Origin of the sequence: Croceitalea rosinachiae (genome assembly GCF_031846445.1) — a bacterium.
Lineage (GTDB): Bacteria > Bacteroidota > Bacteroidia > Flavobacteriales > Flavobacteriaceae > Croceitalea > Croceitalea rosinachiae.
Genome location: NZ_JAVRHR010000002.1, coordinates 346,028 through 403,698, shown reverse-complemented (window position 1 = coordinate 403,698; position 57,671 = coordinate 346,028). Strand labels below are relative to the sequence as shown.

Here is a 57,671-nt window from a genome sequence, read left to right as displayed (position 1 = left end):
TTGCTGTATCAATTGATAAATAGCACTTGAATAAGCCACTACAATTACCAATGTAAACAACAAAGACAAAATTGCCATGGTCATAATACTACTCAATAAAAATTTCTTCTTCCTAGGAAATGAAATCAATAACGAAAAATCTGTCTTTCCTTCACTATCCCTAAAAATCGGGGTTTCATATAAGGTATTATTTGCAAATTTGAACCGCTTTGATTTAACCTTAGTAGGAAAACCACGACTATAAAGGCCATATTCAAAATCAATATCAATACCTCTATTTTGCAGTTCGCGACTTAACAATAATTCTAACTCTTGTTTAGAAACCCTTTTATGCACAGGATTCTGTTTTGCCATCTCCATAAACAAGTCATCAAACTGCGCCTTTTCCATTGCAGAAAGACCCCCAATTTTTTCAATCTTCTGAATTGGAGTCAACGCATATCGTTTGCCGTCCAATCCATAATCTTCTTTGAAAACCGAGGTCGTACGCTTACTAGTAAAATTTTTAATTGTAGTAGAATCATCTCCACTATCATTGTCAAAGAACATTGAAGGAATACCATAATCTTCCTCCAAAATACCGTGCTGATAAAATTTTATTTCATCAGAATTTAAATCGCGGTCAACAAAAAATATATTGCTGATTTGCGAAGATTTTGGTTGTCCAACGCTATCAACTAAAGCAGCTAAACGATCTGAATAATCTTTACGTTCTCTACTCTCTATTCTTTCGGCAACTTTATCTAAAACATCTTCAACCGCATTTGAAAATTGCTCTTTCTTATCGTCTACCGATTTCTGTATCCAATACACTTGAACAGATATGATACCGATAAGCGAAAGGCTCATCAAAATGACTAGAAGTACAAACCGCTTCTTGTTCATTAAAGTAAAATTAGAAATTTAACATTTAGTCTATTTACCGTTTAACCAAACCTTAACAAAAATGTTAAAATGTTAGAGCTCAACGCCTTTGTTTAAGAGCTTTTTGTGAATCTGACAAACCAATTTCCAAGTAGCATCTAAATCTAGGTTTTCGATTACATAATTTGATAAGCTTACTTTCTTATTGTCATCTAATTGATTGGCCATTCGCTCCAAAACCTCTTTCTCAGTACTGGCATCTCTATCAATTACACGCTGTATTCGTTGGCCTTTGGGGGCAGTAACTAAAATTATACTATCGTAATTGTCTTGAGCCTTGTTCTCAAAAACTAACGCTGTTTCTTGAATTACATATTCAAAATTTTGATTTTCAGACCATTTTAAAAAATGATTTTTCACTGCTGGGTGCACTATTTCGTTTAATTTTTGAAGTAAATCTGGTTTTTTGAAAACTTGACTTGAAATAAAGCTTTTGTTTAACTTTTTATCTAAATAAGCTTCTTCTCCTAAAAGTCCGATAATTGCTTTTCGTAACGGTTTTGATTCGACCATTAACGTTTTGGCCTCACTGTCAGAATCATATACTGGTACTCCAAGAGATTTAAACATTTTAGCAACAGTGCTTTTTCCGCTACCTATACCACCTGTAAGACCAATGAGCATCATATTTTTTCTAAAACAAATTCAATTTGATCTTTCAATAATTGTACCGCATATATTTTTTGAGGAGTTCTAGACAATTGAAGGGGTAACTTGTTATTGGATTGGTCAATATTAGCGCAGTCTACAATGACTTCAAAATCATTATCCTTAATATTCTTTAAAACATCAACCCCAGCTTTACAAACCAATGATACTTTATTAGGAAACATTCTTATCCGGTATTCTTCTGGTAGATTGATTGATTTAATAGAAACCGTGTATTTTTTCTCGGAAAAACGAACCACTTTTCCAGATACCACAACTGTATTAATCGATATTTGACTATTAATTAATTCATTAGGTTTTACAAGCTCAACCTTGTCTGAGAAATCCTCAGAAAGGTTATTGAAAGTTAATTGCTTCGTTTTTATTTTAGTAATATTCTCAACCTCACGTGAAGGACCTTTTAAAATAACACTTTTAGGATCTATGTTTAACTCTCCGTCAAGCAGATGGTTTTGCGACAGTTCTAATGAAATATTCGCTTCAACAGGAACTTCTTTTTGTACTACTTCGTACAAATCTACATACAACCTATCCTCTTCGAGCTCAATTATAGAAACATTATTAGACAATTGTTTTTCAAATTGCGGTTTCATGGTATTAGAAGCCAAATAATATCGTCCTTCCCGTAAGGTTACATTACTTAAATCTAGTTTGAGTTTTTTAGGGCTTATACCATAGCTAAAAAATTTAAATCCGCTTGCACGTAATTTAGTTTTGATAAAACGTTTTTCTGTAGTGTTTAAGAGTAATGAGTCAGGAAAATTAAAAAAAGTAATTTCAAAATCCGCTCTTGATTCGTATGATTCTGATAGTTTACTGATTGACCAAGCCAAAAAGGAAGAAAGTAAAAATAGTAGGAACACTTTTACTTTTCTTTGATTCAGGTTTGTTATCAATTTTTTGAACAACACTATTTTTTTGAAAAGAACAATTCTGGAAAAAGCTCTTCTGCTGATTTACTGTTAAAGTTAAGCAAGATGGTTGACTTAAAGAAACCTATGCCGTAACCCATAAATTGGATACAAACCGCACGTAATGAAAGAAAAGCAATTTTTAAACTTTTATTCTTAATTAAGGAATCAAAAAAAAGCAAAACAAAATAAGCAGCATAACAAAGTGTGAGTTGTGGATAGCCAAAAAATATCATGATTATACTGAGCAAAAAACCAATTGAGAAAACGGAAGGAAACCAATAGGTAATCTTTTTAGAAGATGGGTGCCACTTATTTAAAATTGGACGGACTGAACCAAACTTATTCACTTGTCTGTAAAACTTTTTCCAATCAATGCGTCGCTTATGATACACAAACGCCTTAGGGAATAATCTAGTTTTGTATCCTTCATTCCAAATACGAAAAGTTAAATCAGGATCTTCTCCTGGATGAATGTTGCCAAATCCATTTGTAGCCTCAAAAGCTTCTTTTGACATTCCGAGATTAAAACTTCTTGGTTGAAATTTATTGACCGCTTTTTTACCTCCTCTAATTCCGCCTGTTGTGAAAAAAGATGTCATTGCGTAATTAATTGCCTTTTGCAAATCGGAGAAGGATTCATGAGCAGCATCGGGCCCTCCGTAGCAATGCACAAAATTACCATTTAGCTCTTTTTCAACTTCTGCCAAATACTGAGGTGGAATAATACAATCAGAATCGAGAATAATATAATAGTTACCCTGGGCACGCTCCATCCCATAATTGCGTGAGTGACCGGGACCAGTATTTTCTTTAAAATAATAACTAATTTGAAGTTTGTCTTTAAAAGATTCAACCACTCTTTTGGCACTTTCCGCAGAACCATCTTCAACCAATACTATTTCAAAAGGTCCATCAAATTCTTGTAGAGAAAGACTGTTCAGTAACTCTTCAACCTCATCAGGTCTATTGAAAACAGGAATAACAAATGAAAAAAACAATTTGGCCATGGCTATAAATACGAAAGCCACCCTAAAAAGGATGGCTTCGAATATTTTATCAAAGTCTTATTCGGTAAACTCATCAATTACCTCTTGACTTACACCGGTATTTGAGAAACCTCCGTCATGAAACAAATTCTGCATGGTGACTTTCTTAGTCAAATCAGAAAATAAAGAAACCGTGTAGTCCGCGCAATCTGAAGCAGTAGCATTTCCTAAGGGAGACATCTTTTCAGCATATGAAATAAAGCCGTCAAAACCTTTTACGCCTTGACCAGCGGTAGTTGGGGTGGGTGATTGTGAAATAGTATTTACCCTAACTTTTTTCTCTTTTCCAAAGAAATACCCAAAACTACGTGCAACTGACTCTAAATAGGCTTTGTTATCGGCCATATCATTATAATCAGGAAAAGTACGTTGTGCGGCCATATAGGTCAAGGCTACAATACTTCCCCATTCGTTCATGGCGTCTGCCTTGTAAAGTGATTGCATTACTTTATGAAAAGATAAAGCAGACACGTCCCATCCTTTAGTTGTGAAATCATATTTTTCATCAGTATACGCGCGACCTTTTCTAACGTTAACGGACATTCCTATTGAATGAAGTACAAAATCTAATTTACCCCCAAGAATCTCTGTAGATTTAGCTACCAAATTTGCCAAATCTTCTTCACTTGTAGCATCAGCAGGAATAATTTCTGAGTCTGTTTTCTCTGCAAGTGCATTAATCTGACCCATTCGCATAGCGATAGGTGCATTGGTCAAAACAAACGTCCCTCCTTCTTCATGAACCCGTTCAGCAGTTTTCCATGCAATGGAATTTGGGTCTAATGCTCCAAAAATGATTCCCCTCTTACCTTTTAATAGATTATAAGCCATTTATTATTATGTTATTTTAAGCCACAAAGATATTTAAAAATAGTGACCCATATCATTGTAATAACTGTCTTGCATGCGCCAATGCCGATTCAGATAGCGTTTTACCACCCAGCATCTCGGCAAGTTCACTTATTCTTTCATCATCTGTTAACTTGCGCATATCAGTTCTAGTGGATACTCCAAACTCTTCTTTGAATACTTTAAATTGTTCTTCGCCCTTAGAGGCAACTTGTGGCAAATGGGTAATAGAAAAAACTTGCATTGAACTTCCCATTTTTTTCATGATATCGCCCATTTTAGAGGATATTTCTCCAGAAACCCCAGTATCAATTTCATCAAACATTAAAGTAGGTAATTGCTCATAGTTGGCCAAAATTGATTTTATGGTAAGCATAATCCGAGAAAGTTCACCACCTGAAGCTACTTTCTTAAGTTCACCATAATCAGAACCCTTGTTTGCCGAAAATAAAAAGGCTAGGTCATCTTTACCATTAGAATTAAAATTCTCTATAGGATTTATTTCAATTTTAAAACTTGCAGAAGACATACCCAAATCATTAAGGTTTTGCTCCAACATGTTCTTAAGCTTTGGCACAATCAAATTTCTTTTTTTTCCGATTTCTAGAGCCTGCTTATCTAATCTCAATTTAATAGTATCAATAGAAGCTTCTTTATCTTTAATTTTAGAATTTATATTAATCGAAGCATCAACTCTTTCAGTCAAGGAATCTTTTAATTCTTTTAAATCTTGAACGGAGTTGACTTGATGTTTTTTAAACAAGCTATGTAATAATTGTAATTGCCCATTGACTTCTTCTAAACGATTTGGATTCGCCTCGACATCATCCTCTAATTTTTCTAATTCTGATGCTATATCTGTTAATTCAATAGCAATTGATTGTACACGCTCATTTAAAGAAAGATATTGATTACCGTACCCACTCAATCTTTGAGCAGACTGCTGTAAGATTGAAGCACTATTCAACAAACCAACTTGTTCATCACTCAACGCCTGATTGGCTTGTGATAACAAATCCATAATATTTTCTACATTAGAAAGTTGTTCATACTCTTGTTCCAATATTGAATGGATATTGTCTCCTAAAGGAGCTGCTTTCAATTCTTGAAGTAAAAAACTATTATAATCTAACTCTTTTGTTGCATTCGCTTGAAATTCTTGAAGTTGAAGAAGTTCTCTTTCTAGCTCTTTTAAGTCATTTAAACCTGAAGTATATTTATGTAGTAAACTTTTGTTTTCCGCTAACGCATCTATTACCCTAAATTGAAAATCATTTTCAGTTAGTTTTAGAGTTTGATGTTGTGAATGGATATCGACCAACTGCTCACCTAGACCGGATAATATATCAAGAGTAACCGGAGTATCATTAATAAAAGCTCTAGATTTACCACTAGGTAAAATTTCTCTTCGTAGTATCGTCAAACTTTCATAATCCAAATCATTATCCGAAAAATAAGGTTTTAGCCCATAATTCGAAATGGAAAACTCCGCCTCAATTATACACTTTTCTTCTTTGTTTTTAAGAGAAGATAAATCAGCCCTTTTTCCTAAAACTAGAGAAAGTCCGCCTAGAAGAATGGATTTACCAGCACCTGTTTCACCTGTAATTGTAGTAAAACCTTTATTAAATGAAACTTTTAGTTCATCAATAAGTGCATAATTTTTTATTGAAAGATGGGTAAGCAATGCTAATTATTTTGAATAGCAAAGATATGTGATATGAGTATAAAAAATCAATACTTTATATCATTCCAAGTGCTGGAGTAAAAAGGGGCAACCCTATTCAAACTTTCTTTCAGTTTGACAATATCGACCTTAGGGCCATCAGAAAAGATATTCTGGATTTCTTCTGACTTGGCGTCAAAGAATGTTTGAATCAAAAACGCATTTGGACGTCTCTTAATAAGAGTTTCAAATAGTCGAATACTACCTGCAATCACCTGTTTACCCGTACTATTATTATCACCTAGTATATCCATTCCTTTTCGGTGATAATTATACATGGCTATACGATACTCTCGAAAAGTGTTTGAGAGTAAATCGTCAACAATATCAAAACGGGTTCTATTTTCTGTAGCTGATTGGCTCCAGCCACCAAAATTTGTTCCTTGCGCTTGAGTGACAATATTTTGAGCAATTCTGTAGTAATCATCGCCGCCTTTTAAAGTAAATGTATCAGCGTCAAGACCAAGCATTACATAGACATAATAAGATATTACACCCACCAAATTTGAATCAAAAGAATTTGGATTATATACTAAAGGCTCAAATTCTTGATATTGAAAATCAAATGCGTTGTCTTTATAATTGAAAACAGGTGTTTCATAGGTAGTATTAAAAACCGGTCTTGAAGATTGCAATTGAATATTGGCTTGAAAACGGTCTGATTCATACTGAGTAATAGTTATGAACATTCTAGCATTTAAACGCTCATTTTCTTTATAAACACGATTTGTCCATTTGTTCTTATTAACAAAATCATTTAATGAACGTTCTAAAGTCTTGAATATTTGTTGGTTGGTCTGCCCTACTTGGTCAGAATTTACAGTAATAACAGCATTTAATTCTTGCGAGCTTGCTGCAAACGAAAACAGAACTAAAAAGAAAACCGTAAAAAGCTTATGCATTGCTATGTGAGATAATTTCTTGCCAAATGTCTAATGCGACCTCAGGCTTTGTCTTTAAATCAAACGCTTTTACATTCAAATTCTTATCTATAAAAGTGACTTTATTGGTACTACCACCAAAACCAGCACCGGTATCTTGTAAAGAATTTAAAACAATGGCATCTAGATTCTTTTTTTTCAACTTGATTTTGGCATTCTCCAACTCGTTTTCCGTCTCTAAAGCAAAACCAACTAAAAACTGGTTTTTCTTCAATTCTCCCATTGATTTCAGAATATCTTTAGTACGCTCCAACTGCAAAGAAAAACCATCTTCTATCTTTTTCTTGATCTTTTGCTCAGCTACGACTCTAGGTCGATAGTCTGCAACTGCCGCTGCGCATACTATGTAATCCATTAAAGGAAAATGCTTATGTGCTACATCAAACATTTCTTGTGCGCTTGTCACACGAATTAATTCAATTCCACCATGACTGACGGATAAGCTAGTCGGTCCAGAAATTAAAACAACTTTAGCACCCAAACTAGCTGCACTTTTTGCCAATTCAAAACCCATTGCACCAGTAGACCTATTCCCTAAAAAACGAACGGGATCAATGGCCTCATGGGTTGGACCGGCCGTTATCATGACTTTCTTTTCTAAAAGAGGAAGTCCTGTTTTTAGATGATTTTCAAGAAACGTTACAATATTCTCTGGTTCTGCCATTCTGCCCTCTCCATTCAAACCACTTGCCAGTTCTCCTGATTCAGCGGGAATCATAATATTACCAAAGGCTTCTAATTTTTCAAAAGAGTTTTTAGTGGAAGGGTGCTTGTACATATCCAAATCCATCGCCGGAGCGAAATACACTTTACATTTAGCGGAAAGGTAGGTCGCCAACAAAAGATTATCGCAAGTACCGTTGGCCATTTTAGACAGCGTATTCGCTGTTGCTGGAGCGATAAGCATTATGTCTGCCCAAAAACCTAAATCAACATGATTATTCCAAGAAATGCTTCCGTCTTCTTCATTCACAAAATCCATCAAAACCGGATTCTTTGATAGTGTAGAAAGTGTTAGTGGGGTAATAAAAGAGCTGGCACTTTGAGTCATTACTATTTTGACCTCGGCACCAGCTTTTATAAGTAAACGAACAAGAAAGCTTGTTTTATATGCAGCAATACCCCCTGTAATCGCCAAAAGGATATTTTTTCCGCTAAGCATTTAATCGTCTTTCTCTGTATTTCTATAATAAATTTTATCTTCCAACCACTCATGTACCGCAAGTGCATGGGGCTTTGGAAGTTTTTCATAAAACTTAGAAACTTCAATTTGTTCTTTGTTTTCAAAAACCTCTTCTAAGCTATCACTATATGTAGCAAACTCTTCTAGTTTTTCCAACAATTCTTTTTTGATTTCAGAATTGATTTGAATAGCTCTTTTTGATGCTATAGAAATTGCCTCATAAATATTGTCCGTCTTTTCATCAAACTCATTTTTATTGTGAGTAACTGTTGAAACGGAAGCTTTTGTATTCTTTAAATCATTCATATTCGTAGATTACTATAATTATTTTGATAAGGTTTCTTCAACCTTATTAAGTTCTTTTACTATTTTATCGTTGAAATTTTCTGCCTTCTTGGCAAACTTAGTTTCAGGATAAGACTTCATTAACGCCTCATAATAGGTCTTCGCCTCTTCATAACGCTCAGGTTGACGCTGTTGGATACTGTTTTCAGCTAAGTTGATTGCCGCCTTAAGACGGTAATAAAAAGCGTCTTCTCTATATACAGAACCTGGGTTGTCAGAAATAAAATTATCTAGAGCTGCTATTGCAGAAACTAAAATAGGGAAATTAAACTCACCCAATTTATCAAACTGTTTTGCAATTTCAATTTCTTTCTTTTGTTTTTTTATTGTCAACTCTTGAGCCATCGTATTGGCATCTTCAAAAAATTCTGATTCTGGGTACGTATTTATAAATGTCTGCAACTTACTCAAAGCTTTATCGGTATCCGTTTGGTCGAGCGAATATTTTGGGGACAACTCATAATAACTTTTGGCGCCTAAATAAACCGCCTCTTGTAATTTATCACTTTGAGGATAGGATTTGATAAAGCGCTCAAACTGATAACCGGATAAGTAATAATCTCCTGATTTAAAATACGAATCTGCAAAAAAGAACATTACTCTTTCCCCTTGTGGTTTACCAACGTATTTTGGCGCTATTTGCTCAAATAAGCGCTTGGCACGTTTATAATCACCTTCTTTATAATATTTCTCAGCTAAATCATACTTCGTCTTAACATCTTCATTTTTAAGTGCTTTTTGGTACTCATTACATGAAACCAATAAGAAAAGGGAGAATATAGTTATGGTTAAAACAGACCTCATTTTCAAAAACATCCTGCAAAATTAGTGATTATCAATGGATTTCAAAATTATTACCAGAAATAAAATTACCTCAGCTAAGCACCATAAACAATCCTTTTGGGCAAAATTTAACGCATTTAGGCGCTCACAGGTCTTTGTGAGTTCAAAAAAGTTCCTATTTTACGTTTTAAGTGTGCAGTAGCTTTCACCAGTGGTAGTCTAACTTCTCCATTACATATTCCTAAATGTTCGAAAACTGATTTAATACCTGCTGGATTTCCCTCTTCAAAGATTAGGTGCATTCCGTTCAACAAAGATTGGTGTATTTCATAAGCTGGTTCGGAATCACCTTGTAAACCTAATGAAATCATATCAGAAAATTGACGTGGCAAACCCTGACCTAATACCGAAATAACTCCTGAACCACCGGCCAAGACAGTAGCTAATGCCGTAAAGTCATCTCCAGAAATCAAATGAAAATCTTTGGGTTTGTTTTGTACGATTTCATCAAGTTGTAACATATCAGCAGAGGCTTCTTTGATGGCAACTATATTTACAAAATCATTAGCCAAACGCAAAGTTGTTTTTGGCAGCATATTCATTCCTGTTCTAGAGGGCACGTTATAGAGAATTATTGGCAATGACGAAGCTTCAGAAAGGGCTTTAAAATGTTGGTAAATACCTTCTTGAGTGGGTTTGCTATAAGCCGGAGAAACCGACAAAATAGCTTCATAATCCATAAAGTCCGTTTTTTGTAATTCTTCGACTAAAGCGAAGGTGTTGTTACCTCCTATGCCAACCACCAACGGTAAACGACCGGCATTAGCTAAAGAAATGGTCTTCATCACCAATTGCTTTTCTTGCTTTGTTAAAGTAACAGATTCTGCCGTAGTACCTAAAGCAACTAAATAGTCGATTCCATTAGCAATTTGGTATTCAACGATTCGTTCCAAAGCTTTAACATCAATATCTCCACCTTTATCGAAAGGTGTTACTAAGGCTACTCCTGTTCCCAAAATCTGTTCCATTATTCTAATTCTTTTAATACTCTTAAATACTTCTTCAATTCACTTCTAAACATGCTAAAGTCTTTCAAATCGGTACTGAACATCAAATCATTTATTTTATCATCTACGCCTACAAAACCTACTCGCAATCGAGAATGGACTTTAGCCGATAGTAATTTGAGCATCAATCTATCTTCATTGTAATAATTGATAAGTACATCATACTCTCTACTTACAAATTCAGATACATGACTGTTTTCTATAGATCCATTCCAACCCAAATCTTTATCTGTGAAAAATTGTATAGAAAAGGGATTGTTTTTATCATGTCCCCTCTTGTAGCCAATAATTTGAATTGCATTTGGTGCTAAGGAAAAATCCTTTCGAAGTTCATTAAATTGCTCCGCATTAGGAAAATTATCCATATCAACAATACATGCAATAGCTTTTATACCATTTCCTCGATTTGTCGGTATTTTAGATTTTAACAGCTCATCTTCTAAGTATTTAAGACTTGACTTTACTTTAAATTTATCTTGAATTGCTCTTAATATCATCTGTAAATATGCATTTTTACAAATGTAATTAATATACTTGCTTTCCAAATACGAAGATAAAACGGTTTATGTTTTTAAAAATAAAACACTTTGTTATATTTATAACAATCTATTTCTTTGTAAGCTGTGCGGATAGCCTTCAAATCCCCAATAAGATAGAGGCAAAGAAGATTTCCGTTGACCTACAAATTGAAGGTTCAGATTCTATTAAAACTTTTATAACCCCTTATCGAGAAAGGATTAACACAATCTTAGATAGTACCCTAGCTTATGTTTCTAGCGATTTAGTAAAAGATGATGGGCAATTAAATACTTCTGCAGGTAACTTTTTGGCTGATTTAGTTCTTGAACAAGCCAACCCCATTTTTGAATCAAGAAAAGGGAAGTCTATCGATTTTGTGGTCTTGAACCATGGGGGTATCAGAGCTATTGTTTCAAAAGGCAGCGTAAATGCCAGAACTGCATATCAGGTAATGCCATTTGAAAACTATATTGTTGTGGTAGAAATGGATGGAAATGCAGTTCGCGATTTACTTACATTTTTAGCTAAATCTGGCAGAGCACACCCAATTTCGAATATGGAACTGGTTTTGGACGAAGCTGGTAATTATACCAAAATCATGATTAATGGTCAGCCTTTTGATGAAAACAAAACTTACTATGTGGCGAGTAATGATTACTTGATTCAAGGCGGAGATGAAATGGGCTTTTTTAAAAGTCGTACTTCTGTTACCAATACGGATTATTTAGTCCGTAATGCCATCATAGACTATTTCAAGAAGATGGATACCATCACTTCAACCGTTGATAACCGTTTCATTCAATTGAACTAATATGCAAAGACGTTCATTTCTTAAAAAGACTACCGCTACTGGCACTTTTTTAGGACTAGGAGGGTTAACAACTCTAAACTCTTGTAAAAAAGTAGGCAAAAAACACATCACTATTCTACATACCAATGATGTGCATAGTCATATTGATCCTTTCCCTAGTGATCATTCTCGTTATGCCAATTTGGGCGGATTAGCACGTCGAGCCACCCTGGTGCAAGAAATTAGAACTGAAAACCCAAATACCCTTTTGTTTGACGCTGGAGACATTTTTCAGGGTACTCCCTATTTCAACTTTTATGGAGGCGAACTGGAATTCAAGTTGATGAGCATGCTCAACTATGATGCTGCAACGATAGGCAACCATGATTTTGATAATGGCATTGATGGGCTTTTAGCTCAGATGCCCCATGCTAAGTTTGAGCTGATTTCTGCAAACTATGACTTTTCCAATACGGTTATGGATGGGTTTGTTAAACCTTATCAGACCTATTTGATTGATAACATTAAAATAGGCGTTTATGGATTAGGCATTTCATTGGACGGATTGGTGACAAAAAAACTATATAAAGAAACTAAATATGAGGACCCATATAATGTAGCATTGGACGCAGAACGAATTTTGAAAGAAAAAGAAAAATGCGACATTATTGTTTGTCTATCTCATTTAGGGTATGATTATGAGGGTAACCCTAATCGACCTGATGATGTTCGTTTAGCCGCTAGAACCGCATATACGAACCTAATTATTGGTGGGCATACCCATACTTTTTTAGACAAACCGGATGTTATTTCAAACACTATAGGAATGCCCGTTTTAGTCAATCAAGTTGGTTGTTATGGACTAAATTTAGGCCGTATTGATTTCTATTTTGATGAAACGAAGTCAGTTACTGCGAATGGAATTAGTATTTCTGTATAACAAATTACAGAGATTTATATTTTTATTTCTAGTTGATGTAACAATTTCATAAAAATATCATCTTTACCATATTAACATCAATCAAATGAAATCAATTCGAAAAAAGGTAATATTGCTTGTCTGTAGTATTGCCTTTTCTACTAGTATTTTTTCTCAAAGCGAGCTACTTTTTAACGATATTCATTTATATGAATCACTTTCTACTGTAAAAGAAAAGCTTAGTGACAAAGTACTATCCCATTCTTTAATAGCTATAGAAGAACCCATTTTTCCATTATCCTCAGACCGAGAAGAACATTTACTATGTACCAACTTGAAAACCATAAATGGCCTATTGGCAAACGTGGTTTTTACTTTTGCTGATGACCAATTGCACTATGTTCAGGTTCAAGGTAATGCTACCAATACCCTAGTTAGTAAAAGAAAAGATACTGCTATCACATATCTTGATTTTGATGTCTATAGAAAAGACAACCTCTTTAGTAATCCAAAAAATGATTTGGTAAGATATATAACCAAAGAAGCCGCCCATACCAACTTATTTGCTTGGCAGAACCCTTATGTCGATGGTGACGGTTCTATAAGTGCCATTTACAAGACTACTATTGAAATTCCAAATTTCCTCAAAATGGGTGCTGATTTAGAGCAGCTCCGACCTCTTATAGAGGCTAATAGTACCATAATTAAAGAAGAAAAACTAGATGGTTCTGACCCAAACGCGCAACTACAATTAAATTGTTTCGGAGTCGAATACGCCGGATTTCCAAGAAAAATTGAAGCAAGATTCGGAGATGGCAAACTAAATACCGTTTGGATATTGACTGGAAAAGGAGAAGAGGATCGGCTAAGAAAAAAACTAACAGCCCATTATGGAGACCCTATTTTCGTAACTGATGAATGGGAAATATTTGAAAATTGGACCATTGGCTTGCGTAAAGACAAACCGGAAATTTTATTGCTTACACAAGAATTAGGGCAACATTATAAAAAAGAATATTTTAAGCAATAAGCTGAGTATTATTTATCAAAATGAAAATACCTCAATTGAGGTGCCTTCTTCTTTAGAATTTATATTTCTCTTTTATCAATGATAAACAATTCAACAAATACCTGAACCGATCGGATATTTGAATTGATTATCTGAAAATTTTAATCTGCTATATAACAAACTTAAAAACGATTAGAGCATTTAGTTTTTCATTATTACATTTAGTCTTCTAAACTAAAATAGAGACATGAAAAAGCTATTTCTATCACTTACCATATTATCAATTGTTTTTTTTGGAAACGCTCAATCTTTTGAAAAAGCAACTCCCATATTTGAAAATGGCGAAGCACAAATCGTTGAAGCTTTTTCAGACCCCTCGAAATGGTTACGCCATGATTTATTTGTAGAGGCAGAATTTGATACCGATGGGGATGGTAAACTAGACAGAATGCATGTTTCGGTTACACGCCCTCAACAAACAGAATCTGAGGGATTAAAACTACCTATCATATATGTTTCAAGTCCTTATTTTGCAGGAGTAGCTCCAAATGTAGATGGTCTTTTTTGGGATGTCAAACATGAGTTAGGAGAAATGGCAAAAGATAGGGTACATCCTGAGGTAAAGCGTTTAGGTCAGCGTCCTATCATTTCTAATTCACATATTAAAAAATGGGTGCCACGCGGGTATATCGTAGTACATTCTTCTTCGCCAGGCACTGGGCTTTCGCAAGGTTCGCCCACCGTAGGGGGCGATAATGAATCACTGGCCCCAAAAGCGGTAATTGATTGGTTGTGTGGGCGTGCAAAGGGATATTCAGAACCCTATGGCAATAAAACTATTGAAGCATACTGGTCAACTGGTAAAGTTGGTATGACTGGCACTTCTTATAATGGAACGATTCCTTTAGCCGCAGCCACTACCGGAGTCGAAGGTTTAGAAGCTATTATTCCTATTGCACCCAACACATCATATTACCATTATTACAGATCAAATGGATTGGTTCGCTCACCTGGGGGTTATCTAGGTGAGGATATTGATGTGCTTTATGACTTTATCCATAGTGGAGATGAGGCTAAGCGACCCTACAACAATAAAAATGTTCGCGATACCGAAATGAAAAACGGTATGGATAGAATAACCGGAGATTATAATGATTTCTGGGCAGGACGTGATTATTTGAATGATATGAAACCCATGAAGGCTGCTTTATTAATGTCTCATGGTTTTAATGACTGGAATGTGATGCCAGAGCACAGCTACCGTATCTACAAAGCAGCGAAAGAAAAAGGACTCTCCGTTCAAACCTATTACCATCAAAATGGACATGGCGGTCCACCACCTATCCGTTTAATGAACCGTTGGTTTACACGTTATTTACATGGTGTCGAAAATGGTGTTGAAAAAGACCCAAAAGCATGGATTGTAAGAGAGCACGACACGCAAGAAAATCCAACTTCATACCCAGATTATCCAAATCCTGATACCTCTTTGGTTACATTAAATCTAACAAAAGGAGGAAACAAATCTGGTGGATTGACAATCGAAAAAATAAGAAAACAAGGCACTGAATTACTGATTGATGACTATCAGGTTTCGGGGGCTGAATTAGCCAAAGCTAAGGTTTCTGATAACCGACTGCTTTACCTTACGCCTAAGTTTACAAAAGACCTCCATATTTCAGGAGCCCCAAGAGTGACCATAAAGCTTTCTAGCAGTAAACCTGCCGCTAATCTTTCAGTTTGGCTGGTTTCACTTCCTTGGAACAGCGATTCAAAAGCAAAAATCACAGACAATATTATCACCCGTGGTTGGGCCGATCCACAAAATTATAAATCACTAACAAAAAGTGAACCCTTAGAATCTGGTAAGTTTTATAATATTTCTTTTGAATTGATGCCTGATGACCAAATCATTTCTAAAGGTCAACAAATAGGCTTGCTCATTTTTAGCAGTGATCAAGAATTTACTTTACATCCAGAACCCGGTACAGAACTGACCATAGATTTAAATGAAACTAAATTAGAACTGCCTATTGTTGGAGGTATAGAAGGATTAAAATCTTCAATAAAATAGATTAAGAAGAATCTAAAAAAGCATCAACTATTTCTTTGATTTCATCATCAAAAGAGGTTTTGCAAAAAGATTTTTCAGCTTGATTGTACCAGTACCCTGCGTTGAACTTATCACCTTCAACATGGTGCAAATGGGTGTGAATCCAACTTCCTATTTTGGTATTCAAATCTTGGGCAATGTTGTGAGATGATACCCATTGACCATTTGCAGCATACCATAAAGATTGAAGGGCTGGAGGCCAATCTTTTTCTGGAGCAATATTGCTTAGAGTGGTTTTAAATGTCTCAAAAATTTCTGGTATCATAACACTATATTATGGTCTTAACCATCTATCAGGGTTTAAATAAAACATTTTCTTCCAACCTTGAACTGCTTCATTATCCTTCAAGTTAAAATAAGGAAAAGGGGTTGTAATTGCATAATGTAAGTGCGCCGGTTTCCCTTTAGCATTCCCCGTATCTCCCACAGTTCCAAGGATGGTCCCTCTTTTAAAAGGCTTTAGTGGAAAAGTTTGTATTTCATTTAGGTGAGCATAGTAGTGAAACCGCCATTTAGGACCTAAAACCATAACTGATTTCCCTCCTTTTCCCCCTTCAGAAGTATAAATTACGATTCCATTGGTAGAAGCAATAACGGGAGTTCCTTTTTCAGCGAAAATGTCAATGCCTTTATGTGTAATAGAACTGCCCCACGGATATGCCCAAAAAGAATCTTTAGTCCAATCATTAGTGGCTGCGCCTTGAACAGGGATTATCATATTTTGAGGAATAACAAAACCTAAAATCAATAGTACAAGTGGTAACCAAAACCATTTTTTAAAATAACGATAACGTACTAAAAAGGCAAAACTCGACAAAAGCAAAAACCAAAACCGCCTTGTAGTGTTCGTTATCATTTCTTTTTCTAAATTAGACATTATGAATAAATACCCACCCCTTGTCTTTATATTTTTAGCGATTTGCTTTTTCTCCTGCAAATCATATGGTCCAGTTACCGCCTTTCAAAATAATTCTCCGGAAACCATTGACTTTGGAAATCTTGCACATTGGGCTGCGCATCCTGACAAACGAGACAATGCAGATTTAATTCCGGGTTCAGATGCAAAACCAGCACCGAATCTCGCTGCGGATGTTTTTTTTATACATCCCACTATTTACAACGGCAAAGGCAAAAACTTGAGATGGAATCCTAGCATTTCTGATTCTATTTTAAATAAACGTGTTGACAATTCGACCATCAAATTTCAGGCCAGTGCTTTTAATGCCGCAGGTCGTGTTTTTGCCCCCCGCTACCGTCAAGCACATCTAGTGAGTTATAGTACCGACGATAAAGACTCTGCAAAAAAAGCCTTTGCATTGGCATATTCCGATGTGAAAAATGCTTTTGAGCATTATCTAAAATATTATAATAATGGAAGACCTATTATCATAGCTAGCCATAGTCAGGGCACAGCTCATGGAGGCCCTTTAATCAAAGAATTTTTTGATGGCACTCCATTGCAACAACAATTAGTGGCCGCATATCTGATAGGTTTACCAGTGCCAAAAAATTATTTTGAACGTTTATGGCCCTGCGAAGACCCCGAAGGTCTTAATTGCACTATCTCTTGGCGTACCTTCAAACGAGGTCATGTTCCTGATGATAGACCACTTGGTGATTCTATTTTGGTCACTAATCCGTTAAGTTGGAAAATTGATACTACCTATGTTTCCAAGACAAAAAATAAGGGATCCGTCTTTCGTAATTTTGACAAAGTACAACCGCGTCGAGTCGATGCACAGATTCACAACGGGATACTTTGGGCCAGTAAGCCCCGTTTTCCATGGAGCTTTTTGTTTAGACGAAAAAACTACCACATCGCTGATATTAATTTCTATTATATGGATATCAGGCTTAATGCAAAACAGAGAGTTGAAAAATGGTTAGAGGCAAGAAATTAAAGTCTTCTTCCCCTACCAAATAAAAAGCCCGTTAAACCATACCTAAAAAGTCTTGTTCTGAGATTATTGGCACCCCTAAGTTTTCAGCTTTAGTGCGCTTGCTTGGCCCCATTTTATCACCAGCAACTAAAAAAGAAGTTTTTGAAGAAATAGAAGAACTTACTTTACCACCGTTATCCTCTATCAATTTTTTAAGTTCGGTTCTCCCAAGACTTTCAAACACCCCTGAGACTACAAATGTCTTCCCTTTTAAAGTATCTGATTGGTTTTGTAATTGTTCGTCAGATAATGAAAATTGTAATCCGTAAGTTTTTAATCGAGAAATGATTTCATGATTAACATCATCATCAAAAAACTGAACTAAGCTTTCTGCTATTCGGTCTCCAATTTCATCAACAGCAACCAATTCTTCTTGTGATGCAATCATTAAAGCATCTATATTTTTATATGCTTTCGCAAGCTTTTTGGCTACAGTCTCACCAACATACCGAATTCCTAATCCGAATAAAACACGTTCAAACGGAATCGCTTTTGAAGCCTCTACCCCATTGACCAAATTATCGGCAGACTTTTCGGCCATGCGTTCTAAAGGCATCACTTGCTCTTTGGTCAAAGTATACAAATCAGCGTAGTTTCGTATCAATCCTTCTTTAAACAGTAACTCTACTGTTTCTGCACCAAGGCCTTCAATATCCATGGCCTTACGAGCTATAAAATGTTGGATGCGACCCGTTATTTGTGGCGGACAACCCATATCATTCGGACAAAAATGTTGTGCTTCGCCTTCTTTACGAATTAGCTCAGTTCCACATTCTGGACAGTGCGTTCTATAAACAGTAGGAACCGAATTAACTGGTCGCTTTGTAAAATCTACAGCAATGATTTTCGGAATAATCTCACCTCCTTTTTCGACAAACACCATATCTCCTTCTCTAATATCCAACTTTTCTATTTGGTCGGCATTATGTAGCGAAGCTCTTTTTACTGTGGTACCTGCAAGTAATACAGGTTCTAGATTGGCTACTGGCGTAATTGCCCCTGTTCTACCTACCTGATATGTAATTTCATCTAAAACAGTGGAGACTTGTTCTGCTTTAAATTTATAGGCCATCGCCCATCTAGGGGCTTTTGCAGTGTACCCCAATTCTTCTTGATGTCGTAAACTATTTACTTTTACAACAACTCCATCAGTTTCATAAGGTAAATCATGTCGTTTTAAATCCCATCCTTCTACAAACTGCATGACCTCATCCGTAGTTTTGCAAAGCTTTGCCACAGTTGGCACTTTAAAACCCCATGAGCGGGCTCTTTCAAGCATATCAAACTGCGAGTTAAAATTTAAATTTTTACCTACCACACTATATAAAAGACATTCTAAAGGGCGTTTAGCAACTTCGACACTGTCTTGTAACTTTAAACTGCCTGAGGCAGTATTTCTTGGGTTCATATAGGCTTCTTCGCCATTTGCCAAACGCTCTTGGTTCATTTTTGCAAAACCTTCAAGTGTTAATATCAGCTCTCCACGAATATCAAATTTATCGGGATACTCTCCCTTTAATTGTAAGGGTACTGATTTAATGGTCTTAATATTGGTCGTTACGTTATCACCTTGAAATCCATCACCACGGGTTACTGCGCGTACCAATTTCCCTTCTTCATAAGTAAGGCTTATAGAAGCACCATCATACTTTAATTCACAAGTAAATTCAACCATGACATCACCTAGAATACGCTGAATACGCTTTTCCCAATCTTCTAAATCTTCTTTTGAATACGAATTATCCAAAGAATACATTCGTGATTCATGTGTTACAGTTTCAAAATTCTTGGTTATGGCACCTCCCACTCTAAGACTTGGCGAAGTCTCATCATAAAATTCTGGATGTTCGACCTCTAGAGCCTGCAGTTCTTTAAGTTTTAAATCAAACTCATAGTCCGAAATACTTGGGCTATCAAGCACATAGTACTTATGGTTATGTTGTCTTAATTCATCTCGTAAAGCAGCTATTTTTTGTTCAATACTCATTTAAGTTTGGTCTTTAGTAATCCACTTTGGTACAGGTATTGGTGAGTAGTTCTTCATTTTGGACAACAAAGAATCAGCATCCATATCTACCAATAACATATCATAATTTATTTTCTTTACAAAACCTTGATCAACCATATGATGCATCATTTGAAGTAAGGCATCATAAAATCCATTAGTATTTAAAATTCCAATAGGAAACTGGTGTAAACCTAACTGTGCCCATGTTAGCATTTCAAAAAACTCCTCTAAAGTTCCATATCCGCCTGGCAACATGATAATGCCATCTGAAAGTTCGTGCATCTTCATTTTTCGTTCATGCATATCCTTTGTGATAAAAAGTTCTGTCAAATTTGGGTGGTAAACTTCTTTTTTCATTAAAAATTCAGGAATAACACCTATAACTTCACCATTTGCTTTTAGAGTACCTTCCGCTAAAGCACCCATTATACCAATCTTGGCTCCACCATATACCAGCTTAATTTCATATTGAGCAAGGGTTTGTCCTAATTGAAAAGCATCTTCCGCATATTCTTCTATCTTTCCTTCACTACTCCCACAAAAAACTACAATACTGTTCATTCAATCCATTTTTTGACACTTCAACATCCGATTATTTTCAAAAATATCTTTTTTTACTTCTATTTTAATGAAATTTTGATTCTCTAAAAGTGATTTGGTTTCAGAGCCAAGATATTGATTGATTTCTAGATATAAATTTCCTTTCTCTCCCAAATTAGAATTGGCAAATTCACCAATCGCTTTATAAAACAACAATGGGTCATTATCAGGGACAAAAAGTGCTATTTCCGGTTCATGCTTTTTTACATTGTTTTGAATTTTTTTCTTTTCTAACTCCCTCACATAAGGTGGGTTAGACACTACTATATCAAAAGTCAAGTCTAAATTGAAATTTAAAATATCGGCTTGAATAAATTCTATGAATACTCCATTTGATACAGCATTTTCTTTAGCTATCTGCAAGGCTTCTTTAGAAATATCCAAAGCGTAAACTTTGGCTTTTGGAAATGCTTTGGCTAGAGAGATAGCAATACAACCACTACCTGTGCCAATATCAAGAATTCTAATTTGTGGTTTGTGATTCTTGGTTTCAGAAATTATCCATTGTACCAGCTCTTCTGTTTCTGGTCTTGGTATTAAGGTATTGCCATTTACTTTTAAGGTCAAATCCATAAAGTATGCCCTTCCAAAAATATACTGTAATGGTTCTTCTTGATTTAGCCTAGCTAGGGTTTCAAATAATGGTCGTTCTTCGTCTTTGGTAAGTGCTAAATTTGGTTGCATCACCAAAACAAAGCGCTCCAATTTTAAAAAGTGTTCTATGGATTGATAGAAAAAGCTATCGATTTCTTCCTTCGGGTATAATTCCAAAAGTTCTTTATGAAAAATGTTCTTGATTTCTGATAACTGCATTGACTACAGCTTTTTTAACATATAAACGGGGCAAGAAGTATGCCCTGTGCACCCCATGGGAGCATCTACATATTCAAATCCATTTCCCTTGTACAGTGACTGTGCAGCCTTCATATAGGGCATTGTTTCTAAATAACAACTATCAAAACCATAGGCCTTGGCTTGATCCAAGCAAACCTTTATGAGTTTTTTTCCAAGCCCTTTACCTCTGGCTTCAGGTAGAAAATACATTTTTTGCAGTTCGCAGGTATTACCGTTATAATTTGACAAAGGTGCAATACCAGCACAACCTATTATTTTTTCATGATTTTCAATCACGTAATATTCAGCCTTAGGCAGAGCATTATATGCTTCGTACATGCGACTCAGTTCTTTATCTTCATAAGCTGTTCCTGTTTTTGGCACGTCCAATTCTTCAAAAACATACCGCACAATTTCAGCAACTTGTGCATTATCTTTAGCCTCTATCTTACGAATTATAGCAGTCTGCATTTTGCAATTTATTGTGGTATTTTTACGACGTGAATATAGATGAAAAATACCTTTTAAGGTGCATAGAACTAGGCAAAAATGCGTTGGGTATAGCAGCACCAAATCCGATGGTGGGCTCAATCATTGTGCACAATGATAAAATAGTTGGCGAAGGTTATACAAGTGTTTATGGCGGAGCACATGCCGAAGTAAATGCTATACAATCTGTTAAAGATAAAGCATCTTTAACACTGTCTACGCTATACGTTACCCTAGAACCATGTTCACATTATGGTAAAACACCCCCATGCGCCAATTTAATTATCGAAAATCAGATACCCAGAGTAGTCATCGGCATCACAGATCCGCACATAAAAATAGCAGGAAAGGGGATAGAGAAGTTACGTAATGCTGGTTGCAAAGTTATTGTTGGAGTGCTGGAAAAAGAATGTCGCGAACACCATAGGCGATTTTTGACATTCCAAGAAAAAAAACGCCCTTATATTATTTTAAAATGGGCAGAAACCATGGATGGGTTTATTGCGCCAAATGCTTCAGAAAGAAATAATGGCATAGAGCCATTTTGGATTTCTAATACCTATTCCAGACAATTGGTTCATCAATGGCGTAGCGAGGAACAAGCAATCTTGGTTGGCACCAATACAGTTCGTGAAGATAATCCTAAACTTAATATAAGGGATTGGACGGGTAAATCACCATTTCGTATCGTTTTAGATAGTAATTTAAGTTTGCCAGAAAATGCTGCCGTTTTTAACGACAGTTCAAAAACAATGGTTATTCACGACAAAAATTTTCAAAAAAAATCACCGGAGCATCCTGTTTATGAAGCTATCGATTTTAAACAAAATGTTCCTGAACAAATCTGCGAAGTACTCTTTGAACATCAAATTGCAAGTGTGATCATTGAAGGTGGATTGCAAACCTTACAAAGTTTTATTGATAAAAGTTTGTGGGACGAAGCCAGAATTTTCAAAGGAGTATCCCAATTCAAAAAAGGCATAGAAGCCCCTAAAATCTCCGGAAACCCCCTACAAACCAAAACTATTTTAACAGATACCTTAACCATACTCAGAAATGATTAAAAATCTAATTCTCGATTTTGGCGATATTTTTATCAACCTCGATAAATTAGCTACTCCCAAAGCTATGGCTAAGTTTGGTTATACCGAAACTACTTCAAAACTCGAAAAACTCTTTAACGACTATGAAAAAGGAATTGTAACCTCAAAAGCTTTTTTAGAAACTACAGGTAAAATGTTTCCGAAGGCTACAGAAGAAGATTTAGTAGATGCTTGGAACGCTATTCTTTTAGATTTTCCTGATTACCGATTAGCTTTTTTAGAAGAATTGGCTAAACAAAAAAATTATCGCCTTTTCCTATTAAGTAATACTAATGATATCCATATCAAATTTGTAAAATCAACTATGGGAATAGAGAAGTTTGGTCGTTTTAAGAATGCCTTTGAAGTTTTCTATCTATCTTATGAAATGAAAATGCGGAAACCTGATGCAGAAATATTTGAATATGTTTTATCACAAAATAACTTAATCCCTGATGAGACTTTGTTTGTTGATGACACCAAAGAAAATACAGATACTGCTGCCTCTCTTGGTATTCAAGTATGGAACCTACAAGTTGGTAAAGAAGATATTATTCAACTAAAGGAACGCCTTTAATGTTAGATCTTGTTTTAAGCATTCTTTGTTCTTCAATAATTTTTGTTGTCTTCAAGCTATTTGATTCTTATAAGATACAGACCTTATATGCTATTATTACCAATTATATTGTTGCTTGTCTTACAGGTCTTTTCTTTTATGAAAAATCAATCAATCTAGGTCAAATACCGTCAAAACCATGGTTTTGGGGAACGTTACTTTTGGGAGTCCTTTTTATACTAATATTTAACCTTATGGCGAAAACCGCCCAAAAAGTTGGGGTTTCCGTAGCGTCTGTGGCAACTAAAATGTCTTTGGTTGTCCCTGTTTTATTTGGAGTTCTGGTATACCAAGAAAAGCTTTCTATGTTAAAAATACTAGGTATTGTATTAGCATTATCCGCAGTATATTTTACGTCTATAAAACAAAAGTCAATAGCAGTTTCTAAACGAGACCTCTTACTACCCTTATTAGTTTTTTTAGGCTCTGGCATTATAGATACTTGTATTAATTACTTTCGAGAAACTAAATTAAATATTGAGGAGTTTCCCATTTTTTCGGCAACTGTATTCGCTGCAGCCGCTAGTACAGGGTTAATTATTATTCTTATACAATCCCTGAAAACACCATTAAAAATTGATCTGAAAAATGTCCTAGGTGGTATCGCACTTGGCGTACCAAATTATTTTTCAATTTTCTTTCTGTTGCGAGCTTTAGAAAATGAATACTGGAATAGTGCATCCATTTTCACCATTAACAATGTAGCTATTGTTATGTTCTCTACTCTATTGGGTATCTTACTATTTAAAGAAAAGCTTAGCTTAAAAAATTGGGGCGGTATTCTGCTAGCTATTATAAGTATTCTACTAGTGGCTTTATTTTAATGGAATCCAATATTAAAGATACATATCGAACGCTTAAAAACCCTTCAGAAGAAATTCTTTACAAAGACCGTAAAAGCAAGTTTTATGGTTATGCTTTTCCGCTAATTTCAGAAGAATCAGTAAAACCAATTATTGAAGGGCTCAGAAAAAAGTACCATACTGCAGGTCATGTATGTTATGCTTGGCAATTAGGAGTTGGGAATATTACATATCGTACAAATGATGATGGCGAACCGAATAACTCATCAGGAATGCCCATTTATGGTCAAATAAAAACATTTGAAGTAACCAATGTCTTAGTTGCAGTTCCTCGAATTTTCGGTGGTGTTAAATTGGGTGTCGGTGGATTAATACAGGCTTATAAAACGACAGCGCAGCTAACATTGGAAAATTCTGATATTATTGAAAAAATTCTTGAGACGTATTTTCAATTAAATTTTGAATACAGTGAGATGGATAAGGTTATGCGCATTATCAAACAACATAACTTAAAATTAACTGTACAAAAAATGGAATTGCAATGTGAATTTCAGTTTTCGTGTAGAAAAAGTATGGAAAATCAGGTGCTGGATATTTTTAAAAAAATACATAGAGTATCCATTAAAAAATTAAATTTTTAAATCAGTTTTTCTAAAATATAGTTTGGACATTTTATTGGCTTATTAGTACCCTTATCTATGAAAGCCAATATAGTATTTGCTTCAGCTAGCAATTCCCTACTTTCATTATAGATTTTATAGTCAAATTCAATTTTGACCAAAGGTGTTCTTTTTAAATAAGTTTCAACTGTAATCAAATCGTCGTAAATAGCAGATTTTTTGTAATCAATTTGTAGGTGAATTACAGGTAAGATTATTCCGTTATCCTCCATGCTCTTGTAAGTAAGATCCAAGTTTCTGAGCCACTCTACTCTGCCTATCTCTAAATATTGCGCGTAGTTACCGTGATAGACCACACCCATTTGGTCCGTTTCACCATATCTTATCCTAAAAGAAAACTTGTTAAAATTCATATAATTTAATGAAAAAGTATATATTTATAGGCTTGGTTTTTACGCTGGAAACATGAGAAAAAAAAAGTATATATTCAACCCATTATGGATTTTTTTTTTAGGTTTTTTGTTCACATATTTGTCGCACCCATAGCAAAAGGGTAACCCCCAAAAAGTTTTGCTTTTAGAACTTAAATAATACTAACCAACAAACAAAGGAAATACATTTATGAGTGTTACTGCAACTTCCGCATGGAATAACTGTTTGGCTTTTATCGAAGATAATATCCAACCGCAGGCATTCAAAACTTGGTTTCTCCCAATTAAACCAATTCGGTTACAAGAGAATGCATTAAGTATTCAGGTTCCCAGTAAATTTTTTTACGAATGGCTTGAAGAACATTATGTAAAACTTTTGAAAGTAGCCCTAAGAAAAGAATTAGGAGCAAACGCAAAATTAGTTTACATCATTAAGATGGAAAACAAATACGGTAATAACGAATCGTTTACTGAAAAAATTCCTAGCTCAAATCGTTCTGCTATGGCACCGCAAGAATTGGATGTACCTATCACTTCAAAAAATCCGGAGTTAAAGAATCCTTTTGTGATTCCCGGTATTCGAAATATTAAGATAGAGTCGCAACTCAACCCGAATTATAATTTTGAGAATTTTCTTGAAGGAGATTCTAATAGATTAGCACGCTCCGCTGGAATGGCCGTTGCGAATAAACCAGGTGGAACTTCGTTTAATCCACTTTTAGTTTTTGGTGGCGTTGGATTGGGTAAAACACATTTGGCACATGCTATTGGCGTTGAAATTAAAGATAAATACCCAGAGCGAACGGTGCTCTATATATCGGCTGAAAAGTTCACACAGCAATACATAGAATCAGTCAAGAAGAATACACGGAATGATTTTATTCATTTCTATCAGCTAATTGATGTTTTAATTATTGATGATGTGCAGTTTCTATCTGGCAAATCAGGTACTCAAGACGTTTTCTTTCACATATTCAACCATTTACACCAAAATGGGAAACAGGTGATTTTGACTTCAGATAAAGCTCCTGTTGATATGCAGGATATAGAACAAAGGTTGTTATCTCGATTCAAATGGGGCCTTTCTGCTGAACTTCAAGTTCCCGATTATGAAACTAGAATTTCAATTCTTAAAAATAAGTTATATCGAGATGGTGTTGAAATGCCAGATGAAATCATTGAGCATGTTGCCAAACATATAAAATCTAATATCAGAGAATTGGAAGGCGCTATTATATCATTGATTGCTCAATCATCTTTCAATAAACGCGAAGTTACTTTGGAATTGGCCCAACAAGTTGTTGAGAAGTTCGTTAAGAATACTAAGCGTGAAGTATCAATCGATTACATTCAAAAAGTTGTTTCTGATTACTTTGAAATGGACGTTGCCACACTGCAATCTAAAACACGTAAACGCCATATTGTGCAAGCAAGGCAATTGGCCATGTTTTTTGCCAAAAAATTCACCAAAGCTTCTTTGGCAAGCATAGGCTCACAAATCGGAAAAAGAGACCATGCGACTGTATTACATGCTTGTAAGACCGTTGATAATCTTGCTGAAACCGATAAGCAGTTCAGAAAATATATTGAGGACCTCAATAAAAAATTCACCTAAATAGTAACTACCTATGACCAAAGTATTGATGGTGTGCCTAGGCAATATCTGTAGGTCTCCATTAGCAGAGGGTATTTTGCGTTCTAAAGTAAATTCAAGTTTAGTTTTGGTAGATTCTGCTGGTACTGCGGGTTACCACATTGGCCACCCACCTGATTTAAGGTCAATTGAAGTTGCAAAAAAGCACCATTTAGATATAAGTGAACAACGATGTCGAAAATTTAGTCCAACGGATTTTGACAAGTTTGATGTCATTTATGCAATGGATGGCGCTAACTATGATGATATTTTGGCTCATGCGAGTAAAGATTCCGATAAAGAAAAAGTAATGCTGTTACTTGATGAAGCTTCATTGTCGAACAATGAGGTTCCAGACCCTTATTATGGTGAATTAGATGGTTTTGAAACTATTTTTCAAATGATTTCCGTTGCTTGCGAATCAATAGCTCATAAATTAGAAGCCAATGGAAGATAAAAACTCTAAAAAAAAAGGGAAACTATATCTTATTCCTACACCACTCGGCGATAATGCCCCTCTAGAAGTATTGCCGATTTCCGTTAAAAGTGCTATCGAAAACATAGACCATTATATAGCGGAAAATGAAAAATCAGCGCGCCGATTTATTAAAAAAATAAACGCTTCTAAATCTCAACCAAATTTACATTTTCAACATTTAAATAAATTCACAGAGCAATCGGAAGTTCCATCTTATCTTAACCCTTGTTTAGAGGGTTTTAATGTTGGCCTACTATCAGAAGCTGGATGCCCAGGAATAGCTGATCCAGGGGCAGATGTTGTTTTAATTGCACACCAGAAAAAAATACAAATAGTACCCCTAGTTGGTCCATCATCAATAGTACTGGCGATGATGTCAAGCGGAATGAATGGTCAAAGCTTTGCTTTTAATGGATATCTTCCTATTGATAGTTCGAAAAGAAAAAGTGCGGTCAAAAAGTTTGAAAAAATATCTAGGGAGCATAACCAATCTCAAATCTTTATTGAAACGCCTTATCGAAATGATAAGTTATTAGACGAACTCAAAAAAACGCTGCAGTCAAATACGCTTCTGTGCATAGCTTATGATATAACATTACCAACTGAGTTTATTGTATCTAAAACCATAGGCGAATGGCGTGAAACAAATATTGACCTTCATAAAAAGCCGTGTATTTTTATTTTTCAAGCATAAAAAAACCAGATTATTAATCCGGTTTTTTTAACATCTCTATATTTTGGCTTTATACTTTTGGATTGTGCTTTGCTTTCACAATTGATATATTATAATCTCTAAATTTTTTCATGTAGTATGCAATGGAACTGCCATATGCATCAGAAAAATCGGTTTGGCCATACGACCTAAGGTATTTTTTTACATTGCCAGCGCCAGCAAGGTGAGCCGCAGCAATAATTCCAGATTCGGAAATCACTATCCCATTTATTTTCTTACCAATAAATCTTTTAATGTCCCTCCTTAAAATCCATTTGTTGCGAGCTACATTAAGTTCAAATACCTTTTCTTGCAAATTAGCATCGCTGAGAAAAAAAGAAGTATCGGAAACTCCCATCAACCTTAAAGTCCCAGAGCCAAATTGATATTTACCTAAATAGCCTAATGTATTTATAGTATTGTAATTACCCTGAGATTCTTTAAAAGCCAAGGCCTCTTTAAAACCAATATAAGAGTTGCCCAACATCACCGGGCTTCCATTAGAAACACCAATTTCAATATCATTAAAAACAGGAACAGTTGCCGAATACGTAGATAACACTTTTAACTCGTTTGGCACTTTAACATCCATATCAGTTTTAAACGAATACGTTCCAAAACTGGTGAAAATAATAATTATTGCTAGATGTCCTAAAAATCCTATCCATCTTTTCATAATCTATAAATTTAGAATCCAAAAACTGGATTTTAATTTAGCGGGCAAATATAATGGGGGATTTTTTAACTAGAACAATAAAACTCCTAAGAATTTCTTAAACAACTGATAAATAACGTTAAACAGTTTTAAAAAACCGATTAAGTAACATTATCGTATGATATTCTGTTGATTCAACCATCGGACGTACTGTGCTTTATTTCGGTTATGTTGCCCTAAAGTCTTTGCAAACATATGATAGCCGAAATTAGAAACATCGGCTACAAAGAATAAATAATCATGTTTTTCAGCATTTAAAACGGCATCTATTGATGAAATATCTGGCATTGTAATCGGGCCTGGAGGTATACCTGCGCGTTTATAAGTATTATAAGGTGAATCTATCTCTAAATCGCGATATAGAACTCTTTTAATAATAGTATCATAATTACCTGTCTCTTTTTTTATAGCGTAAATAACCGTTGGATCTGCTTGTAATAAAATACCATTTCGTATTCTATTTAAATACACTCCAGCAACTCTTTGGCGCTCATCGGCCTTGACCGTTTCCTTTTGCACTATGGCCGCCAATGAGATTACCTCGATGGGTGATAAATTTATTGCTTGAGCTTTGGCAATACGCTCTTCATTCCAAAACCTATCATATTCGTTTTTCATTCTCTCCCTAAACTTTTTAGCATCAGTGTTCCAAAAGAACTCATAGGTATTCGGCAGGTACATACTCAATTTAGTATCATCATTAAAGGAATTCTTAGATAAAAAACCTTTGTCATTCAATGCTTTGAGCAGACTAAGGCTATCAGCTTCAATCTGTTGAGAAATTCTCCCTGCTAAAGATGGAAGGCTTTCTTGATTATTAAATGAGACTTTCACTGGCAAGTTTTGACTTCGCAATGTATTTACGATATCATTATTATTCATGCCTTTTGTGATTGCATATTTTCCTCCCTTTATATTGCTAGCATAGCCCTTTCGTTCTGCAACAGCTTCAAAAGAGGATAAATCACTCAATAAGGGCTCTAGTTGATGAGATACTTGGCTCAGATTTGCATCTGATGAAATTAATATATAAGCCTTTTCATTTTCAAAGGTTGTGTTAGGAGAAAAAATTGCTGTATAAATGTTATATGCAACAAAGCCACAGATAATAAGACCAACTATAGCGGTTGCCCAAAGTACTTTTGTGATATTCTTCATTACATAAAAATTTTCAGATTAACTATCTATTTTCAATCATTAAGGTTTAAATTTTTGGTATAAAACTTCGTTTTTAAACTGGCTTCCTGTTAATATCCAATCTTTTTTAACACCAACTTTTAAAAACCCCAGTTTTTCAAACACCTTGGTACTGTGACCATTATCTTCTAAGATATTCGCATAAATCTGATGTAAGCCTAAAGTCGAAAAAGCATAATCACAGCATATAGCAATAGCTTCCGTGCCAAATCCCACATTTCTATCTTTTTCATTATTGATTATAATCCCAAGTCCTGCCCTCTTGTTTTTTGGATCAAAATCAAATAAATCAATTAAACCTATTTGAACGTGCGATTTATTACAAATACAGAGACGTAATTGTTTTACCTCATAGATATCACGATGAGAATTCTCTAGATAAAATTTTAGAACTGCTTTGGAGTAGGGTGTTTGGGTTCCACTAAGTTCCCAATTATCTGTATTGTTTTCTAATTGATATAAAAAGTCCAAATCGGACGGTTCCAAAGCACGAAGATAGCTATGTTTCCCATCGAGCTTTAACATCGTATTTCACCTTTAAATACTAAGGTAGCCTCTCCAATAAGCCGAACATTGGTATAACTATTATTTTCTAAAGTGAAAGTAACTTGTAACTTTCCGCCCCTTGTAACTATATTAACTTTATCACTCTTTGTATTATTATTTTTATGCATAGCAAGCGCAACTGCCGTGACGCCCGTACCACAAGATAGTGTCTCTCCTTCTACCCCCCGTTCATAAGTTCTTATATTAAAAGTTTCGCTATCTACCTGATCAACAAAATTAATATTGCTGCCTTCTTCCCCATAAATTCCATATCTAATTTTTGCTCCTTCTTGATGAACAGCAAGGGTATCTAAATTTGATACTATTTGCACATGATGTGGTGATCCAGTATTAAGAAAGAAATGTTTCCGTCTTGAGTTTATTTCATGGACATCTATCATCTGCAAGCTTACCACGCTACCATTAATAGCAGCATGATGCAAACCATCAATGGCACTAAATACAGTTTTTGAGTCTATAATATCCAATAATTTTGCAAAAGCTACAATACATCTGCCACCATTACCGCACATAGTGCTTTGGTTACCATCAGAATTATAGTAAATCATCTTAAAATCTGATACCTTGTCATTTTCTAAAAGAATCAAACCATCAGCTCCAATACCGAATCTTCTATCACATAAAAACTTGATTAACCTGGTATCATTTTTAGAAAAAAAATCATTTCGATTATCAATGAGCACAAAATCATTTCCAGTACCTTGATACTTATAAAATAGGAGCTTTTGTTGTAAATTCATCGTACAAATATAATGTATTCTTTAAGTTTTTTTTTGCAGTTAAAAAGGCGTTAAACTGTTAAATTGAAATATTAAATTCGACTATTTTTAAACTGCTAAATGATTTTTAAACAAATTTAAACAGATGAAAAGAACAGCAAGTTTATTCTTAGTGGCCCTATTTGCAGGCGCAATTACTTTAGGGACTTACAAATTAGTATTTGAAAAAAACATTATCGCGTATACAAGTCAAGAGCAAACTCCTTTTTTAAAGACAAGTAATACACCTACTAATACTGCTAATTTTGGTGATGCGGATTTTACAATCGCTGCAGAAAAAACCGTAAATGCGGTGGTGCACGTAAAAAACATGACGGTAGGGAAGTCCAACTCGATATCTGGGTTCTTTTATGGTTTTGAAAGTAACCAAAGACCGCAAATAGGAAGTGGTTCAGGGGTCATAATTTCTGCCGATGGTTATATTGTCACCAATAATCATGTTATAGACAAGTCTGAAAAATTAGAAGTAGTGTTGAACAATAACAAAAGTTATGAGGCAGAAATAATAGGCGCAGACTCTAATTCGGATATAGCCTTATTAAAAATTGAGGTTGAAGAGCCTTTGCCCTATTTAATATTTGGTGATTCTGATGGCACCCGAATTGGAGAATGGGTACTAGCTGTTGGAAATCCTTTCAATTTAACCTCTACTGTTACCGCAGGTATAGTAAGTGCAAAAGCAAGGTCGATTTCCAGTAGAACCAATCAATCTTTTATTCAGACTGATGCAGCTGTTAATCCCGGTAATTCTGGAGGTGCCCTGGTCAATACTAACGGTGAACTTATTGGAATCAATACAGCTATTACTTCTCAAACAGGTTCTTACGTTGGCTATTCTTTTGCAGTACCTAGTAATATTGCCAATAAGGTTGTTAGTGACCTCTTAGAATTTGGTAGGGTTCAGAAGGGAATTTTAGGCATATCAGCAGCAAATGTAAATTCTCCTTTTGCGCAACAAGAAGGCCTTGATGAGATTGATGGGGTTTATGTTGCAGGAATTGAAGAAGGTTCTGGCGCGGATGATGCAGGAATAGAGGAGGGTGATATTATCAAACAAGTGGATAATGTCAAAGTTCGAAAATTCTCTGAACTGACCGGTTACCTTTCTGCTAAAAGACCAGGTGATATAGTCAACGTAGCTGTTGAAAGAAATGGTAAAAGTATTACTACCGAGGTCATCCTAAAAAAACAACTTACTGTTCAACTCCCTATAATGGGCTTAACAGTAAAAGACCTTTCTGAAAATGATGAGAAAATCTATGACACAAATAAAGGAGTGAAAATCACAAGTGTACCTGAGCGTTATAACGATTATGGTCTAAGAGATAAAGTGATTGTAAAAGTAGATGACAATGATATCGATAACATTGAAGATGCTAAAAATCAATTCAGCAAAATTTCAAGATATGGTCGAACAAGTATTACCCTGCTTGGAAAGAATGGAGAACGTGAGCGGATAATCTTTCAATAAAAACAATATATCAAAACGTCTCAAACTAGAGGCGTTTTTTTATATAAAAGATTGTTTTACGAAAACGTTTGAAATACCTAATTTTGCGCAGCTTTAAAACAACCTTTAACATCAATCATGAGCGACATTAAATCTTACGAAAAAGAACTTGCTTTTCAGGCGGATAGAAGAAAAGCTACTACAGAATTTGTGAAAATAATTAGTGATTTATGGTATGACAGAGCCATAGAGGTAGTACTATTTAAAAATCAGGTGATTGATAAGAATGTAAGTGAAATCATCAATTTACATGAGTACGCTGGCGAATTTGTACAAAAGCCCATATCTATCTTTGATTCCGTTGAATTGTTAAGAGCAATAAATGATATCCATCTTCCACCAGCAAAACTAGATATCGGCAAATTAACTTACGAATTCCATTCACAAGATAGCCAACACTTAAACGTAAAAGCTTTTGTAGTTGATAAATTGAAAGAAGCAAGTACTTCAAAAGAGATAAAACCTAAGGATGTAGTTCTATATGGTTTTGGAAGAATTGGACGCCTAGTTGCTCGAGAACTTATGGCACGAACGGGAAAAGGAAATCAACTCCGTTTAAGAGCAATTGTTACCAGAGGTGAAATTACTAGTGAAGTCTTGGAAAAAAGAGCAGCTTTATTGCGAACTGATTCTGTTCATGGTCAGTTCAGTGGAACAGTGGATATTGATGTGGAGAAAAAAGCATTATTGATAAATGGCACTACGGTATACTTGATTGATGCAACGCAACCAGAAGATTTAGATTACACCAAATATGGCATCTACAATGCATTGATTATCGATAATACCGGGGCATTTAGAGATAAAACTGCATTATCAAGACATTTGCAGTCAAAGGGAGCTAATCGTGTTTTATTGACCGCGCCGGGCAAGGAAATACCAAATATAGTTCACGGAGTAAATCATCAACAATATCACCCTGATAGAACAAAAATATTTTCTGCCGCTTCGTGTACTACTAATGCCATCACGCCAATTTTAAAGGTCATTGATGATTCTTTAGGTATCAAAAAAGGTCATTTAGAAACCATCCATGCCTACACCAATGATCAAAACCTAGTAGATAATATGCACAGTAAATATCGCCGCGGTAGGGCTGCCGCCGTTAATATGGTGATTACTGAAACCGGAGCCGGGAAGGCCGTATCGAAAGCATTGCCAGCTTTGGAAGGAAAATTAACATCAAACGCCATTAGAGTTCCCGTACCCAATGGTTCATTGGCTATTCTAAATCTTGAAGTAAAAAACAAAACATCTGTAGGGGCTATTAATACAATATTAAAAAAATATGCGCTAGAGGGAGATTTGGTTGAGCAAATCAAGTATTCATTAAGCAATGAATTAGTCTCTTCTGATATCGTCGGCACTACGGCTCCATCAATTTATGATAGTAAGGCAACCATAGTTTCCACCGATGGAAAAAACATAGTACTATACATTTGGTATGATAATGAATATGGTTATTCGCACCAGGTCATTAGACTAGCAAAATATATTGCCAAAGTGAGAAGGTATACCTACTATTAAAATATTTAGAAAAAGTAACTTTTTGGTGATTATCATTATTGATGTAACTTCGTTATGCTCTAAATCGATTTAATTTTTAAGAATGGAACCTATGAAAAACTTTATACTGCTTTTGGGTTGTGCACTTTTGTGTTTCAATCTATCTAATGCCCAAGAAGAAGAAAGGTCAGATAATACTACCATTAAAGGTCAATTTGAAACCTTGGTAAGAAAATCCACAAATTACAGACAAGGAGGAAAAAGATATGAAGTTGTGCGTTTGCTGGAATTAGAGGCTTTTCAAAAAAACATTCTGGATACTATTAGTGCCGCAAATGACAACATTTCAGAACTACAAGCGACTATTGCTGATCATGAAACCACTCTGAGTTCTTTAAATACCAAATTAGAGCAGACCACTAAGAATTTGACTGAGCTTACTGCTGAAAAAGATAGTATGTCTTTCTTTGGGATAATGGTTTCTAAAGGCACCTATAAACTAATTGTATGGTGTATCATTTTTGGGCTTTTGATTTTTTTAATCTTGTTTATTTACAAATTCAAGAACAGTAATACGTTAACTCAGCAAGCAAAACTAGCTCTATCAGATGTTGAAGGAGAATTTGAAGAACATCGAAGAAGAGCTTTGGAAAGAGAACAAAAAATAAGCCGTAAACTACAAGATGAAATAAATAAGAAGAAAGGAGTTTAAGCAATATGTTAAAGGTAGTAAGAGCTGGGCATGAGCACCTAGAAGCCTTAATTCCCCTTTTTGATGCGTATCGCGTTTTTTATGAGCAGGTTTCTGATTTAAATGCTGCAAAATCTTTTTTGGTCAATCGTATTGCAAAAAATGAATCGGTTATTTTTTTAGCGTATGATTCTAATACTGCCGTAGGCTTTGTGCAACTGTATGCTACTTTTTCGTCCGTATCTCTTGAGCCCTTTTATATTTTGAACGATTTGTACGTTACAGATAAATTTAGAGGAAAAGGAATTGGAGAGAAATTGCTCAAAAAAGCTAAAAGTCATTGCATAGCAATGAATTATAAAGGGTTAGCATTAGAAACAGCAAAAGAAAACCCTGCCCAAAATTTGTACCAAAAGCTTAATTGGGAAAAAGATGTAGATTTTTTGCATTACTTCTGGAAAACATCAAAGAGTAAATAATCAATTACTTTTGTTCATCACAAGCCAATTTAAATGCGAATAGATATCATTACTGTTTTACCAGAACTACTGAAAAGTCCATTTGAAGCGTCTATATTAAAACGGGCAATTGAAAAAGGCTTGGTGGAAGTTCACTTGCATAATCTTCGCGACTTTTCAATAGGCAATTACAATCAAGTAGACGATTATCAATTTGGTGGAGGAGCAGGTATGGTTTTAATGATTGAACCTATAGAAAAGTGCCTATCGGGATTAAAAAAAGAGAGGGACTACGATGAAATCATTTATTTGACTCCAGATGGGGAAACCCTTAATCAATCAATTTCAAACCGCTTGTCACTCAAAGGAAATCTCATTTTACTCTGTGGGCATTATAAAGGAGTTGACCAACGCGTGCGGGATAAATTCATTACAAAAGAAATTTCCATTGGTGATTATGTGCTCTCTGGTGGTGAACTGGCTGCCGCAGTATTGGCAGATTCAATAATTCGATTGATTCCAGGCGTATTGAATGATGAAACCTCTGCCCTAACAGATACTTTTCAAGATAATATGCTAGCCCCCCCTGTCTATACTAGGCCGTCTGAATATAAAGGCATGCAAGTGCCCGAAGTACTTCTGAGCGGTAATTTTCCAAAAATTGAAAAATGGCGTGAAGACGAAGCCTTAAAGAGAACAAAAAAAAGAAGACCTGATCTTTTGAAGTAGCTTTAAAATAGATTAAAAAATTCAAAAAACCACTTGCAGGTATAAAAAAAGCAATTAATTTTGCAAACCATTAAAGTCAACCTCTGACGAAATACGTGTATGTTGGTTTTAAAGAAATCCATAAATAGAAATAAAATGGAATCTTTAATAAAGTTTGTAGAAGACGAGTTCGTTTCAAAAAAAGAATTTCCACAATTCTCATCTGGTGATACCGTGACGGTTTATTACGAAATTAAAGAAGGTGAAAAGACACGTACGCAGTTCTTTAAAGGAGTGGTAATACAACGTCGTGGAAGTGGTTCAACCGAAACTTTTACAATAAGAAAAATGTCAGGTACTGTCGGTGTGGAACGTATTTTCCCTATCAATATGCCAGCACTCCAAAAAATTGAAATCAACAAGAAAGGTAAAGTCCGCAGATCAAGAATCTTCTATTTTAGAGGTTTGACCGGTAAGAAAGCCCGTATCAAAGAGGTACGCTCTTAAACTAGGAAAATATGTATTTTAAAACACCTGTTATTCAACAGGTGTTTTTTTATGAACAATTGTTGATAACATAGGTTCATAAATTGTTGATTATAAATCAGTTGTGGTCATTGCGATTTTCAAATATAATACTATTTTTATATCAGAAGAAAGAACAAGAGCAATCTTATTCTAGCTTTTTTTGAAGTTGACGTTCTTTAGAATATTGTTCAAATTATTTTTAGATGGTAGCACTACTAATCAAAAAGTAAACTCAAAATCACCAATGCTTAGGTATAGTGATGATGATGCATGTTGTGTGCGGGTAAGAGAGCAATTTTTTATTCTGACAAGATGTAAAGAACAATAACCAAGTTTATTCAAGTTGTTTGATTGAAAAATTAAGAACATTGAATCTACCTAAACGTTGAAATATTGCGATGGATGTGGCCCAAGGCCGAAACCAAGTGGTAACACAAAGTTTAAAGTCCGTGCAAAATTTCTAAAAAGCCATATCAATGTACTTGAACGGTGATATGGCTTTTGTCTTTTTAACAAAATCTTCTTTCGCTTTATACCAGATTCCCTATTTTATCTCATTCACGACAAGCTTAAAATCGTATATTTGCACCGCTAAAATTTTCACTTAAATGGCAAAAATACGATATACCAAGACCGATGAAGCTCCGGCATTGGCAACCCAATCTTTTCTTCCTATTGTAAAAGCATTCACGAAAACAGCTAATATTTCTATTGAAACCAAAGATATTTCGTTGGCAGGTCGTATCATTGCTACATTTCCTGATTTTTTAGAAGAAGATCAACGCATTCCAAATGATCTTCAAGAATTAGGTGATATTGCAAAAGATTCAGAAGCCAATATTATCAAACTACCTAACATAAGTGCTTCAATACCACAATTAACAGAGGCGATTGAAGAATTACAGGGTAAGGGTTATACATTACCAGATTATCCATCGGATCCAAAAGATGATGCACAAAAAGAAATTAGAAACCGCTACGATAAAATCAAAGGCAGCGCAGTGAATCCGGTATTGCGCGAAGGAAATTCAGATAGAAGAGCTCCAAAAGCGGTTAAAAATTACGCGAAAAAGAACCCACATAAAATGGGTGAATGGTCTTCCGATTCAAAAACCCATGTCGCAACGATGAAAGCTGGCGATTTTAGGTCTAATGAAAAGTCGTTGACTACAGTAACTGCTACTGAAGTAAGTATCGTTCATAAATCTACTAGTGGTGAAACTATTTTGAAAAGTGGTATCCAATTACAGCAGGGAGAAATTGTAGATGCTACTGTTATGAGTAAAACAGCATTAGTCAATTTTTTAAACAAAGAAATTACTGATGCCAAAGAAAAAGACCTATTGCTTTCATTACACATGAAGGCAACTATGATGAAAGTTTCTGATCCCATCATTTTTGGCCATGCATTAGAAGCGTATTTTAAAGATATTTTCACAAAATATGGCCAAGCTTTTAAAGAAATTGGAATAAACCCAAATAATGGTTTAGAAAGTTTAATAGAAAAACTAGAAAATATTCCACAAGCTCACGAAATAAAATCTGCCATTCAGAAAACAATAGAAGATGGTCCAGATTTGGCTATGGTAAATTCTGACAGAGGTATTACCAACCTACATGTACCTAGTGATATAATTATAGACGCCTCGATGCCTGCAATGATACGTAATTCGGGTAAAATGTGGGATTTTGAGGGAAAATTACAAGATACAAAGGCAATTATTCCTGATAGTAGTTATGCAGGTATATATGAAGCCACCATTGATTTTTGCAAAGAAAATGGTGCTTTTGACCCAACTACGATGGGCACTGTACCTAATGTAGGCTTAATGGCGCAAAAAGCAGAGGAGTATGGATCGCATGATAAAACTTTTGAAATAACTCAAAAAGGTATTGTTCAGGTAGTTGATGCCAATAAAAATGTGATTTTAGAACATAAAGTAGACAAAGGTGATATTTGGAGAATGTGCCAGGTTAAAGATGCGCCAATTCAAGATTGGGTAAAACTTGCTGTTTCGAGGGCAAGAGCAACTAATGTACCAGCAGTTTTTTGGTTAGATGAAGAAAGGGCACATGATATCGAATTGATCAAAAAGGTGAACCAATACCTTCCGAACCATGACATCTCAGATTTGGAAATTCATATCTTATCACCAATAAAAGCAACCCATTTTACATTAAAAAGAATTAAAGATGGACAAGATACTATTTCTGTTTCTGGTAATGTTCTAAGAGATTACCTGACTGATCTGTTCCCTATTCTTGAAGTTGGCACAAGTGCAAAAATGCTATCGATAGTTCCTTTGATGAATGGTGGAGGCCTTTTTGAAACAGGCGCAGGAGGCTCAGCTCCAAAGCATGTAGAACAGTTTTTAGAAGAAGGGCATCTTCGATGGGACTCGCTTGGTGAGTTTATGGCATTAGGTGTCTCTTTAGAATATTGCGGTGAAAAATACGATAATATAAAAGCTCGTGTGTTAGCAGAAGCTCTAGACAATGCTACTGAGCAATTTTTGGACAATGACAAGTCTCCGTCACGTAAGGTAAATGAATTGGATACTCGCGGAAGTCATTTTTATTTAGCTTTGTATTGGGCGCAAGAATTGGCGTTACAAAATGAAGATTCAGATTTAAAAAAAACTTTCTCTCCTATTGCCAAAACCCTTACAGAAAAAGAAGCGCTAATTTCAAAAGAGTTGATTGAGGCACAAGGCAAGGCCGTTGATATCGGTGGTTATTATTTGCCAGACGCCGAAAAAGCATCCGTTGCTATGAGACCAAGCGAAACGTTAAATGCAATTTTAGCCCAAATTTGATTGAAGTGGCGATTAAGAAATTGTTAATGGTAAGGTACAATCGATGATCATTCTTTATTTTTGAGAATTATCTTAGGCTACTTGAAAAGGAATTGTCTTTTTATTTTTTTAGCTTTTCTGAGTTTTACTTCTTGTGAAGAGGCAATCGATGTGGACTTGCCCGTTTCTAGAACACAATTGGCTATCGATGCACTTATTGGATATAATGAGAATGCTGGTGACCCCATTACCATAGGTCAAATAAAACTGACACTTACCGCACCTTTCTTAGAACAGCAGGTACCCGCAGCCGAAAATGCCACGGTACAAATAATTGATGACACAACCGGCGAAGTATTTTCACTTTCTGAAATTGAGCCCGGTATTTTTAGAGATGGTTTCCCAAACTTAGAGTTCAATAAACTATATACATTACGGATAATTTATAATGGTGAAATTTATATAGCTACAGAGCAACTCATAAAAACCGGCAATCTTGTAAGTGTAGAACAGGGTGACGGCTTTTTATTTGATCAAGAAACAGAAACTGAAGTAAGGGTAAATTTTACAGATATACCTAATGAACGGAATTATTATTTATTTTCCTTTGGTTTTGAAAATTATCTAGTAACTGATGACGAGTTTTATCAAAACAGTAATCTCAATTTCTCATACTTTTATGAAGATGTGGAGCCTGGTGATTTATTAACTGTTACACTATTGGGAATAGATAAAAAATTTGCCAACTATGTTGACCAGGTCCTGGTCCAATCAGGTGATGGTGGCGGCGGACCGTTTAGTACCATCCCTTCCACTGTGAGAGGAAATATTATTAATACGACCAATCCTGAGAATTTTGCATTTGGTTATTTTTCTATAAGTGAATTTGACATAGCAACTTTAACCATTGAATAACTGGTTTTAATAAAAAAACTATACGTGTAACACTTAAAAGTCTTGCTATAATCAGAAATCCAAAAAAATGCAAATCGTTGTAAAAGCTCCTCTAATGGTGATGATTCTTTTTTCATCACTTCTTACTTACTCACAACAGCGTTATACTATTAGTGGCACAGTCAGTGAAGTAGTAAGTAATGAAACCATGATTGGGGTTACCGTTGCAATCACTGAATTAAAAACTGGCACCACCACTAATGAATATGGTTTTTACTCACTTACTCTTCCAAAAGGTGATTATGAACTAGTGGTTTCGTATTTAGGATATACTGATATTAAACAATCCTTATTTCTTGATTCAGATAAAAAACTAAACTTTAAAATGGTTGAAAAAGCCGAAGCTCTTGAGGAAGTGGTCGTTACTGAAGATATTGAACGAGTTGATATTAGAAAGCCCCAAATGAGTGTAAACGCCTTAAAAGTACAAACCATAAAAAAAATCCCAGTTGTTTTAGGTGAAGCAGATGTTATCAAATCATTGCTGCTGTTACCAGGTGTTACCAGTGCCGGTGAAGCTTCATCAGGTTTTAATGTCAGAGGCGGTGCGGCAGATCAAAATTTAATCTTATTAGATGAAGCGACCATTTTTAATTCTTCACATTTATTTGGCTTTTTCTCTGTTTTCAACCCAGATGCGATTAAAGATATCAAACTTTTTAAAGGCGGTATTCCTTCTAGATACGGAGGACGTGTTTCCTCAGTATTGGAGATTTTTCAACGAGAAGGAAATAGCAAAGAAACCAAGGTCACTGGCGGTATTGGTGCCGTTGCCAGTAGATTGCTTGTAGAAGGTCCCATAATAAAAGATAAAACTGCTTTCTTAGCTGGAGGCAGAGCATCATATGCGCACCTTTTTCTACCGCTTTTTGACATTAATAACAAAGCGTATTTCTATGATGTAAACACCAAAATAAGTCATAAGGTCAACGAAAACAATAGTATCTTTTTATCTGGCTATTTTGGCCGTGATTTATTCAGCGTCAATGATAGTTTTGTAAATGTTTATGGTAATGCCGTTGGTAATTTCAGGTGGAATCATCTTTTTTCTGATAAGCTCTTCTCTAATCTTTCACTTATTTATTCCGATTATTTCTATGGGCTAGAGCTAGATTTCGTCGGTTTTGAATGGGATTCAGGCATTCAAAACTTTAATTTAAAGTATGACTTAAAACATTATTTAAATGACAAATTGCAGATTAACTATGGACTAAATAATATCTATTATGTTTTTAATCCGGGTAAAATCAAACCTAATCGCGAAGACTCAGGTATTTTAGAAGACCAATTGACTAAAAAATATGCAAATGAAGCGGCAGTTTATTTAGATGTCGAGCAAAAAATTACAAATAATTTAAGCGTTAACTATGGGCTACGTGTAAGTATGTTTAATAGATTGGGGCAAGATGAACTATTTGTCTATGAAAATGATCAGCCTGTTTTATTTGAACCTTTCCAATTAATATATCGAGAAGCAACACCTATAGATACTATAAATCCAGGAAGAAGCTCTAATCTTTCAACCTTTACCAATTTAGAACCAAGGGTATCTATGGCCTACACTATCAATGACAATAACTCCGTAAAAGCAAGTTATACCAGATTGGCGCAATACCTACACTTACTTTCAAACACCAGTTCTCCCACACCTCTAGATGTTTGGACTCCAAGCGGACCTTTTATTGAGCCACAGCTATTGGATCAATATGCATTAGGGTATTTTAGAAATATCAATAATGGAGAATATTCGTTAGAGATGGAAGGATTTTATAAAGATATTCAGAATCGAATTGATTATATAGATGGTGCAAATTTGATTGCGAATGATGCTATAGAACAGGTAATTTTAAATGGCAAGGCAAGAGCTTATGGGTTAGAATTTTTACTAAGAAAAAACGAAGGTCGTTTTCAAGGTTGGTTGGCTTATACCTTGTCAAAATCTGAACAGCGAACACCAGGGCGCGAGCAAATTGAGGATAATGGTAGCCCAAACTTAGAACCAGGTATTAATTTTGGAGAGTGGTACAATACACCATTCGACAAAACGCACGATATAGCACTTTATGGAAATTATCAACTTAATGAGAATTGGAGTTTTAACTCTAACTTTATTTTTCAAACCGGCCAACCTACCAATTATCCTTTAGGACAATTTGAATTTCAAGGATTAGTCATCCCTTTTTTCGGGCTCCGTAATCAGACTCGTTTACCAGATTACCATAGATTGGATATTGCCGCCACATTCCAACCAAAAAAGAACAAAAACCGAAATTTTCAATCTGAATGGGTATTTAGTGTTTATAATGTCTATAATAGAATGAATGCGGCCTCTATCAATTTTAGACAAAATCAGGATACTGGTAGAAATGAAGCCATACGAACATCCATATTTGGTATTGTGCCATCATTGACCTATAATTTTAAATTTTAATAGTGTTGAAAGTCTTATTTTGTATACCAATATTTATATACTTTTAAGCTATTTTGAAGTAGTTCAACAATTTAAACAAAATATAATTATTGAATGAAAACCGATAAAGAACTTTTGGTAAAAGGTCTAAAGTCTTTTGGATATACCACCTTGGTCATGTTATTGGCCCCCATAATTCTCTATCAGGCGTTCAAAAATTCTGATAAGCCCCTATTTATACCTGTTCTTATTATTGGAGTTTTAATGGCTGGTTTCGCCATTTACCTAGGATTTCGGTCTATAAACATCGTTATGGACTCCGTTTTTGGCAAGAAGAAATAGTTATTTCTTATGTTCACCGGTTTGCTTCCATTTATTACTTAGAGAAGCATAGTCGTAGTCTAAAACTGATTTTTGCCTTTTCAAACGGTTTGAAGCAAAGGCTCGTTGTAAAATATCTTCAATTAGATAATCTTCATGAACTTCAGTAGGTATAAATTGCTCCTTCAAGCTAATTTTGAATGCTTTTGCCGTCGTATTGTACCAAAAGGCCCTCCATCCACTTCGTAGTTCTTTAACTAAATCGAAAGCAGTATCGCCAGTCTGTCTGTGAATTAATTTAATTAGAATTTGCCCTTCTGTTCTGGTAAGTTTCTTAAGCTTATCAGAAAATTCGCCCTCTATATATTTCTGAACTTTTTTAGTATAGCGTTTTTGATGCCGTTTCTTCGTAATCTTCGAAATACTATCATTAAGCTCAACAAGTTTTTCGGCCGCAAGCTTGGCATACGGGTATACCTTTAAAGTTTTACGTCTTAAAATGTAATACCTTAATTTTTCTTGTTTGTCAGCAAACTCAAGTTTCCCAAAAATGTAGACTTCATCAAGAGGTATAGAACTCAAAAGAACCGAATCACCTTGCATTCTAACATAATAATCTGAAATAGAATCTAATGGCTGTTCCTCTTGTCCATAGCCCAAGGTGAACAAAAAAAGACAGAAAATTAAAATGACATGTTTGCCCATAAATAAGATAGGTCATTAATCGTACCAAAAGTAACGATAAAGCCTAATTCATATTATTAAATAAAAGTGAATATTGCTATGTTTGTAAGCTAAAACATACTCATGTCCGATAATAAAATCATAACAAATAAATCGATCAAATTCTTTGAAAAATACCTAAACAATGCATCCCCAACAGGTTATGAGTGGGAAGGGCAAAAAATTTGGATGGATTATTTAAAACCTTACGTGGATGATTTTATAACGGATACTTATGGAACTGCTGTAGCGGTCATTAATCCAGAAGCGGACTATAAAGTGGTTATTGAAGGGCATTCAGATGAAATATCATGGTATGTAAACTATATTACGGATAATGGCTTACTCTATGTAATTCGCAATGGAGGTAGTGATCACCAAATCGCGCCATCGAAATGGGTGAACATACATACTAAAAACGGTATTGTAAAAGGTGTCTTCGGATGGCCAGCAATCCATACACGCAGAACTGGAAAGGAAGAACCACCAAAGATTGATAATATATTTATTGATATAGGCGCAAAAGATAAAGAAGAAGTTGAAAAACTGGGTGTTCATGTAGGCTGTGTGATTACCTACCCTGATGAATTTCAAATTCTTAATAAAGATAAGTTTGTTTGTAGAGCATTAGATAATCGTGCTGGCGGTTTTATGATTGCTGAAGTTGCGAGGTTACTTCATGAAAACAAAAAGAAATTACCGTTTGGACTTTATATCACTAACTCTGTTCAAGAAGAAATAGGTTTGCGAGGTGCTGAGATGATAACCCAGACCATAAAACCCAATGTGGCCATTATTACCGATGTAACCCACGATACCACTACGCCACTAATTGAAAAGAAAGTTCAGGGTGAAGCAGCTATAGGTAAAGGTCCTGTAATTGCATATGCCCCAGCTGTTCAGCAAAAATTGCGTGAACGTATCATCGAAACGGCTGAAACTAACAAAATACCTTTTCAGCGTGCTGCAAATTCAAGAGCAACTGGTACGGACACAGATGCTTTTGCCTATAGCAATGGGGGTGTAGCTTCAGCATTAATTTCATTGCCATTGCGATATATGCACACTACGGTAGAGACTGTTCATAAAGATGATGTTGAAAATGTAATACGTTTGATTTATGAAACACTTTTGACCATTAAATCTGGCGAAACCTTCAGTTATTTTGACTAAAAATAGTGGACGAGTTAATTGATATATTAAATTCAGAAGGAAATTATACTGGCCAAACGGCCTTAAAGTCCGAAGCACATCTAAATGGCTTGTTTCACCAAACTATACATGTCTGGTTTTATACGGAGCACGGAGAGGTCTTGCTACAACAAAGAGGAAAAAACAAAAGCACATATCCTTTAAAATGGGATGTGTCAGTCGCAGGGCATATTGGTGCAAGTGAATCATTCGAACTTGGTGCAATTAGAGAAGTAGAAGAAGAAATTGGAGTTTCTATAACTAGCGAACAACTGGACAAAATCGGTGTTTTTAAGACGGAAAAACGTCATTCCCAAGCTTTCTTTGATAGAGAATTCAATCATACTTTTCTTTGTCTTTTGGACAAGAAATTGACCTTGATAAAACAGGAAAGTGAAGTTGAGGATCTAAAATGGCTTTCATTGAACGAATTTGAAGGATGGGTACAAGAAGAACATCCTGATTTGGTCCCAAATTCTGAAAATAGATATCAATTTATTATTTCAGAGATAAAATCAAGGTTGTAATGAATCCACAAATGCTTTGGAATCAGTCAATGAATAAGACTGTTGTTGTCCAGTTCGCATATTCTTAACTATAAATTGATTAGCTGCAAGCTCTTTCTCTCCGATTAAGATTACATAAGGCACATTACGTTTATCTGCATATTTAAATTGCTTTTGAACTTTAGCATTAGAAGGGTACAAATCGGTTTTCAATCCATATTGCCTCAGCTCAGAAATCAATTTTAAGGCGACCAATCCCTCCTTTTCACCAAAATTCAAACACAATACTTGTAAAGACTGGTCAATGGCTTTTGGAAATAATCCCAGCTCTTCTAAAACCAAATAGATTCTGTCCAATCCAAAAGAAATACCTACTCCACTGACATCTTTGAGTCCAAAAATGCCGGTTAAATCGTCATAGCGCCCTCCGCCACCTATGGAACCCATTTGTACTCCATCAGGTGGAGCTACTTCAAATATGGCGCCAGTATAATAATTTAAACCGCGAGCTAAAGTAACATCTAATTGTAAACTTGCCGATTTAAGACCAATCGCATTAATAGTATTTATTATCTCACCTAATTCATTGATTCCGTTAAGGCCTATCTCAGAATCAGACAATAATACTTTTAATAGTTCTAATTGTTCCTTAGCACTTCCAGATATCGAAAACAAAGGTGTCGCTTTTTTAATGGCAGCTTCGGAAATACCTTTATTTAGCATTTCTTCCTTAACCTTATCCTCTCCTATTTTATCCAATTTATCCAAGGCAACAGTAAAATCAATCAATAAATGTTGTGCTCCAATAACCTCAGCAATGCCGGACAACACTTTTCTGTTATTGATCTTAATCATAGTTCCATCTAAACCTAATTCGGTGAAAACACCATCATATAGCTGAACCAATTCTACTTCTTGTAATAATGAATTTGCCCCAACTATATCGGCATCGCACTGATAAAACTCCCTAAAACGCCCTTTCTGGGGTCTATCCGCACGCCAAACCGGCTGTATTTGATAACGCTTAAATGGAAAGTCGATTTCATTCTGGTGCATGACAACATAACGAGCAAAAGGTACCGTTAAGTCATAACGTAAAGCCTTTTCAGTAATTTTTGGTGCGATAGATGTTGAATTCTTGGAACTATAAGTGACATCATCAACTTTTGATATAAAATCACCAGAATTCAGAATCTTAAAAATCAGTCGATCTCCTTCATCACCATACTTACCCAATAAGGTTTCAGAATTCTCAAAACTTGGTGTTTCAATAGGTTGAAAACCAAAAAGCTCAAACTGCCTTTTAATAGTCTTGAAAATATGGTTACGCTTTGCAATTTCTGAGGGAGAAAAATCGCGGGTACCTTTTGGGATTGATGGTTTCTTTGCCATGAATTATTAAATGTGCTGCAAATATAATGGATTGTAGATTCCTGTTTTTATAGTAATGTCAAAATTGAATTACTCGATCATATCATCAAACCACTGATACAACTCACCTTTGGTGATGTTTGCCCCTTGTTGAATTAAACCAAATTTATCAGCATTTTTATCATCAGAATATTTTTTTGAGGCGGTGAGATATTCCACAAAATCTGATTGAAAATTGCGCTTGAACCAACCAAAACCAACTTTGGTTCGCAAATCAACTTCAGGATTTAGAATCTTGACAGAAATGAGTTTCATTTCCTTTTCTTTCAATTGGAATAAATGCATATGACGTTCCGATATATTTTCCAGGTATTTGACATTCGTTAATACACCTTCCCATATTAAATCACTAAAAACATCTAACTCTTCTTCGGCAACCTCTGGCTTGTCCTTTTTAAGTTTTTCCCATTCATCCGCTGTAATGGATTGGGTTGCCAAAAAATTGATGAATTCTAGATGTAATTCCTCAAACTGCTCTTTTGATAATCTACTATACTTCATGTTACAAAAATAAAAAAGGCTGTGCTTAAGCACAGCCTCTTCTTAAAATTTGAAAACTTCTTAATTAAAAATATAACGAACACCCACCTGTGCCTGCCATCTCGAAAGTAATCTCGTATCAGCAGAAAAAGTATTTGTTCTATTTGGGTCAAATGTGAATGTTGGAGTATTAGTATCATCAACGGTTACACCCAATACTTGATCAAAATCTTGACGCTCAACAACACCCCAATTAGAATTTAATAAATTTCCAATATTGATGACATCCAAACTCACTTGAAATTTGTTTGTGTCATTCAACTTAATATCCTGCAGTACTTTTACATCCCATCGACCTCTCCAAGGTGCCAAAGCTCCATACCGCTCTGCATATTGTCCTCTTCTTCCGCTCAAATAATCATCTTGTTGAATAAATGCCTCAAAAGCCGCGGCTTGATCCGCTCCAGTAAAGGCCATTTGCCCAACTTCGCTTGCTGTTGGAATGTAAAGCAAGTCATTAATACTAGAACCATCGTTATTGATATCTCCACCATAGATATAGTTAAAACGACCACTTTGAGCATATTCGAAGAAAGATGAAATAGTAGTCCCTGTTTTAAATGCTTTTGAAATTACGCCAATAATACGGTGCCTATCGCCATACCGAGAATTTGATAACACATCTGTATTTGCGTTACCTACCACGGCATTACCTGCAAAAGCATCACCTGTAATTTCAGCATCAATAGAGTTCACCTCTTTGGCATCTAAATAACTGTATGCCAACTGTGTATATAGGCCATCGTCAAAAGTCTTTTGTAACTTCAGCGTGGCATTCCAAATTCGACCTTGGTCAGAATTGGTAAATACATAGGCATTTGTTGGTCCGCCAAATAATTGTGATTTGTCCTCATTCTCATAAACCGCCCTATTGTCAGGACCATTTAAAGTCGCAGATGGCGCTCCTAGACCCCAGTTTTGAACATGTGCAGCATTGAGGTCTTTAGTATAAGATAAGTCTGCTGTTAACACAATTCCATTATCAAAACGTTTATCTAATCCTAGATTAGTTCTCCAAACCTGTGGCCATTGAAAATCTGGGTCAACAACTTGATAAAAGAAAAAGTCTGTCCCCTGTACTTGGTTACCCAACCATACGAATGGAAAACGTCCCGTAAACACTCCTGAACCACCTCTAAGTTGAAAGCTCTGATCTCCCTTAGTATCCCAATTAAAACCAACTCTAGGAGAAATCAACCAATCGTTGTTGGGTAATGTTTCTGAATTAATTGTAATGGGTTCATTTGTTTCAGGATCAAAATATTGAATATCTGGTGCATAAGTACCGCCATCAGCAAGCAACCCTCCTTTTCTATCAATATTTTCTCTAATTAAATCACCTGTGTCAAAATATAATGGTCGGTCAAAACGAACTCCATAAGTTAACTTAAAGTTATCTGTGGCATCCCATTCATCTTGTAAATAAAATGATAATTGACCAACATTGGTCTCAGCTAAAGCCCACCCCCCTGGGGTACCATCTTCAAACTGATTGTTATTATTAGCTGTTGCAATGGCCGTGTTAAACTGCTGTTGGTATACAGCTACTAAAGCAGCTTCGCCAGCAGCATCTAAATTTCTAAAGTCTGCTATTGAGCCTGAAGGAAAGAAAACACCTTGAGCACCATAAGTTCCTAAATTAAAGGAATTATCAAATTGGAACTTTTCAAATGAAAAACCAACGGTAAAAGTATGGTCGCCCGTAAAGAAGTTTAAATTATCTGTTAGCTGAAATACTTTTTGATCCAATCTATTGTTAATCGAAAAAGGCTCATGGCCCGCAATAATATAATTGGAACTTCCTGTTTCATCTAAAATTGTGATACTTGGTGCTGGTGAAGAAAAAGGATTTCTAAAATCATCAAAATGCGTATAACCAACTTGAAGTTTATTAGTGGCATCATTCCCGATAGTACTGTTCAGTTCTAACTGTACAGATCTTATATTGTTATTGATTTCGTAACCTGCATTCTCAAACTGTAGTGTTTGCGTGCTTGGTCCTCTAAAACCAAGTGCATCTCTATTAGCTGGTTTACCTTTTGATGCATTTAAAAAGTTATATATCAATGCCAACCGATTATTATCATTAATATTCCAATCTAATTTGATAATACCTTTTGTCGATTCTTGGTCAAAGTTAAAACCGGTAGTAGCACCTGGATTATAGAAAATCGGATTCCCTTGGGCGTCTTGACCTACTACAACCTGACGTAAAACATTATCAACCAAGCTCATATCGGTTTGAGTAACCCTTGAAGTACTAATACCCGCTTGACCAACACCACTAGGCACAAAACCATCCGTACCCAGCTCGGTCAAATCATCTTTTTCGAAGTTTGCAAAGAAAAATAACTTGTCCTTTACAATTGGTCCACCAATACTAAAACCGTATTGCTGTTGCTCTAACCCCGTTTTTGTAACATCATCACCGTTAATTTTTCCACCGGTCAAATCATCATTTCTAAAAAAACCATAGACGGTACCCCTAAATTGGTTTGTTCCGCTTTTAGTTACGGCATTTACCGAAGCACCAGTAAAACCTGATTGTGTAACATCATAAGGAGCGGTAGTAACAGAAATTTGATCAATGGCCTCAATGGAGATTGGGGTCGCATTGGTTTGTCCACCCGGTTGAGCAGCATCCAATCCGAATGGATTGTTAAAAATTGCACCATCCAATGAGAAGTTATTATACTGATCATTACGACCACCAAACGAAAGACCAGAAGCACCTGATGAAGCGGCAGGTTCTAATCTAATGAAATCATTTGTAGACCTCGATATTGTAGGTAACCGTACCAAATCTCTTCTGCTAACACTGGTTGCGGCACCTGTTCTATCACTTCCAAAAGTTCCTGATTGGTCAGAAACAACGATTACCTCGTCAAGCTGTTGGCCTCCAGAAACCATTTGTACACTGTAATTAAAGGTTTTGCCAAGAGAAAGAAAAATATCGTTTCTTATATCATCTTGAAAACCAACAAATGAAATAGTAACTTCATATGGTCCGCCAACCCTTAGGTTCAATAGGTTAAAACGCCCTCCATCATTTGTTATTGAACCATATCTCGTTCCCGTGGGCGTATGAATGGCTACTACATTAGCGCCAAATAAGGGTGCGCCCTGATCATCTGTTACCATACCTCTAATATTAGAAGTGGTAACTTGGGATAAGCCCGATGTAATTGTCATCAGAAAGACCATTCCCATTAGTAAAATTTTCTTCATAATGTGTCTTGTTAAGTTATCTTAAAGCAATTGCAAACATAGCATAAAAAAAGAGCTATGCGTGCATAGCTCTTAACAAGTTATTAACTAAAAAGTAAAGTTTACTTTGCCTCAGCAATTACTTCAAAGGGAAAATCAACAATTACTTCTCTATGTAGTCTAATCTTAGCATTGTAAGGACCAGTTCTCTTTACAGTTCCACCTTGAATTGTGATGAACTTTCTATCTATGGCTTCACCTGCTTTTTCCAAAGAAGCGGCTAGGTCTATATTCGAGATAGAACCGAATAGTTTGTCGCCCGCACCAACTTTTGCAGGTATCTTAATTTCTAAAGTTTTTAGGTTGTCAGCGACCTTATTAGCTTCATCAATTACTTTCTTCTCTTTATGCGCTCTTTGCTTTAAATTCTCAGCAAGCACCTTTTTTGCAGACGGGGTAGCCAAATCAGCTAAACCTTGAGGAATCAAAAAGTTTCTACCATAACCGTTTTTTACGATTACAACGTCATCTTTAAAACCTAAATCTTGTACATCTTGTTTTAATATAAGTTCCATTTCTCCGTCTTTTATTATTTTAACATATCACCTACGTATGGCATCAATGCCAAATGACGTGCTCTCTTTACTGCTTGAGCAACTTTTCTTTGATACTTTAATGATGTACCTGTCAACCTTCTTGGTAAAAGTTTACCTTGTTCATTAACTAACTTCATTAAAAAGTCAGGGTCTTTATAATCAATGTACTTGATACCTGATTTTTTGAAACGACAATACTTTTTTTGCTTGTTAGTTTCAATATTCAAAGGGGTCAAATACCTAATTTCACCGTCCTTTTTTGATTTCGCTTGTTGTTCTATTGATGACATAATTATGCTTTTGCTTTTAACTTAGTTCTTCTTCTTTCTGCCCAAGCAATTGCATGCTTGTCTAATTTAACAGTTAAAAATCGCATGATTCGTTCATCTCTTCTGAACTCTAACTCGTAAGGACCAATGGCCTCACCAGGAGCAGAAAATTCAAAAAGGTGGTAAAAACCACTTTTTTTGTTCTGAATTGGGTACGCTAATTTTTTTAGCCCCCAATTTTCTTTGGCCACCATTTTGGCACCATTCTTAATTAAGAAATCTTCAAATTTCTTAACTGTTTCCTCTATCTGAGTTTCAGACAGAACGGGATTTAAAATGAAAACAGTTTCGTAATGATTCATATTATATATTTGTTTAAGGAGCGCAAAAGTAAACATTATTAAAAGTATTCACAAGAAATATAAGAATTGTTCGTTATTCGTTTAAGAAGTTATTAACAATAAAAATCGAAATAAACCCTACATCGCGCCTAATGCTAATTACACAACAGAATAGACCATGTTTACATCTTTTGTTGCACCTTACCGTTGTTTTTATGTAATTTGCCGATGATTTAACCCCACAAATCACCCCAATTTATGAAACTTAGAAGTATAATTGTAGACGACTCATCAATGCAGCGCATGGCTGTAGCGAAGTTAGTCAACAACCACCCACATCTTGCTTTAGTTGCTGAATATAGCAATGCTATTGAGGCTAAAAACGGTTTAAAGAACCACGAGGTAGATCTTATCTTCTTGGATGTTGAAATGCCTATTATTAGTGGTTTTGACTTACTAGAGGCTTTGGAAAATCCTCCACAGGTAATTTTAATTACAGGTAAGCCTGACTATGCATTAAAGGCATTTGACTATGATGTTACAGACTACCTTCACAAACCTATCACATTAGCTCGTTTTGAAGCTTCCGTTAAGAGAGCTGTTTCAAAATACGAACAAATCAATAGAGTTGATGAGGATGAAGAGCATATTTTCGTGAAGAGCAACCTTAAAAAACGTAAGGTTATCCTTAATGATATCAAATGGATTGAAGCTTTAGGTGATTACATTAAATTGGTTACTGACGAGGCCAATATTGTAATTTTATCTACCATGAAGTCTTTTGAAAAGCAGTTGCCTGCTGAAAAATTCTTAAGAATCCACAAGTCCTACATTGTAAATCTTGAAAAGATTGAAAAATTCAACAGTAAAAATGTTGAAGTAGGTGGAAGACAAATTCCATTAAGTAGAAATAAGAAAACTGAGTTGGCTGAAGCACTGGCCAATGTATAGTTAGATATGGTCTACATCATAGACCAATCTAATACTTCTATATTGTGAAATAGCATTAAAAGAATTTTCAATTCTTCTAATGCTATTTTTTATTCTAGTTATTGATTCGGTGGTATTAATTTTTATAAGTATATTTTTTAAATATTGATTTCTGATTCTTGCGACTGTTGGGTATTCCGGTCCTAAAACTTGTACTTTCAATACATTTCTTAATGAAGAAGCAAACCAATCTGATGCCTCATTCAATTTATTGTAGTCTTTATCTTTTAAAGTAATTCTTATGATGCGAACATGGGGCGGATACTTAAATTGCTCCCTTTCATATAATTGCTCAGAAAACATTTTTTTATAGTCATAATTTGATACTTGATGCAAAATTTGATGGTACGGGTTATAGGTTTGAATCAGAACTTTTCCTCTTTTTTCTGTTCTTCCTGCTCTACCTGCTACTTGAGTCATCAGCTGGAAACCACGCTCATGTGATCGATAATCAGGAAAGTTCAGTAAGCTATCCGCATTCATAATTCCAACAAGAGCAACGTTTCTAAAATCAAGGCCTTTAGTTACCATTTGCGTGCCTACCAAAATATCAAACTCTTGTTGTTCAAAAGCATTGATGATTTTTTCATAAGCATATTTTCCCCGTGTCGTATCTAAATCCATCCGCCCAATTCGATATTCGGGAAACAACTTTAACAATTCTTCTTGTATTTGTTCTGTACCAAATCCTTTGGTGTCCAAAGTGTTATTTCCGCAAGCTTGACAACTTTGCAACAATGACATATGATACCCACAGTAGTGGCAGCGTAATTGATTTCTATGCTGGTGATACGTCAGACTCACATCACAATTTGGACATTGAGTCGCATGACCACATGTAGTGCATTCTACAATTGGAGCAAAACCGCGTCTATTTTGAAAAAGGATGACCTGTTCTTTTTCCGCTAAACAATTTGAAATTTCTTCAAGAAGCTGTTCAGAGAAATGACCTTTCATTCTTTTTTTTCGGGTAGCCTCTTTAATATCGACCAATTCGATTTCAGGCATAAGCACATCACCATATCTTCTCAGCATTTGTGCAATACCATATTTTTTTGATTTTGTATTAAAAAAAGTTTCTAGGCTTGGGGTTGCCGAACCTAAAATACATTTTGAATTGTGAAGGTTCGACAAAACAATCGCGGCATCACGAGCGTGATAACGTGGTGCGGGATCAAACTGTTTAAAAGAGGATTCATGCTCTTCATCAACAACTATTAAACCTAAATGGGTAAAGGGTAAAAGCAGTGCAGATCTTGTACCAACAATAACTTGTGCTTTATCATTGCCATGCAAAACATTGTTCCAAACTTCCACCCGTTCATTTAAACTGTATTTAGAATGATAGACAGCTATCTTATTCCCAAAATAGGCCATAAGTCGGTTTATCAGCTGTGAGGTCAGAGCAATCTCTGGTAATAAATACAAAACCTGTTTTCCGGTCTCTATGACCTCATTAATAAATTTAAGATACACCTCTGTCTTACCAGAAGATGTGACCCCATACAACAAACAAACTTTATCATTCTCAAAGTTACCCTTAATATCAACTACAGCTTTCTCTTGTTGGGCACTTAACTCTATTTGACTTACCTCCTTAGAATTTACATCGAATTGAACCCGGTCGGCCCTGATTTCATATGATTCAAATATCTCTTTATCAATAAGTGCTTTTATAACTGCCTTTGAAATACCGCTAAACTTTACAAAATCATTTACTTTTACCCTTGATTTTTGTTGCGATTTTAACTGAAAAAAGGCTAATAATGCCTGACTTTGTTTCTGTGCACGTGCCAATTTTTCTAATAGCCTCTCTAGTTCTGCTTCAGATTCATATGCCCTGTTAAGCCTGAGGTATTTCTCCATTTTTGGGCGATACTGTTCATGTAAAGTTTCCTTCAAAAGAATAGCCTGCTTTTGTACCAATTGATTAACAATGGGCAAAACACGCTTTCTATCTATAATTTTTGAAATCTCATCAATCTTTAAGCTTGATTGATGACGTAAAGCTTCTAAAATCAAGAACTCATTGTCGGAAAGTAAAGCCTCATCAACTTGATCTAATTTATTAGGCAATACCAAGGTTTCACTTTCTAATAAAAAGGAACCTGGTAAAGCTCCACGAACAACCTCACCTAGAGTGCACATGTAATAATCAGCAATCCACTGCCAATGTTTAAATTGTATTTCAGTCACAATAGGTTCATCATCTAATAGCTGATGTATTTCTTTTGCTTCATAAACTTGTGGTTCATTATGATGAATATCAAAAGTAAGAGCTGTATAAATTTTTGATTTTCCAAACGGTACTGCAACTCGCATCCCTCTTTTTACAAGTGAAGCTTCTTCGCGTGAAAGCCGGTAAGTAAATAGTCTTTCTAAAGGTATGGGAAGGACAACATCTAAAAAAAAGTCCATTATCGGAATTTAGTCAACGACCCGAAGCCATGTTTGTGTTCGGTATAAAAATGCCAAATATCCCCTAACCTTTAGTTGGTCTGAATTATCAGGGTCAATCCAAATTCGTCCTCGAAAAGTCATCGCCTGTTCTGGATCAAAAAGTTTTTTCCCTTTAAAAACTCCTTCGCCATTATCTTCGAAACCGAAAATAATTTTCATACCCTCAACGGGCTTATCCTTTAAGTCTCCTTTGCACTTAATACAAAGAGCATTCTCTTTTCCTTTCTCTACAATCTTCAATACTCTTCCATTTAAAAGACCATTTTCTTTATAAAGTTCGACGATGGCTTTAGGGTTGCCATTTCTATCGTCAACGGTTTTCCATTTTCCAACAATTTTTTGACTTGATACGCTATATGATATTAAAAATAGAACTATTGAAAAAAAAAGAATTTCGGGGTGTTTTTTAATCATTTTTTTAATATTACTTCTAAAAGTATAGCAACATTTTTTGCTATTCGATTATTTAATGGTTCAATACTAGCCATTTTGTTTATTAGCCATCATGAGCTTTCATTTCATTTTTTCTTAATGAATGTAATGTTGCATTCAATTCAAAGCCTAACAATAATATGTTTGAGTTGAGCCATATAAAAACCATTAATATTAATAATCCTCCAAGTGCGCCATACAATTCATTATATCGCGCAAACTTTTCTACATAAACTCCAAACAAATACGAAGTAACTACAAAAAGTAAGGTCGTCATTAAAGCACCTGCAGAGAAAAATCGAACTTTTCGCCCTTCGGCAGTGCCAAAATAATACAATATTGCGGTAGTTAGGTACGACAATAACATAAAGAACAAAATTTTAGCTAGTTGCAAGCCAATATCATCTCCCTTTTCAATATCGTAACCCAGTCTCTTTCCTAGGTATTCACTAGTGTACTCAACAATATAAAACTCGAAATAGACAAATACTATAGCACCAATTATTAGTAAAATAGATAAGAGCAATCCAACCATTAAGGCATACGCATATTGTCTGAAAAAGTTTCTGGTGAGCTCAATATGGTATGAATTTTCGAATGCGCTAAATATTGCATTTACCCCATTTGCAACTAAAAAAATTGATATTAAAAATGCAGATGATAAAAGTCCGCCCCTTTTCTGATCTTTTATTTGCTGATAGATCTCTCCAAAATATTCACTCGTTGCAGATGGTAAAAAAGATTCAAGAAATAATAAAAATTGAACATCAAAATTCTCATTCCCAACGCTTACATAAGGAATTATAAAAGGAACTAGTGTTACTAAGAAAATTAAAAGTGGAAACAAAGCCATGAACAAACTAAAAGCAATGGAACTAGCTCTACTTGATAATGCGCCTTCAACAATTCCTACAACGTATATCTCGACTAAATTATAAATCGAAAGTCCCTCAAAACCAGGTAATTTAATCTTCTTCAATAACCTAGCTATCCAATTAATTATGGGAATCTGTTCCAACCTATCCTCGATGGCTTTAGACATCTATACGGCTTTTAAACTTAAATCCATATTATAAACAGAGTGTGTTAAAGCCCCAGAAGAAATATAATTCACTCCACATTCTGCATATGCCCTAATGGTTTTCTCATTAATTCCGCCAGACGATTCGGTCTGGCATTGATTACCTATTAATTCTACTGCTGTTTTAGTGTCAGCATAATTAAAATTATCGATTAGAATTCGATAAACTCCGTCAGAATTGAGTATTTCTTTAATTTCATCAAGATTTCTTGCTTCAACAATAATCTTTAGGTCGCGATTACTGTTTTTTAGATAATCTTTTGTTTTGGCGATTGCATTTGTGATTCCGCCAGCAAAATCAATATGGTTATCTTTTAGCATTATCATGTCATACAATGCAAAACGATGGTTCTCTCCTCCCCCAATTTTAACCGCCCATTTTTCAATAGCTCTAATGCCTGGTGTGGTTTTACGGGTATCCAATATTTTTGTTCCTGTTCCTTCAAGAAGGTCAACAAAAAAGTTGGTTTTAGTCGCTATAGCACTCATACGCTGCATTGCATTAAGCACAAGCCGCTCAGCCTTGAGAATACTTTGTGAACTGCCCGAAATATAAAAAGCTATATCACCATATTCTACCTTTGCACCGTCTTCCACAAGGGTTTCAATTGTTAAATCTGAATCTACATATTCAAATACCTTTTTCGCAAATTCAACACCAGCTAAAACACCCTCATCCTTAACCAATAATTTAGCTTTACCAGCAGCATTTTTGGGTATAC

General features: G+C 35.3%; 59 protein-coding genes (2 of these 59 running past the window's edge). 25 read left to right on the top strand and 34 right to left on the bottom strand.

All coding sequences use genetic code 11. The annotated features are described in order from the left end of the window. The 12 genes from RM706_RS09580 to RM706_RS09525 form a co-directional block, all read right to left on the bottom strand. Positions 1–885 carry the 5' portion of a sensor histidine kinase gene (locus RM706_RS09580; RefSeq protein WP_311350840.1) on the bottom strand. It extends 696 nt beyond the left edge of the window, so only the first 885 of its 1,581 coding nucleotides appear in the window; it begins with the start codon at positions 883–885; its stop codon lies off the left edge, out of view. Between the two features lie 72 nt (positions 886–957). Continuing rightward, the gene (coaE, locus tag RM706_RS09575) at positions 958–1,551 is read right to left on the bottom strand and encodes a dephospho-CoA kinase (protein ID WP_311350839.1); all 594 of its coding nucleotides are present in this window, start codon (positions 1,549–1,551) and stop codon (positions 958–960) included. Continuing rightward, the gene (locus RM706_RS09570; protein ID WP_311350838.1) at positions 1,548–2,456 is read right to left on the bottom strand and encodes a CdaR family protein; all 909 of its coding nucleotides are present in this window, start codon (positions 2,454–2,456) and stop codon (positions 1,548–1,550) included. The genes coaE and RM706_RS09570 overlap by 4 nt, the downstream gene beginning before the upstream one ends. A 47-nt stretch (positions 2,457–2,503) precedes the next feature. Continuing rightward, complete coding sequence (locus RM706_RS09565; protein ID WP_311350837.1) at positions 2,504–3,514, bottom strand: glycosyltransferase family 2 protein; 1,011 nt, start codon at positions 3,512–3,514, stop codon at positions 2,504–2,506. 57 nt (positions 3,515–3,571) lie between these two features. Beyond that, positions 3,572–4,384, bottom strand: a complete 813-nt coding sequence (locus RM706_RS09560) for an enoyl-ACP reductase FabI (RefSeq protein WP_311350836.1) — start codon at positions 4,382–4,384, stop codon at positions 3,572–3,574. A gap of 52 nt (positions 4,385–4,436) precedes the next feature. Then, positions 4,437–6,089, bottom strand: coding sequence for a DNA repair protein RecN (gene recN, locus RM706_RS09555; protein WP_311350835.1), 1,653 nt, complete (start codon positions 6,087–6,089; stop codon positions 4,437–4,439). A 47-nt stretch (positions 6,090–6,136) separates the two neighbouring features. Further along, positions 6,137–7,030: a type IX secretion system protein PorD gene (gene porD, locus RM706_RS09550; RefSeq protein WP_311350834.1), complete on the bottom strand. Its 894-nt coding sequence runs from the start codon at positions 7,028–7,030 to the stop codon at positions 6,137–6,139. Continuing rightward, the gene (gene coaBC / locus RM706_RS09545) at positions 7,023–8,231 is read right to left on the bottom strand and encodes a bifunctional phosphopantothenoylcysteine decarboxylase/phosphopantothenate--cysteine ligase CoaBC (protein ID WP_311350833.1); all 1,209 of its coding nucleotides are present in this window, start codon (positions 8,229–8,231) and stop codon (positions 7,023–7,025) included. The genes porD and coaBC overlap by 8 nt, the downstream gene beginning before the upstream one ends. Next, positions 8,232–8,558, bottom strand: a complete 327-nt coding sequence (locus tag RM706_RS09540) for a DNA-directed RNA polymerase subunit omega (RefSeq protein WP_311350832.1) — start codon at positions 8,556–8,558, stop codon at positions 8,232–8,234. It lies immediately after the preceding gene. Between the two features lie 18 nt (positions 8,559–8,576). Further along, positions 8,577–9,413 (bottom strand): outer membrane protein assembly factor BamD, encoded by an 837-nt coding sequence (locus RM706_RS09535; RefSeq protein ID WP_311350831.1) that lies wholly within the window; start codon positions 9,411–9,413, stop codon positions 8,577–8,579. Positions 9,414–9,517: 104 nt separating this feature from the next. Beyond that, a complete protein-coding gene (dapA, locus tag RM706_RS09530; RefSeq protein ID WP_311350830.1) occupies positions 9,518–10,408 on the bottom strand; it encodes a 4-hydroxy-tetrahydrodipicolinate synthase in 891 nt (296 codons plus the stop codon). Next, positions 10,408–10,944: a DUF6913 domain-containing protein gene (locus tag RM706_RS09525; protein ID WP_311350829.1), complete on the bottom strand. Its 537-nt coding sequence runs from the start codon at positions 10,942–10,944 to the stop codon at positions 10,408–10,410. Before RM706_RS09525 ends, dapA begins: the two co-directional genes overlap by 1 nt. Before the next feature lie 68 nt (positions 10,945–11,012). On the opposite strand from RM706_RS09525, the gene RM706_RS09520 reads away from it, so the two are divergent. The 4 genes from RM706_RS09520 (at position 11,013) to RM706_RS09505 (ending at position 15,758) form a co-directional block, all read left to right on the top strand. Continuing rightward, positions 11,013–11,777 carry a 5'-nucleotidase C-terminal domain-containing protein gene (locus RM706_RS09520; protein ID WP_311350828.1) on the top strand — a complete coding sequence of 255 codons (765 nt, stop codon included), beginning with the start codon at positions 11,013–11,015 and terminating at the stop codon, positions 11,775–11,777. Between the two features lies 1 nt (position 11,778). Next, on the top strand, positions 11,779–12,696 hold the full coding sequence (locus tag RM706_RS09515; protein WP_311350827.1) for a metallophosphatase: 918 nt from the start codon (positions 11,779–11,781) through the stop codon (positions 12,694–12,696). 85 nt (positions 12,697–12,781) lie between these two features. Then, positions 12,782–13,705: a hypothetical protein gene (locus tag RM706_RS09510; protein WP_311350826.1), complete on the top strand. Its 924-nt coding sequence runs from the start codon at positions 12,782–12,784 to the stop codon at positions 13,703–13,705. A 226-nt stretch (positions 13,706–13,931) separates the two neighbouring features. Further along, positions 13,932–15,758: a Xaa-Pro dipeptidyl-peptidase gene (locus RM706_RS09505; RefSeq protein WP_311350825.1), complete on the top strand. Its 1,827-nt coding sequence runs from the start codon at positions 13,932–13,934 to the stop codon at positions 15,756–15,758. A gap of 1 nt (position 15,759) precedes the next feature. On the opposite strand, the gene RM706_RS09500 is transcribed toward RM706_RS09505, so the two are convergent. Next, complete coding sequence (locus tag RM706_RS09500; protein ID WP_311350824.1) at positions 15,760–16,062, bottom strand: hypothetical protein; 303 nt, start codon at positions 16,060–16,062, stop codon at positions 15,760–15,762. 9 nt (positions 16,063–16,071) lie between these two features. Continuing rightward, positions 16,072–16,674: a M23 family metallopeptidase gene (locus RM706_RS09495; protein WP_311350823.1), complete on the bottom strand. Its 603-nt coding sequence runs from the start codon at positions 16,672–16,674 to the stop codon at positions 16,072–16,074. Between the two features lies 1 nt (position 16,675). On the opposite strand from RM706_RS09495, the gene RM706_RS09490 reads away from it, so the two are divergent. Beyond that, entirely contained in the window at positions 16,676–17,698 is a 1,023-nt protein-coding gene (locus RM706_RS09490; protein WP_311350822.1) for a DUF3089 domain-containing protein, read from the top strand. 31 nt (positions 17,699–17,729) lie between these two features. Here the strand turns inward: RM706_RS09490 and ligA are convergent, their stop codons facing one another. From ligA to RM706_RS09470, 4 genes are read right to left on the bottom strand one after another with little or no spacing between them, the layout of a single operon-like run. Then, positions 17,730–19,724 (bottom strand): NAD-dependent DNA ligase LigA, encoded by a 1,995-nt coding sequence (ligA, locus tag RM706_RS09485; protein ID WP_311350821.1) that lies wholly within the window; start codon positions 19,722–19,724, stop codon positions 17,730–17,732. Continuing rightward, positions 19,725–20,306, bottom strand: a complete 582-nt coding sequence (locus RM706_RS09480; protein ID WP_311350820.1) for an LOG family protein — start codon at positions 20,304–20,306, stop codon at positions 19,725–19,727. It abuts the gene before it with no gap. After that, positions 20,307–21,158, bottom strand: a complete 852-nt coding sequence (gene prmC / locus RM706_RS09475) for a peptide chain release factor N(5)-glutamine methyltransferase (protein WP_311350819.1) — start codon at positions 21,156–21,158, stop codon at positions 20,307–20,309. It abuts the gene before it with no gap. A 3-nt stretch (positions 21,159–21,161) separates the two neighbouring features. Beyond that, positions 21,162–21,650, bottom strand: coding sequence for a GNAT family N-acetyltransferase (locus RM706_RS09470; protein ID WP_311350818.1), 489 nt, complete (start codon positions 21,648–21,650; stop codon positions 21,162–21,164). 29 nt (positions 21,651–21,679) lie between these two features. Between RM706_RS09470 and ribD the strand changes: the two genes are divergently transcribed. Genes ribD through RM706_RS09450 form a run of 4 tightly spaced genes read left to right on the top strand, consistent with a single transcriptional unit; the run spans position 21,680 to position 24,810 of the window. Then, positions 21,680–22,732 (top strand): bifunctional diaminohydroxyphosphoribosylaminopyrimidine deaminase/5-amino-6-(5-phosphoribosylamino)uracil reductase RibD, encoded by a 1,053-nt coding sequence (ribD, locus tag RM706_RS09465; protein WP_311350817.1) that lies wholly within the window; start codon positions 21,680–21,682, stop codon positions 22,730–22,732. Beyond that, positions 22,725–23,327 (top strand): HAD family hydrolase, encoded by a 603-nt coding sequence (locus RM706_RS09460; RefSeq protein ID WP_311350816.1) that lies wholly within the window; start codon positions 22,725–22,727, stop codon positions 23,325–23,327. The genes ribD and RM706_RS09460 overlap by 8 nt, the downstream gene beginning before the upstream one ends. Beyond that, a complete protein-coding gene (locus RM706_RS09455) occupies positions 23,327–24,190 on the top strand; it encodes an EamA family transporter (RefSeq protein WP_311350815.1) in 864 nt (287 codons plus the stop codon). Before RM706_RS09460 ends, RM706_RS09455 begins: the two co-directional genes overlap by 1 nt. Then, positions 24,190–24,810, top strand: coding sequence for an IMPACT family protein (locus RM706_RS09450; protein WP_311350814.1), 621 nt, complete (start codon positions 24,190–24,192; stop codon positions 24,808–24,810). Before RM706_RS09455 ends, RM706_RS09450 begins: the two co-directional genes overlap by 1 nt. Here the strand turns inward: RM706_RS09450 and RM706_RS09445 are convergent. Then, positions 24,807–25,202, bottom strand: coding sequence for an acyl-CoA thioesterase (locus RM706_RS09445; RefSeq protein ID WP_311350813.1), 396 nt, complete (start codon positions 25,200–25,202; stop codon positions 24,807–24,809). The genes RM706_RS09450 and RM706_RS09445 overlap by 4 nt on opposite strands. 208 nt (positions 25,203–25,410) lie before the next feature. Here RM706_RS09445 and dnaA point away from each other — a divergent pair, with 208 nt between their 5' ends. The 3 genes from dnaA to RM706_RS09430 are packed head-to-tail and all read left to right on the top strand — an operon-like array spanning position 25,411 to position 28,025. Next, complete coding sequence (gene dnaA, locus RM706_RS09440; RefSeq protein ID WP_311350812.1) at positions 25,411–26,835, top strand: chromosomal replication initiator protein DnaA; 1,425 nt, start codon at positions 25,411–25,413, stop codon at positions 26,833–26,835. 13 nt (positions 26,836–26,848) lie between these two features. Then, positions 26,849–27,310: a low molecular weight protein-tyrosine-phosphatase gene (locus RM706_RS09435; protein WP_311350811.1), complete on the top strand. Its 462-nt coding sequence runs from the start codon at positions 26,849–26,851 to the stop codon at positions 27,308–27,310. Further along, on the top strand, positions 27,300–28,025 hold the full coding sequence (locus RM706_RS09430; RefSeq protein WP_311350810.1) for an SAM-dependent methyltransferase: 726 nt from the start codon (positions 27,300–27,302) through the stop codon (positions 28,023–28,025). The genes RM706_RS09435 and RM706_RS09430 overlap by 11 nt, the downstream gene beginning before the upstream one ends. 49 nt (positions 28,026–28,074) lie before the next feature. Here the strand turns inward: RM706_RS09430 and RM706_RS09425 are convergent, their stop codons facing one another. The 4 genes from RM706_RS09425 to dapF all read right to left on the bottom strand — a co-directional run bounded on the left by RM706_RS09425 (position 28,075) and on the right by dapF (position 31,262). Next, positions 28,075–28,719: a lysozyme family protein gene (locus RM706_RS09425; protein ID WP_311350809.1), complete on the bottom strand. Its 645-nt coding sequence runs from the start codon at positions 28,717–28,719 to the stop codon at positions 28,075–28,077. A gap of 150 nt (positions 28,720–28,869) precedes the next feature. After that, positions 28,870–29,916, bottom strand: a complete 1,047-nt coding sequence (gene mltG, locus RM706_RS09420) for an endolytic transglycosylase MltG (protein ID WP_311350808.1) — start codon at positions 29,914–29,916, stop codon at positions 28,870–28,872. A 39-nt stretch (positions 29,917–29,955) separates the two neighbouring features. Next, complete coding sequence (locus RM706_RS09415; RefSeq protein WP_311350807.1) at positions 29,956–30,480, bottom strand: GNAT family N-acetyltransferase; 525 nt, start codon at positions 30,478–30,480, stop codon at positions 29,956–29,958. After that, positions 30,474–31,262 carry a diaminopimelate epimerase gene (dapF, locus tag RM706_RS09410; protein WP_311350806.1) on the bottom strand — a complete coding sequence of 263 codons (789 nt, stop codon included), beginning with the start codon at positions 31,260–31,262 and terminating at the stop codon, positions 30,474–30,476. The genes RM706_RS09415 and dapF overlap by 7 nt, the downstream gene beginning before the upstream one ends. Before the next feature lie 124 nt (positions 31,263–31,386). Between dapF and RM706_RS09405 the strand changes: the two genes are divergently transcribed. From RM706_RS09405 to RM706_RS09360, 10 genes are all read left to right on the top strand, one after another. Continuing rightward, positions 31,387–32,772: a S1C family serine protease gene (locus tag RM706_RS09405; RefSeq protein WP_311350805.1), complete on the top strand. Its 1,386-nt coding sequence runs from the start codon at positions 31,387–31,389 to the stop codon at positions 32,770–32,772. A 117-nt stretch (positions 32,773–32,889) separates the two neighbouring features. Continuing rightward, positions 32,890–34,338, top strand: a complete 1,449-nt coding sequence (locus RM706_RS09400) for a glyceraldehyde-3-phosphate dehydrogenase (RefSeq protein WP_311350804.1) — start codon at positions 32,890–32,892, stop codon at positions 34,336–34,338. Positions 34,339–34,429: 91 nt separating this feature from the next. After that, complete coding sequence (locus RM706_RS09395; RefSeq protein WP_311350803.1) at positions 34,430–35,029, top strand: tRNA (guanine-N1)-methyltransferase; 600 nt, start codon at positions 34,430–34,432, stop codon at positions 35,027–35,029. Between the two features lie 5 nt (positions 35,030–35,034). Beyond that, positions 35,035–35,487: a GNAT family N-acetyltransferase gene (locus RM706_RS09390; protein WP_311350802.1), complete on the top strand. Its 453-nt coding sequence runs from the start codon at positions 35,035–35,037 to the stop codon at positions 35,485–35,487. A 33-nt stretch (positions 35,488–35,520) separates the two neighbouring features. Beyond that, positions 35,521–36,195 (top strand): tRNA (guanosine(37)-N1)-methyltransferase TrmD, encoded by a 675-nt coding sequence (gene trmD, locus RM706_RS09385; protein ID WP_311350801.1) that lies wholly within the window; start codon positions 35,521–35,523, stop codon positions 36,193–36,195. A 135-nt stretch (positions 36,196–36,330) separates the two neighbouring features. Further along, positions 36,331–36,681 carry a 50S ribosomal protein L19 gene (rplS, locus tag RM706_RS09380; protein ID WP_311350800.1) on the top strand — a complete coding sequence of 117 codons (351 nt, stop codon included), beginning with the start codon at positions 36,331–36,333 and terminating at the stop codon, positions 36,679–36,681. A 629-nt stretch (positions 36,682–37,310) separates the two neighbouring features. After that, positions 37,311–39,518 (top strand): NADP-dependent isocitrate dehydrogenase, encoded by a 2,208-nt coding sequence (locus tag RM706_RS09375; protein WP_311350799.1) that lies wholly within the window; start codon positions 37,311–37,313, stop codon positions 39,516–39,518. A gap of 81 nt (positions 39,519–39,599) precedes the next feature. Continuing rightward, positions 39,600–40,412, top strand: a complete 813-nt coding sequence (locus RM706_RS09370) for a DUF4249 family protein (protein ID WP_311350798.1) — start codon at positions 39,600–39,602, stop codon at positions 40,410–40,412. Positions 40,413–40,479: 67 nt separating this feature from the next. After that, entirely contained in the window at positions 40,480–42,882 is a 2,403-nt protein-coding gene (locus RM706_RS09365; protein WP_311350797.1) for a TonB-dependent receptor, read from the top strand. 93 nt (positions 42,883–42,975) lie between these two features. Further along, positions 42,976–43,203 (top strand): DUF6095 family protein, encoded by a 228-nt coding sequence (locus RM706_RS09360; RefSeq protein ID WP_311350796.1) that lies wholly within the window; start codon positions 42,976–42,978, stop codon positions 43,201–43,203. Here RM706_RS09360 and RM706_RS09355 read toward each other — a convergent pair whose 3' ends face one another. Further along, entirely contained in the window at positions 43,204–43,887 is a 684-nt protein-coding gene (locus RM706_RS09355; protein ID WP_311350795.1) for a DUF4294 domain-containing protein, read from the bottom strand. 102 nt (positions 43,888–43,989) lie between these two features. On the opposite strand from RM706_RS09355, the gene RM706_RS09350 reads away from it, so the two are divergent. Next, a complete protein-coding gene (locus tag RM706_RS09350) occupies positions 43,990–45,078 on the top strand; it encodes a M42 family metallopeptidase (protein WP_311350794.1) in 1,089 nt (362 codons plus the stop codon). Positions 45,079–45,083: 5 nt separating this feature from the next. Further along, a complete protein-coding gene (locus RM706_RS09345; RefSeq protein ID WP_311350793.1) occupies positions 45,084–45,623 on the top strand; it encodes an NUDIX hydrolase in 540 nt (179 codons plus the stop codon). On the opposite strand, the gene hisS is transcribed toward RM706_RS09345, so the two are convergent. The 6 genes from hisS to rpsF form a co-directional block, all read right to left on the bottom strand. Further along, positions 45,612–46,994: a histidine--tRNA ligase gene (hisS, locus tag RM706_RS09340; RefSeq protein ID WP_311350792.1), complete on the bottom strand. Its 1,383-nt coding sequence runs from the start codon at positions 46,992–46,994 to the stop codon at positions 45,612–45,614. The genes RM706_RS09345 and hisS overlap by 12 nt on opposite strands. 69 nt (positions 46,995–47,063) lie before the next feature. Further along, entirely contained in the window at positions 47,064–47,534 is a 471-nt protein-coding gene (locus RM706_RS09335; RefSeq protein ID WP_311350791.1) for a DUF6495 family protein, read from the bottom strand. 60 nt (positions 47,535–47,594) lie between these two features. Next, the gene (locus tag RM706_RS09330; RefSeq protein ID WP_311350790.1) at positions 47,595–50,801 is read right to left on the bottom strand and encodes a TonB-dependent receptor; all 3,207 of its coding nucleotides are present in this window, start codon (positions 50,799–50,801) and stop codon (positions 47,595–47,597) included. Between the two features lie 101 nt (positions 50,802–50,902). Beyond that, positions 50,903–51,355, bottom strand: coding sequence for a 50S ribosomal protein L9 (rplI, locus tag RM706_RS09325; protein ID WP_311350789.1), 453 nt, complete (start codon positions 51,353–51,355; stop codon positions 50,903–50,905). A gap of 14 nt (positions 51,356–51,369) precedes the next feature. Continuing rightward, on the bottom strand, positions 51,370–51,669 hold the full coding sequence (gene rpsR, locus RM706_RS09320; protein ID WP_311352011.1) for a 30S ribosomal protein S18: 300 nt from the start codon (positions 51,667–51,669) through the stop codon (positions 51,370–51,372). Beyond that, positions 51,669–52,007 carry a 30S ribosomal protein S6 gene (gene rpsF, locus RM706_RS09315; protein ID WP_311350788.1) on the bottom strand — a complete coding sequence of 113 codons (339 nt, stop codon included), beginning with the start codon at positions 52,005–52,007 and terminating at the stop codon, positions 51,669–51,671. Before rpsF ends, rpsR begins: the two co-directional genes overlap by 1 nt. A 237-nt stretch (positions 52,008–52,244) precedes the next feature. On the opposite strand from rpsF, the gene RM706_RS09310 reads away from it, so the two are divergent. Next, the gene (locus tag RM706_RS09310) at positions 52,245–52,937 is read left to right on the top strand and encodes a LytR/AlgR family response regulator transcription factor (protein ID WP_311350787.1); all 693 of its coding nucleotides are present in this window, start codon (positions 52,245–52,247) and stop codon (positions 52,935–52,937) included. On the opposite strand, the gene priA is transcribed toward RM706_RS09310, so the two are convergent. The 4 genes from priA to nadC form a co-directional block, all read right to left on the bottom strand. Then, entirely contained in the window at positions 52,938–55,394 is a 2,457-nt protein-coding gene (priA, locus tag RM706_RS09305; protein WP_311350786.1) for a replication restart helicase PriA, read from the bottom strand. It lies immediately after the preceding gene. Positions 55,395–55,403: 9 nt separating this feature from the next. Then, positions 55,404–55,850, bottom strand: coding sequence for a DUF2147 domain-containing protein (locus tag RM706_RS09300; protein WP_311350785.1), 447 nt, complete (start codon positions 55,848–55,850; stop codon positions 55,404–55,406). A gap of 82 nt (positions 55,851–55,932) precedes the next feature. Then, positions 55,933–56,910 (bottom strand): YihY/virulence factor BrkB family protein, encoded by a 978-nt coding sequence (locus tag RM706_RS09295; protein WP_311350784.1) that lies wholly within the window; start codon positions 56,908–56,910, stop codon positions 55,933–55,935. Then, positions 56,911–57,671, bottom strand: the 3' portion of a protein-coding gene (gene nadC / locus RM706_RS09290; RefSeq protein WP_311350783.1) for a carboxylating nicotinate-nucleotide diphosphorylase. Its footprint extends 97 nt past the window's final position; only the last 761 of its 858 coding nucleotides appear in the window; its start codon lies off the right edge, out of view — the gene reads right to left on this strand; the stop codon is at positions 56,911–56,913.

Excerpts from the sequence above, each read along its gene's own strand:
- coaE (WP_311350839.1), bottom strand. The coding sequence starts at position 1,551 with ATGATGCTCATTGGTCTTACAGGTGGTATAGGTAGCGGAAAAAGCACT.
- RM706_RS09565 (WP_311350837.1), bottom strand. The coding sequence starts at position 3,514 with ATGGCCAAATTGTTTTTTTCATTTGTTATTCCTGTTTTCAATAGACCT.
- RM706_RS09560 (WP_311350836.1), bottom strand. The coding sequence starts at position 4,384 with ATGGCTTATAATCTATTAAAAGGTAAGAGGGGAATCATTTTTGGAGCA.
- porD (WP_311350834.1), bottom strand. The coding sequence starts at position 7,030 with ATGCATAAGCTTTTTACGGTTTTCTTTTTAGTTCTGTTTTCGTTTGCA.
- coaBC (WP_311350833.1), bottom strand. The coding sequence starts at position 8,231 with ATGCTTAGCGGAAAAAATATCCTTTTGGCGATTACAGGGGGTATTGCT.
- RM706_RS09540 (WP_311350832.1), bottom strand. The coding sequence starts at position 8,558 with ATGAATGATTTAAAGAATACAAAAGCTTCCGTTTCAACAGTTACTCAC.
- RM706_RS09535 (WP_311350831.1), bottom strand. The coding sequence starts at position 9,413 with ATGTTTTTGAAAATGAGGTCTGTTTTAACCATAACTATATTCTCCCTT.
- dapA (WP_311350830.1), bottom strand. The coding sequence starts at position 10,408 with ATGGAACAGATTTTGGGAACAGGAGTAGCCTTAGTAACACCTTTCGAT.
- RM706_RS09525 (WP_311350829.1), bottom strand. The coding sequence starts at position 10,944 with ATGATATTAAGAGCAATTCAAGATAAATTTAAAGTAAAGTCAAGTCTT.
- RM706_RS09520 (WP_311350828.1), top strand. The coding sequence starts at position 11,013 with ATGTTTTTAAAAATAAAACACTTTGTTATATTTATAACAATCTATTTC.
- RM706_RS09515 (WP_311350827.1), top strand. The coding sequence starts at position 11,779 with ATGCAAAGACGTTCATTTCTTAAAAAGACTACCGCTACTGGCACTTTT.
- RM706_RS09510 (WP_311350826.1), top strand. The coding sequence starts at position 12,782 with ATGAAATCAATTCGAAAAAAGGTAATATTGCTTGTCTGTAGTATTGCC.
- RM706_RS09505 (WP_311350825.1), top strand. The coding sequence starts at position 13,932 with ATGAAAAAGCTATTTCTATCACTTACCATATTATCAATTGTTTTTTTT.
- RM706_RS09500 (WP_311350824.1), bottom strand. The coding sequence starts at position 16,062 with ATGATACCAGAAATTTTTGAGACATTTAAAACCACTCTAAGCAATATT.
- RM706_RS09495 (WP_311350823.1), bottom strand. The coding sequence starts at position 16,674 with ATGTCTAATTTAGAAAAAGAAATGATAACGAACACTACAAGGCGGTTT.
- RM706_RS09490 (WP_311350822.1), top strand. The coding sequence starts at position 16,676 with ATGAATAAATACCCACCCCTTGTCTTTATATTTTTAGCGATTTGCTTT.
- ligA (WP_311350821.1), bottom strand. The coding sequence starts at position 19,724 with ATGAGTATTGAACAAAAAATAGCTGCTTTACGAGATGAATTAAGACAA.
- RM706_RS09480 (WP_311350820.1), bottom strand. The coding sequence starts at position 20,306 with ATGAACAGTATTGTAGTTTTTTGTGGGAGTAGTGAAGGAAAGATAGAA.
- prmC (WP_311350819.1), bottom strand. The coding sequence starts at position 21,158 with ATGCAGTTATCAGAAATCAAGAACATTTTTCATAAAGAACTTTTGGAA.
- RM706_RS09470 (WP_311350818.1), bottom strand. The coding sequence starts at position 21,650 with ATGCAGACTGCTATAATTCGTAAGATAGAGGCTAAAGATAATGCACAA.
- RM706_RS09460 (WP_311350816.1), top strand. The coding sequence starts at position 22,725 with ATGATTAAAAATCTAATTCTCGATTTTGGCGATATTTTTATCAACCTC.
- RM706_RS09455 (WP_311350815.1), top strand. The coding sequence starts at position 23,327 with ATGTTAGATCTTGTTTTAAGCATTCTTTGTTCTTCAATAATTTTTGTT.
- RM706_RS09450 (WP_311350814.1), top strand. The coding sequence starts at position 24,190 with ATGGAATCCAATATTAAAGATACATATCGAACGCTTAAAAACCCTTCA.
- RM706_RS09445 (WP_311350813.1), bottom strand. The coding sequence starts at position 25,202 with ATGAATTTTAACAAGTTTTCTTTTAGGATAAGATATGGTGAAACGGAC.
- dnaA (WP_311350812.1), top strand. The coding sequence starts at position 25,411 with ATGAGTGTTACTGCAACTTCCGCATGGAATAACTGTTTGGCTTTTATC.
- RM706_RS09435 (WP_311350811.1), top strand. The coding sequence starts at position 26,849 with ATGACCAAAGTATTGATGGTGTGCCTAGGCAATATCTGTAGGTCTCCA.
- RM706_RS09430 (WP_311350810.1), top strand. The coding sequence starts at position 27,300 with ATGGAAGATAAAAACTCTAAAAAAAAAGGGAAACTATATCTTATTCCT.
- RM706_RS09425 (WP_311350809.1), bottom strand. The coding sequence starts at position 28,719 with ATGAAAAGATGGATAGGATTTTTAGGACATCTAGCAATAATTATTATT.
- mltG (WP_311350808.1), bottom strand. The coding sequence starts at position 29,916 with ATGAAGAATATCACAAAAGTACTTTGGGCAACCGCTATAGTTGGTCTT.
- RM706_RS09415 (WP_311350807.1), bottom strand. The coding sequence starts at position 30,480 with ATGTTAAAGCTCGATGGGAAACATAGCTATCTTCGTGCTTTGGAACCG.
- dapF (WP_311350806.1), bottom strand. The coding sequence starts at position 31,262 with ATGAATTTACAACAAAAGCTCCTATTTTATAAGTATCAAGGTACTGGA.
- RM706_RS09405 (WP_311350805.1), top strand. The coding sequence starts at position 31,387 with ATGAAAAGAACAGCAAGTTTATTCTTAGTGGCCCTATTTGCAGGCGCA.
- RM706_RS09400 (WP_311350804.1), top strand. The coding sequence starts at position 32,890 with ATGAGCGACATTAAATCTTACGAAAAAGAACTTGCTTTTCAGGCGGAT.
- RM706_RS09395 (WP_311350803.1), top strand. The coding sequence starts at position 34,430 with ATGAAAAACTTTATACTGCTTTTGGGTTGTGCACTTTTGTGTTTCAAT.
- RM706_RS09390 (WP_311350802.1), top strand. The coding sequence starts at position 35,035 with ATGTTAAAGGTAGTAAGAGCTGGGCATGAGCACCTAGAAGCCTTAATT.
- trmD (WP_311350801.1), top strand. The coding sequence starts at position 35,521 with ATGCGAATAGATATCATTACTGTTTTACCAGAACTACTGAAAAGTCCA.
- rplS (WP_311350800.1), top strand. The coding sequence starts at position 36,331 with ATGGAATCTTTAATAAAGTTTGTAGAAGACGAGTTCGTTTCAAAAAAA.
- RM706_RS09375 (WP_311350799.1), top strand. The coding sequence starts at position 37,311 with ATGGCAAAAATACGATATACCAAGACCGATGAAGCTCCGGCATTGGCA.
- RM706_RS09365 (WP_311350797.1), top strand. The coding sequence starts at position 40,480 with ATGCAAATCGTTGTAAAAGCTCCTCTAATGGTGATGATTCTTTTTTCA.
- RM706_RS09360 (WP_311350796.1), top strand. The coding sequence starts at position 42,976 with ATGAAAACCGATAAAGAACTTTTGGTAAAAGGTCTAAAGTCTTTTGGA.
- RM706_RS09355 (WP_311350795.1), bottom strand. The coding sequence starts at position 43,887 with ATGGGCAAACATGTCATTTTAATTTTCTGTCTTTTTTTGTTCACCTTG.
- RM706_RS09350 (WP_311350794.1), top strand. The coding sequence starts at position 43,990 with ATGTCCGATAATAAAATCATAACAAATAAATCGATCAAATTCTTTGAA.
- hisS (WP_311350792.1), bottom strand. The coding sequence starts at position 46,994 with ATGGCAAAGAAACCATCAATCCCAAAAGGTACCCGCGATTTTTCTCCC.
- RM706_RS09335 (WP_311350791.1), bottom strand. The coding sequence starts at position 47,534 with ATGAAGTATAGTAGATTATCAAAAGAGCAGTTTGAGGAATTACATCTA.
- RM706_RS09330 (WP_311350790.1), bottom strand. The coding sequence starts at position 50,801 with ATGAAGAAAATTTTACTAATGGGAATGGTCTTTCTGATGACAATTACA.
- rplI (WP_311350789.1), bottom strand. The coding sequence starts at position 51,355 with ATGGAACTTATATTAAAACAAGATGTACAAGATTTAGGTTTTAAAGAT.
- rpsF (WP_311350788.1), bottom strand. The coding sequence starts at position 52,007 with ATGAATCATTACGAAACTGTTTTCATTTTAAATCCCGTTCTGTCTGAA.
- RM706_RS09310 (WP_311350787.1), top strand. The coding sequence starts at position 52,245 with ATGAAACTTAGAAGTATAATTGTAGACGACTCATCAATGCAGCGCATG.
- priA (WP_311350786.1), bottom strand. The coding sequence starts at position 55,394 with ATGGACTTTTTTTTAGATGTTGTCCTTCCCATACCTTTAGAAAGACTA.
- RM706_RS09300 (WP_311350785.1), bottom strand. The coding sequence starts at position 55,850 with ATGATTAAAAAACACCCCGAAATTCTTTTTTTTTCAATAGTTCTATTT.
- RM706_RS09295 (WP_311350784.1), bottom strand. The coding sequence starts at position 56,910 with ATGTCTAAAGCCATCGAGGATAGGTTGGAACAGATTCCCATAATTAAT.